Source organism: Paenibacillus sp. J31R98, assembly GCF_056269245.1.
In genome coordinates this window covers 173,015-230,685 of sequence record NZ_JBWDNO010000006.1, presented here as the reverse complement: position 1 = coordinate 230,685, position 57,671 = coordinate 173,015, and the positions used below count along the sequence as shown (strand labels likewise).

At 50.5% G+C, this 57,671-nt stretch carries 47 protein-coding genes and 1 other annotated feature (2 of these 48 running past the window's edge); of the genes, 3 read left to right on the top strand and 44 right to left on the bottom strand.

Annotation, left to right across the window (positions count from 1 at the left end):
* From AC0YNX_RS21875 to AC0YNX_RS21750, 26 genes are all read right to left on the bottom strand, one after another.
* Nucleotides 1–554 carry the 5' portion of a response regulator gene (locus AC0YNX_RS21875; protein WP_475817981.1) on the bottom strand. 1,072 nt of this gene lie to the left of the window's left edge, so only the first 554 of its 1,626 coding nucleotides appear in the window; its start codon is at nt 552–554; the stop codon falls past the left edge of the window.
* 26 nt (nt 555–580) lie between these two features.
* Nucleotides 581–2,344 carry a sensor histidine kinase gene (locus AC0YNX_RS21870; RefSeq protein WP_475817829.1) on the bottom strand — a complete coding sequence of 588 codons (1,764 nt, stop codon included), beginning with the start codon at nt 2,342–2,344 and terminating at the stop codon, nt 581–583.
* Nucleotides 2,345–2,521: 177 nt separating this feature from the next.
* Nucleotides 2,522–3,844: an MFS transporter gene (locus tag AC0YNX_RS21865; RefSeq protein ID WP_475817828.1), complete on the bottom strand. Its 1,323-nt coding sequence runs from the start codon at nt 3,842–3,844 to the stop codon at nt 2,522–2,524.
* 307 nt (nt 3,845–4,151) lie between these two features.
* The gene (locus AC0YNX_RS21860) at nt 4,152–4,412 is read right to left on the bottom strand and encodes a hypothetical protein (RefSeq protein ID WP_475817827.1); all 261 of its coding nucleotides are present in this window, start codon (nt 4,410–4,412) and stop codon (nt 4,152–4,154) included.
* A 127-nt stretch (nt 4,413–4,539) separates the two neighbouring features.
* Nucleotides 4,540–5,286, bottom strand: coding sequence for a zinc ribbon domain-containing protein (locus tag AC0YNX_RS21855; RefSeq protein WP_475817826.1), 747 nt, complete (start codon nt 5,284–5,286; stop codon nt 4,540–4,542).
* Nucleotides 5,287–5,630: 344 nt separating this feature from the next.
* The gene (locus AC0YNX_RS21850; RefSeq protein WP_475817825.1) at nt 5,631–5,885 is read right to left on the bottom strand and encodes a hypothetical protein; all 255 of its coding nucleotides are present in this window, start codon (nt 5,883–5,885) and stop codon (nt 5,631–5,633) included.
* Nucleotides 5,886–6,249: 364 nt separating this feature from the next.
* A complete protein-coding gene (locus AC0YNX_RS21845) occupies nt 6,250–10,026 on the bottom strand; it encodes a hypothetical protein (RefSeq protein WP_475817824.1) in 3,777 nt (1,258 codons plus the stop codon).
* The gene (locus AC0YNX_RS21840) at nt 10,023–12,089 is read right to left on the bottom strand and encodes a hypothetical protein (RefSeq protein WP_475817823.1); all 2,067 of its coding nucleotides are present in this window, start codon (nt 12,087–12,089) and stop codon (nt 10,023–10,025) included. Before AC0YNX_RS21840 ends, AC0YNX_RS21845 begins: the two co-directional genes overlap by 4 nt.
* A gap of 135 nt (nt 12,090–12,224) precedes the next feature.
* Nucleotides 12,225–15,593: a tubulin-like doman-containing protein gene (locus AC0YNX_RS21835; protein ID WP_475817822.1), complete on the bottom strand. Its 3,369-nt coding sequence runs from the start codon at nt 15,591–15,593 to the stop codon at nt 12,225–12,227.
* Nucleotides 15,594–15,634: 41 nt separating this feature from the next.
* Nucleotides 15,635–17,923 (bottom strand): vWA domain-containing protein, encoded by a 2,289-nt coding sequence (locus tag AC0YNX_RS21830; RefSeq protein ID WP_475817821.1) that lies wholly within the window; start codon nt 17,921–17,923, stop codon nt 15,635–15,637.
* 231 nt (nt 17,924–18,154) lie between these two features.
* On the bottom strand, nt 18,155–19,342 hold the full coding sequence (locus AC0YNX_RS21825) for a hypothetical protein (protein ID WP_475817820.1): 1,188 nt from the start codon (nt 19,340–19,342) through the stop codon (nt 18,155–18,157).
* Nucleotides 19,343–19,832: 490 nt separating this feature from the next.
* Nucleotides 19,833–21,737 (bottom strand): serine/threonine protein kinase, encoded by a 1,905-nt coding sequence (locus AC0YNX_RS21820; RefSeq protein ID WP_475817819.1) that lies wholly within the window; start codon nt 21,735–21,737, stop codon nt 19,833–19,835.
* A 197-nt stretch (nt 21,738–21,934) separates the two neighbouring features.
* Nucleotides 21,935–24,670 (bottom strand): serine/threonine protein kinase, encoded by a 2,736-nt coding sequence (locus AC0YNX_RS21815; protein ID WP_475817818.1) that lies wholly within the window; start codon nt 24,668–24,670, stop codon nt 21,935–21,937.
* Between the two features lie 15 nt (nt 24,671–24,685).
* Nucleotides 24,686–25,453 carry a PP2C family protein-serine/threonine phosphatase gene (locus tag AC0YNX_RS21810; RefSeq protein ID WP_475817817.1) on the bottom strand — a complete coding sequence of 256 codons (768 nt, stop codon included), beginning with the start codon at nt 25,451–25,453 and terminating at the stop codon, nt 24,686–24,688.
* Nucleotides 25,454–25,614: 161 nt separating this feature from the next.
* Nucleotides 25,615–25,884 carry a DUF4176 domain-containing protein gene (locus AC0YNX_RS21805; protein ID WP_475817816.1) on the bottom strand — a complete coding sequence of 90 codons (270 nt, stop codon included), beginning with the start codon at nt 25,882–25,884 and terminating at the stop codon, nt 25,615–25,617.
* Between the two features lie 283 nt (nt 25,885–26,167).
* Nucleotides 26,168–27,223, bottom strand: a complete 1,056-nt coding sequence (locus AC0YNX_RS21800; protein WP_475817815.1) for a hypothetical protein — start codon at nt 27,221–27,223, stop codon at nt 26,168–26,170.
* A 102-nt stretch (nt 27,224–27,325) separates the two neighbouring features.
* Nucleotides 27,326–27,631 carry a WXG100 family type VII secretion target gene (locus tag AC0YNX_RS21795; protein ID WP_475817814.1) on the bottom strand — a complete coding sequence of 102 codons (306 nt, stop codon included), beginning with the start codon at nt 27,629–27,631 and terminating at the stop codon, nt 27,326–27,328.
* A gap of 26 nt (nt 27,632–27,657) precedes the next feature.
* Nucleotides 27,658–27,969 (bottom strand): WXG100 family type VII secretion target, encoded by a 312-nt coding sequence (locus AC0YNX_RS21790; protein ID WP_475817813.1) that lies wholly within the window; start codon nt 27,967–27,969, stop codon nt 27,658–27,660.
* Between the two features lie 44 nt (nt 27,970–28,013).
* Nucleotides 28,014–28,325, bottom strand: coding sequence for a WXG100 family type VII secretion target (locus tag AC0YNX_RS21785; RefSeq protein ID WP_475817812.1), 312 nt, complete (start codon nt 28,323–28,325; stop codon nt 28,014–28,016).
* 15 nt (nt 28,326–28,340) lie between these two features.
* On the bottom strand, nt 28,341–28,595 hold the full coding sequence (locus AC0YNX_RS21780; RefSeq protein WP_475817811.1) for a hypothetical protein: 255 nt from the start codon (nt 28,593–28,595) through the stop codon (nt 28,341–28,343).
* A 26-nt stretch (nt 28,596–28,621) separates the two neighbouring features.
* On the bottom strand, nt 28,622–29,446 hold the full coding sequence (locus AC0YNX_RS21775) for a hypothetical protein (protein WP_475817810.1): 825 nt from the start codon (nt 29,444–29,446) through the stop codon (nt 28,622–28,624).
* Nucleotides 29,447–29,469: 23 nt separating this feature from the next.
* Nucleotides 29,470–34,143: a type VII secretion protein EssC gene (essC, locus tag AC0YNX_RS21770; RefSeq protein WP_475817809.1), complete on the bottom strand. Its 4,674-nt coding sequence runs from the start codon at nt 34,141–34,143 to the stop codon at nt 29,470–29,472.
* Between the two features lie 125 nt (nt 34,144–34,268).
* Nucleotides 34,269–35,024, bottom strand: coding sequence for a hypothetical protein (locus AC0YNX_RS21765; RefSeq protein WP_475817808.1), 756 nt, complete (start codon nt 35,022–35,024; stop codon nt 34,269–34,271).
* A gap of 23 nt (nt 35,025–35,047) precedes the next feature.
* The gene (locus AC0YNX_RS21760) at nt 35,048–35,632 is read right to left on the bottom strand and encodes a tetratricopeptide repeat protein (protein WP_475817807.1); all 585 of its coding nucleotides are present in this window, start codon (nt 35,630–35,632) and stop codon (nt 35,048–35,050) included.
* Between the two features lie 14 nt (nt 35,633–35,646).
* On the bottom strand, nt 35,647–36,819 hold the full coding sequence (locus tag AC0YNX_RS21755) for an SPFH domain-containing protein (protein WP_475817806.1): 1,173 nt from the start codon (nt 36,817–36,819) through the stop codon (nt 35,647–35,649).
* Nucleotides 36,816–37,064 (bottom strand): helix-turn-helix transcriptional regulator, encoded by a 249-nt coding sequence (locus AC0YNX_RS21750; protein WP_475817980.1) that lies wholly within the window; start codon nt 37,062–37,064, stop codon nt 36,816–36,818. Before AC0YNX_RS21750 ends, AC0YNX_RS21755 begins: the two co-directional genes overlap by 4 nt.
* A 491-nt stretch (nt 37,065–37,555) precedes the next feature.
* Between AC0YNX_RS21750 and AC0YNX_RS21745 the strand changes: the two genes are divergently transcribed.
* Complete coding sequence (locus AC0YNX_RS21745; RefSeq protein WP_475817805.1) at nt 37,556–37,897, top strand: hypothetical protein; 342 nt, start codon at nt 37,556–37,558, stop codon at nt 37,895–37,897.
* A complete protein-coding gene (locus AC0YNX_RS21740; protein ID WP_475817979.1) occupies nt 37,855–38,028 on the top strand; it encodes a tyrosine-type recombinase/integrase in 174 nt (57 codons plus the stop codon). The genes AC0YNX_RS21745 and AC0YNX_RS21740 overlap by 43 nt, the downstream gene beginning before the upstream one ends.
* A gap of 83 nt (nt 38,029–38,111) precedes the next feature.
* Here AC0YNX_RS21740 and groL read toward each other — a convergent pair whose 3' ends face one another.
* From groL to AC0YNX_RS21700, 8 genes are all read right to left on the bottom strand, one after another.
* Nucleotides 38,112–39,749: a chaperonin GroEL gene (groL, locus tag AC0YNX_RS21735; RefSeq protein WP_475817804.1), complete on the bottom strand. Its 1,638-nt coding sequence runs from the start codon at nt 39,747–39,749 to the stop codon at nt 38,112–38,114.
* An 83-nt stretch (nt 39,750–39,832) separates the two neighbouring features.
* Nucleotides 39,833–40,114, bottom strand: coding sequence for a co-chaperone GroES (groES, locus tag AC0YNX_RS21730; RefSeq protein ID WP_090983460.1), 282 nt, complete (start codon nt 40,112–40,114; stop codon nt 39,833–39,835).
* Between the two features lie 202 nt (nt 40,115–40,316).
* Entirely contained in the window at nt 40,317–41,054 is a 738-nt protein-coding gene (gene tatC / locus AC0YNX_RS21725) for a twin-arginine translocase subunit TatC (RefSeq protein WP_475817978.1), read from the bottom strand.
* 150 nt (nt 41,055–41,204) lie between these two features.
* The gene (tatA, locus tag AC0YNX_RS21720) at nt 41,205–41,462 is read right to left on the bottom strand and encodes a twin-arginine translocase TatA/TatE family subunit (RefSeq protein ID WP_475817803.1); all 258 of its coding nucleotides are present in this window, start codon (nt 41,460–41,462) and stop codon (nt 41,205–41,207) included.
* Between the two features lie 110 nt (nt 41,463–41,572).
* On the bottom strand, nt 41,573–42,607 hold the full coding sequence (locus AC0YNX_RS21715) for a molybdopterin-binding protein (RefSeq protein ID WP_475817802.1): 1,035 nt from the start codon (nt 42,605–42,607) through the stop codon (nt 41,573–41,575).
* Nucleotides 42,604–43,098, bottom strand: coding sequence for a MogA/MoaB family molybdenum cofactor biosynthesis protein (locus AC0YNX_RS21710; RefSeq protein ID WP_126019884.1), 495 nt, complete (start codon nt 43,096–43,098; stop codon nt 42,604–42,606). The genes AC0YNX_RS21715 and AC0YNX_RS21710 overlap by 4 nt, the downstream gene beginning before the upstream one ends.
* 40 nt (nt 43,099–43,138) lie before the next feature.
* The gene (gene moaC, locus AC0YNX_RS21705; RefSeq protein WP_475817801.1) at nt 43,139–43,612 is read right to left on the bottom strand and encodes a cyclic pyranopterin monophosphate synthase MoaC; all 474 of its coding nucleotides are present in this window, start codon (nt 43,610–43,612) and stop codon (nt 43,139–43,141) included.
* Entirely contained in the window at nt 43,603–44,235 is a 633-nt protein-coding gene (locus tag AC0YNX_RS21700; protein ID WP_475817800.1) for a 5-formyltetrahydrofolate cyclo-ligase, read from the bottom strand. Before AC0YNX_RS21700 ends, moaC begins: the two co-directional genes overlap by 10 nt.
* 157 nt (nt 44,236–44,392) lie before the next feature.
* Between AC0YNX_RS21700 and AC0YNX_RS21695 the strand changes: the two genes are divergently transcribed.
* The gene (locus AC0YNX_RS21695; protein WP_475817799.1) at nt 44,393–46,333 is read left to right on the top strand and encodes an ABC-F family ATP-binding cassette domain-containing protein; all 1,941 of its coding nucleotides are present in this window, start codon (nt 44,393–44,395) and stop codon (nt 46,331–46,333) included.
* Nucleotides 46,334–46,335: 2 nt separating this feature from the next.
* Here AC0YNX_RS21695 and AC0YNX_RS21690 read toward each other — a convergent pair whose 3' ends face one another.
* The 10 genes from AC0YNX_RS21690 to AC0YNX_RS21645 all read right to left on the bottom strand — a co-directional run.
* Nucleotides 46,336–48,582: a YhgE/Pip family protein gene (locus AC0YNX_RS21690; protein ID WP_475817798.1), complete on the bottom strand. Its 2,247-nt coding sequence runs from the start codon at nt 48,580–48,582 to the stop codon at nt 46,336–46,338.
* Between the two features lie 429 nt (nt 48,583–49,011).
* Nucleotides 49,012–49,464: an HIT family protein gene (locus tag AC0YNX_RS21685; RefSeq protein ID WP_475817797.1), complete on the bottom strand. Its 453-nt coding sequence runs from the start codon at nt 49,462–49,464 to the stop codon at nt 49,012–49,014.
* A gap of 45 nt (nt 49,465–49,509) precedes the next feature.
* Nucleotides 49,510–51,111: a 2-isopropylmalate synthase gene (locus AC0YNX_RS21680; protein WP_475817977.1), complete on the bottom strand. Its 1,602-nt coding sequence runs from the start codon at nt 51,109–51,111 to the stop codon at nt 49,510–49,512.
* Between the two features lie 136 nt (nt 51,112–51,247).
* The gene (locus AC0YNX_RS21675) at nt 51,248–51,805 is read right to left on the bottom strand and encodes a hypothetical protein (RefSeq protein ID WP_475817796.1); all 558 of its coding nucleotides are present in this window, start codon (nt 51,803–51,805) and stop codon (nt 51,248–51,250) included.
* Nucleotides 51,806–52,384: 579 nt separating this feature from the next.
* Nucleotides 52,385–52,697, bottom strand: a binding site (T-box leader).
* A gap of 85 nt (nt 52,698–52,782) precedes the next feature.
* The gene (tsaD, locus tag AC0YNX_RS21670) at nt 52,783–53,811 is read right to left on the bottom strand and encodes a tRNA (adenosine(37)-N6)-threonylcarbamoyltransferase complex transferase subunit TsaD (protein ID WP_475817795.1); all 1,029 of its coding nucleotides are present in this window, start codon (nt 53,809–53,811) and stop codon (nt 52,783–52,785) included.
* A complete protein-coding gene (rimI, locus tag AC0YNX_RS21665) occupies nt 53,798–54,298 on the bottom strand; it encodes a ribosomal protein S18-alanine N-acetyltransferase (protein WP_475817794.1) in 501 nt (166 codons plus the stop codon). The genes tsaD and rimI overlap by 14 nt, the downstream gene beginning before the upstream one ends.
* The gene (tsaB, locus tag AC0YNX_RS21660) at nt 54,295–55,140 is read right to left on the bottom strand and encodes a tRNA (adenosine(37)-N6)-threonylcarbamoyltransferase complex dimerization subunit type 1 TsaB (RefSeq protein WP_475817793.1); all 846 of its coding nucleotides are present in this window, start codon (nt 55,138–55,140) and stop codon (nt 54,295–54,297) included. The genes rimI and tsaB overlap by 4 nt, the downstream gene beginning before the upstream one ends.
* Nucleotides 55,133–55,624 (bottom strand): tRNA (adenosine(37)-N6)-threonylcarbamoyltransferase complex ATPase subunit type 1 TsaE, encoded by a 492-nt coding sequence (tsaE, locus tag AC0YNX_RS21655; protein ID WP_475817792.1) that lies wholly within the window; start codon nt 55,622–55,624, stop codon nt 55,133–55,135. The genes tsaB and tsaE overlap by 8 nt, the downstream gene beginning before the upstream one ends.
* Before the next feature lie 18 nt (nt 55,625–55,642).
* Nucleotides 55,643–56,737, bottom strand: coding sequence for a thiamine-phosphate kinase (thiL, locus tag AC0YNX_RS21650; RefSeq protein WP_475817791.1), 1,095 nt, complete (start codon nt 56,735–56,737; stop codon nt 55,643–55,645).
* Between the two features lie 200 nt (nt 56,738–56,937).
* Nucleotides 56,938–57,671 carry the 3' portion of a YitT family protein gene (locus AC0YNX_RS21645; RefSeq protein WP_475817790.1) on the bottom strand. It continues 133 nt past the right edge of the window, so only the last 734 of its 867 coding nucleotides appear in the window; its start codon lies off the right edge, out of view; its stop codon occupies nt 56,938–56,940.

Genomic DNA, 57,671 nt, shown 5'->3' with positions numbered 1-57,671 from the left:
ACCAATACGCGGCGTAAACCGCCGTGGGCAAACATGCCAAGCGCATTCGCTTGGGTCTGAATCGCTTCTTCGCTCAGGATAAGGCCATGAATCAGCTCCTGAAGGAATTGCTCCCGCGCTATTGGCCTGAACGTATCCAGCTGTTCTTTGATTCGTGTTTCTTCTCGGTCTCGTAAGAGAGCCTGCTGTTCAGCTTCGCATACGCGCGCAAGTATGGCGGTCAATTCCTCGAATAGGATCGGCTTGACGAGAAACGCATCCACGCCAATATCAAGCGCAGACTTGGCATATTCGAATTCCTCGTATCCAGTCACCATGATGATTCGCATGTGCGGATTGATCTTACGCATCTTGGCGGACAGCTCAAGGCCATCCATCCCAAGCATGCGGATATCGGTAATGAGCAAATCCGGAGGGGCGTGTTCGGCCATCTCAAGTGCCTGCTGCGCATCCTCCGCTTCTCCAGTTACACGCATATGGTACTGACTCCAATTCACGTGCTTAATAATTGATCTACGCTGCCGTTCCTCGTCGTCCACAACAAACACTTTCATGTCCACGCCGTATTCCTCCGTTCGTATCAATTCGCTATCGCAATCTGGCTGGCTTGCTGCGGGATGAGCAGCTCAATCGAAGTCCCTTCGCCCGGCTCGCTTTGAATGGTCATGCGATAGGAATTGAAATATTGCCGTTTTAATCGTTCGTTCACGTTGTAGATACCAAAGCCCATTCGCTGCTTCGCTCCTTCAGCCTTCTCCAGCAAATCCTTAACCTGCTCTGCGGTCATGCCCGTTCCGTTGTCTGTGATCGTAATGCAGAGCATGTCATTCCGCAAACGAGCTTGTATATGCAGAGTGCCCCTTCCACCTGTGCGGACAAAAGCATGCAGCAGTGCATTCTCGATAATGGGCTGCAGCGTAATCTTGATAATCTCGCAGGAGAGCGTCTCTTCTTCTACGTCGAATAGGGTCGTGAGCCTGCCGGGAAACCGTGACTCATGGATATCCAGATACGCCCGTACATGCTCCAATTCCTCGCGAAACGGCAAGATATCGCCGCCTCTATTAAGCGCCAACCGGAAAAACTTCGCCAGCGCATCTATCGTGCGGCCGATCTCGGCTGAGCCGACATCTATTGCCATGCTTTTGACCAATGCGAGCGTATTGTATAGAAAATGAGGATTGATCTGCGCCTGCAGAAGCTTCAGCTTCTCCGTCTCCGCTGCGCTCCTCGCTTCGGCGATTTCATCGAGCGATTGCTTCAGACGGAGCGACATCGTATTGAACTCCTCCTCGACATCAGCTACCTCGTCCTTATCATAAACCTTGACGGTGAGTCCCAAGTCGCCGTCTCGCACCCGCCGCATGCTTCTTACGAGCGAATTGAGCCGGTTTTTGATGCGCAGTCCGAAGCTCGCGAGAACGGCAATCGTCAGCACAACGAACAACACGCTAACCGCAATGGCGCCATTCTTGACTAGCTGCAGCTTCTGCCACAGTTCCTGCTGACTCACGACCGTGATGATCTTCCAGCCTAGCCGGTTGGTCTGATAGACCACCATACTTTGCTTACCGTTTATCTTCGTCGAATACCAGCCCTGACCTGCGGTATAGACGTCTTGCAGGTAAGGGAGCGCCTTAATGTTGTCTACCTGCACCGAATCCGTTGCATTCGTCAGCACTCTCCCCTGCGCGTCCGCAACGACGACCCAGCCTTTCTTGAACTCAAGTGGATTCGACAATTGATCAAACAACGCGCGGTTCGTCACTTCAACGTGAATAATACCGAACTTCTCATTCGTTAAATAATCCACAAGCCACTTCGTTAGATGAAGCGAGGGCTGACCATCAGCACCCTTCCGGTCGAAATACCAATAGAACTGCTGGTTGTGATCATTCATTGCAGAGTACCAAGGCTGCGAGGCTACCTGCTCCATATTCAAGACGACGCCGCCATCCTGATGCAGACTCGCGTTGCTCTTGTAGAATTGAATTTTCTTCATCGGAAAATAAGAACGGATTCGATTAACGGCTGAATTAATCTGCTGCAGAGCGGTCACCTCTTCCTGCAGCGACTGATATTGCTGCGTCAGCGCAGTCGTAATGCCAGGGTCAAGGGACATTTGCATCAGGATGTTCTGATAGCCGATAATGCGGTATTCGATATTCTCATTCAGCTGGTACGCCACCTTCTCCAGCATCTCTCGGCTTTCCTTCTGTGCGAGCGGCAGACTTGTCGAGAACAGGCTGTAGCCTACGATTAGGACAGGCAATATCAAGAAGAATATAACGATCAGTATAAGCTTCTGAAGCAATCGCACTCGGTGCCAATAGCGAAAAACCATGCTCCTATCCTCCTAAAGCGCTTCCAATCTGAGCTATGGGCAGCAGTCGTATTGGACAGCATGACAGCTCTGCCCAGAATATTATGCTAGTTTATCAGATATTGTTTGGGAGCGGAAGTTCAAATAAAAAGGCTTCACGGAAGTTCAGTGATGAACTCCCGCGAAGCCGCTTAACCGTTAATCAGCGCTCTCCTTCTGCTTACGCAGCTTCTGAAAGATGATTACGAGGGGAAATAGCATACAAGCTGACAAAACAATGGAAGCTCGGATCGTATACCGCACGCCCACCCAGCCTACTACGGGACCTCCCGCAGTTTGACCAATTGCATTGGCTTGACTAAGAAACGACAACACGGTTGAACGTGTACCCGATTCGATATGCTGATTGAGCCAAGCCGAATACAGCGGGTAGAAGACGGAATTGAACATGCCGAGCAGCCAGAAGCTTGCAAGCGCCCAAATGAGATTGGGAGCAAGGCCAAACGCTATCACGCAGACGATCTTCAATGCAGTTAACAGCAGCATCAGATTGCGGACAACAGCTCGGTTCTCCAGGTTTAGCTTGCGAATGACAACCTCATTGGTCAATAAGCCGAGAAGCATTCCGCAAATCCCAAATATCCCAAACCATATCGCGCTATTCCAGCCATTGAAGGTGGGCAGGCCGATATCCGTAATGAAATGAGCTTCCCACAGCCGATCAAATCCTTCCGATGAAGCCCCGGAGAATAGACTGACGATGAGAATCAGCAGGAGTATAGGTGACTTTCTAACAAAGGAGGAGCCTTCTTTGAAGGTCGATCGCAACTGGCCCCATGAGCTTAGATCGTCCTTGGCAGTCCGGTGAAAGTTATTCTCTTTCATCGCAATAAGAAGATAGACAGCCAACCCCATATACAATACCCCGCCTATAATATAAGGCAGATTTAACGCGATCGTAGACAAGACGACGCTAAGGATAATGCCTGCAATTGAAGCGATCTGCTGGAATTGACCCGAACGTACGAACAGTCTGCCTAATCGCTCCTCGCCCACCTCGTCCGTAATCCATGACTGCTGTGCTCCGCTGAGGAAGGTTTCGCCGACTCCTCGAATCATTTCGGCGATCACGACTAGGATGAACAGAGAAACGGCTCCCTGCAACAGCCCATCCGAGAGCAGCACAACATTGCCTTCGAGAATATAGGCCGCTCCCATGATGAAGAAAGCAATGATGACCGAAAGTCGCCTGCTGTACGTATCAGAAAGTACGCCGGTAGGAATCTCAAGCAAGAAAATAACGAGCTCCAGAAAAGTCCCGACCAGTACAAGCTGGAACGGGTTGAGCCCTAGTTCGTTCACATAATACAAAGCGTAGGTTGTGAACATAATCGAATTCGCGAGCGACATGATTGCGCTCATGATGTAGAATACCTTTTCGGATTGACGAATGTTCAGATGAATCTCCCTCTCTTGGGTCATAATTCGAATTATCGTCTGCGGTGGACGCAAAAAAGCCACAGACCCGCGCGGACCTGTGGCTGCAGATAAAAAGAATCGTATCCCCGGAAGAGGCCGGACGAATGGTACGACAACAAAATAAAAAACCACTGGCATGCACCAGTGGACATTGTTCGTAACAATCGTAGAAACGATTATTCTTACTTGAAGTCCAAGCGAGGCCGCGCAAAATATTCATGTGCAATTGTATCCATGACTTTGCTGGCTCCCATTTGTGGACCTCCTCATAATGAATTCGTTTACATGTCTGATGGTAGCAGATTTATCCTTTAAGTGTCAATACAATATCGGGCGGAACCCTAACTGATCATTCCTCCGCTTTAATAACTCGTACCACTCTACGTTCTTCGTTGAGAAGGGAAATAACATATACTTTATCCCCTACGTACATGGGCGTATCTTGCTGAATATTCGTTTCGCTGAACAGACAAAGTTTATCTGAGCCATTGGTTGCTTCATAGCAATGCTCATGAGGGCATTCAACAATGGTGTATTCGGAGACTTCAGTGGGCGTGTTGCTCAACATGCCAATTAGCATAGCCAAAACTTGAATAAAGGATGGTATCATTGATTATTGATCTCCTCTCTTTGCATCTATGTTACATATTGTATCACTAACGATACATTTTGTCGACATGTTCTATTTGAAAAATAGAGAAGACCCCTTAATTAGGAGTCTTCTCTGTATTATTTCATTATTCTTTTACTTCAACTAGCGTCGTGTCGATATTGCCAATCTCGCTATCTGTCAAAGGTTCAACTGCATCCGTTTGTGAAGAAACTTTTTGGGAGGTTCTTTCAAGGTTTTCCGATTCACTATTCGCCTTATTTAATTCGGTGTTCAAACGCTCAATTTCATCTTGTTTTTCTTGTTTTTCTCTAGTCAAATTTGAAATTTGTGCATTAGCACCGTCTAACTCGCTACTAAGTTCTTTAATTTGGCCGTTTAACTTCTCAATATCAGCATTCTTTTGGGTGATTTGACCTTTCAAATCTTCAATTTCCTGTCGAAGGGCAAGATTTTCATTTTGAACTGAAGTCATCTTCTCATCAAAGTTTTTAAGCTGCTCTTGAAGTCCTGCAATATCGCCTTTCAAATTAGCAATTTCCTTAGTAAGTTCAATCTTATGAGCTTCCAATGTTCCAATAGTTACATTACGATTAGCGATAAGTACATTTGCCGCTTTTATACGCTCGTTAGCACTTGCTTTAACATTGTTGATCTTGGCAACTAGTTTAGCTTCGCTAGCTTCATAATCGCTAACCTTTTCACCAAGACCAAGCAATTGTTGAGTGACGTTGGCAAGCGTTGTGCTACCTGTGAATACAGCACCTGCTGTTGCTGCGTATGCACTACCTGCAAGCATAGTAAGTGCAATCGCTCCTGTTGCTATAGCTACCACTACTTTTTTGCTTTTTGGTTTTTTGATAGTTGATCTCATTTAAATTTGATCTCCTTTGCGCATAGCGCGTATTTTGTGTTCCCAGACAACTTTTCTTTTAACGAACAATTTTGTTCTTAATTAAGAACAACTTGTAAACATAATATACCTTAGTCTCCGACAAAATGAAAAGGGACAAAACGGCTTAAATGTTCTCATTTAAGAACAATTTGCAATGGAATATTGTCACTAGCTCTATGTCACTCACATTTACAACAATTTGCTCCATTTTTCTTCATTTTTGAAACCTTTCCTCATCTCACCCCCGTTCTAAAGAAAATCCTGGTCTTTAACACCATAAAAAGACTACCTCCTTAAAAATAAGGAAGTAGTCTATTATGGCTTTATTCTTTTATAACTCGAACCACTCTGTGCTCATCATTGAGAAGCGAAATTATATATACTTTGTCACCGGCATATAACGGTGCTTCTTCCTGGATATTCGTTTCAGTGAATAAGCAAGGATGATCCGAACTATCCACAGCTTCATAACAATGTTCGTGCGGGCACTCAACCATTGTGTATTCGGAAACTTCTGTTGGCGTGTGGCTCAGGATACCGATTAGCAGAGCCAGGGTCTTAACAAATGGCGGAACCATAACGTTCACTCTCCTTAGATTGGTTTCGGCAGTTTGGTGATAGTCCTCGCGTATCCATCCTTGTTCAAGACGAAGCTTATAGAATGGTAACGCAGCAGCTTCAACAAATCCTCTTCCTCGTAAGGGTAGAGTTCGCTCTTCAATTCCTCATCATTCTTCTTGTCACAGCTGCTTATTTACTTATATGTAACATTTGCAGACCGTAGTTCTTCCATATACGAAATGTTTACTATAAAAAATTGTTAATATTTTTAAATAAAATAGTTTCTATTTCTTTATTTCTTTCCAAGAAATAAAACATAAAGTCCAGTAAACAACATGCAAAGAAAAGCATCAACCGGATAGGCGATGCTCCTTTGCTTACCTATAATACAACGCGGCCATATGCCTCAATCATAATGGCAAATGCCCCGTCCGCCTTGGGGTGATCCTGAAGCTTCTTCAGCATAGCGCGGAACCCTTCCCCATACGCGTCTTTACGGTCTATCCATGCGGTTCGCATCGTTTCCGCCAAGTCTGCATATTCGAGCTTCTCTAGCACATGGATGCCAGCCCAGATGGCATGACCATCGAGGAGCTCTCTCGGGTATATAACCTCCATTTGCAAGTTGTCCGCTTGCCATATATAGGTAAGTTCTTGAGCGATTGCGACAACGGCAGCAATTCTTGCCGTATCCGCCATCAATCGAATACTTACGCTGCCTTCCTCCGCACGAATCGCTTTGCCATACTGAGATCGGCCAAGCTCAGACACGTGTAGAACCGCTCCTTCAGACATCTCATTATCAATCAGCTGCTTGCCCTGCGGTACTAGAACAAGATCGACATGTCGCAGATTGCCCCTTAGTTCTTGGAGAAGAGCTCCTCGAACATCTTGGAAAATGGCTAGCAGGTCGTCCGCCGGCTCTGCGGCTGCCGCCACTTCCTTATAAGCGGCAATCAAATCTAGCGCCGTCTGCTCTTTCTGCTGACGTCTTGAAGATGCCTTCATGCTCTCACGCTGCGGTTTCTTCGCAATGTCGCGAATCACGGCCGCCGGTCGGTCTTCGGATATGGCAGCCTCTGCCTCCGGTTTGGCGAGCGTCTCCGTCCCTTTAGATGGGCTCTCTACTTGCTTATTGAATTGCATACGCAGCGTCCGAAGCGATTGCTCCTTCAGCCAACGTCTCATGATGCCAGCGAGTTCCCGCAGCGCTAGGACGCTTATCGGTCTCAAGCCTCCATTGCGGAGATAGTCATCTCTGCCGGCCGTTTCGCTTTCCTCGAACACCCAATGAAGATAGTCATCCAGAATCTCAATAAAGTGATTCCAGTGCTCCATTACACTCTCAATCATCCCAAGATTGCGCTCGCTGTCCTCAAACACATACAGTTGCAGAATCTCCTTCGTATTCCCCTTCTGCGACAACGGCTTCAGACGTGGGACGTAGAGACCGATTCGCTCATGGGAGACATTCCGACTGACATTGTCGCTATAGAACGAATCCGGCAGCGGCGTCGTAACGCTAAGCGTATGATGGTTGTGAGGGTACAAGGTCACGAACAATTCATTCAGCAAATAGCAGAGCGTGAACGCCAGTCGATCCGGCTGTTCGAACTCGGCATCCTTCGACTGAATCGTAATGGATAAGATATTACCTTGGGTAAATGAGCGACGAGCCCCTTGATCCTCCTCGCTAAGCGGCACGTATACGACACGTTCGCTCTGAAGGTTGACGCTGCCTTCAAAATCGAAGTAGCCATTGGTATGTACATCGAAGCCCCGAAATTCACTTCGGAACGTCAGTTCGAACCGATCAATCGTCCACCGAACCGGGATGCCATTCGGCAAGTTAAGGCTATCTTTGCGAATGGTGTATGTGCGGCTCTGCTTGTAAAGATGCGAGCTGGTCATTGGCTCGGCAGCCAGCTCCAAGCGTTTCAAATTGTCGTCAATTCGAATGATCCGGTACCAGCGGCTGTCAAAAGAAGCAATCTGGCCAGGCAAATACTGCTGATACACATCTCCCCTGAGATGCGCTATCGTTTGCCCCGATTGCAGCCGCACTTCATAACTAGGCAGCATGGTCGTCTTGTATCGCTGGGCTTCCTCCGCGTTCAGCCGGTATAGAATCTCCTCTTGATAATGTCCCGCCGCGCGGTCAAACCGCTTCCGGAATCGGACCTCAAGCATGTCGCGCCGCGCGCTGCTCTGTCCAAGCAGCTCAGCGTACTTCCGTACTCCATCGACTAGGAAGCTCTCCTCGATGCCAGCGTATCGAAGGCTCGCCTGAAGCTCGGCACCGGTTAACCAGACACGTGCCAATCGATCCATCATATAGAGGTAGTTGGTCTTGAGATTTGCCATAGGCTTTGGCACGATAGAAGCGATCTTCCGATGATTGCGCAGAAAGAAACTCTCGTTGTCCGCAAGATAATCTCGCAGCAGGTAAGGAGGAGAAACCACCACTACGATTGCGTTCTCTTTACCTGCGGACCACCAACGGCCGATGCTCTGGATTAGGTTTTTCGAAGCATCGCGATGAATGACTACAACATCGTCACGCTCGGCAACGGTCCATTCTCGCGCGTGCAGTTCAACACTCGTTCGCAGCCGGCCGGCGGCTTGGTTCGATAGCTGATAGTCTTTCATGGCATGCACGATATTCTCAGACAACTCGTCCATATTGTCTCGTCCGGGCATGCTGTTGGAATCGACGATAATCATGTTTTGGTGCCCAAATTTAAGCGCCGGAAGGACAAGACTGGCTTCCGGGTCAAGCACCCTATGCGCCATTCTTGGCATAATCCCTTCCTGAAGCATGCCGCGATCCTGCGCAATTGCCATATAGTACAGCTGCTGGCTACGGCTCTGGTGAATCGTTATATCATCCGGCAGCACGGCAAATATCCTCTGCATCGCATCCTCGAGCGCTTCCGCCCAATCGGAGAAGACGACGAACTGAGGAGCGCTGTCAAGCACCCCGCTTAGCCGTCCCGCAAACAGTTTCAAGTCATTGCCGTACTTAGAGAACATTTTCTCGCCCTCCATCACAAGAACGACAATGTCAGATCTATGCTGCTCATGTTCATGCTGAATGTAATCGGGCAGTGTATCCGTAAGAAGGTCGCTTGCTTGGATCAACAGCAGGTCAGCCGCGAGATTCTGTTCCACCGCATCCGACAACGTAGCGGCCGTCCATGCAAAAACTGGCCCCCCTGCTTCTCTGATTCCTTCATAAAACCATGAAGCTCCTTGCGCAAGATCCTGCTGCGACTCGACAATCAGCAGAAATTTCTTGTTCTGGAGAAGCAGCCTGTAAAGCGCCGGGAAAATGGACCGACTCATCGGCCGGAACAGACCATCCCGCACAAGCAGATGCCGACCCTGTACAAGCGCTTCGACAATGGCCTGAACTTCCTCTCCTTGCTGCGCCTCCGCGTTACTTTCCAGCTCGGAGGGGTCATTGATAACGCCGGAGGTCAGTATTTGTTTGGGCCACAATCTGCGATACTCCTCGAACAGATCGCTGAAGGAAACATTGGCGCGTGCCTCGGACTTCCGGTGCGCTCGCATCACACGCTCGCCCTTGCCATCTGTGAGGAACCAGCTGCATTCGACCAATAGGAGGAATGACAACGCCAAATAATCAGGCAACAGCGATCTGTAAGGCTGCAGCTCCGGCATAATGGCAAACGAGAAATAGGCGGCAAGCAGCAGCCCTGACATAATGGAAGAATAGTGGAACATGAGACTGGCGTAACGGTATTCCGATTTGAGCCTCACACTCTCCTGATGTACCTCAAAGAATCGTAAAGACGATACCGGCCCTTTCATCCTGTTAGCCAGCAAGCGGATCATGCGTTGTCCGGATATACCGATGGCTTTGACGAGCGCGAAGCCGGTTAGATAAGCCAGATTCACGACCAGCAGCAAGTAAGGCGACAGCCAAGGTGCATATGCATCCAGAAACTTCACGATCCAAGCTCCGATAGAACCGTGAAATGCCAGGACAACGACTCCCGCAATCAGAGCCAGCAGAGGTGACCAGAACTGCAGATAACGCTCGGTCCTCAGATGATTGGAAAGTTTCAGAGCTCCAACAAGAATGGCATATAGCACAAGGACGCTCAACAGCAATTCCCATCGAAAAGCACTCATAGCCGATACACCCGATCATGCTCGTATACCAGTCGTTCTACTGGATAAATGATTGCTCCACTTATCGTATCGCGAGACATGCCAACGACAAGCTCTGCGGATGCCGCCTTTCCTTCTCCATTGACAGGCTGCTCCCATAATGGACAATATACCGGATGTGCGGTTGCATCCTGATCAAACCACGATTGCTCATTGTATCCGCTCTCCATCGCTCGATCCTGCACTTCTTTCAGCTGGATATTCAACAAGTAGGCGAGCCGCTTGCCTATATCGATCGCCTCCTCCAATGCAGCTTGGTGAAAACGCAGCTGCAGGTTCTGTTCGCCCTTCTCGCTGCTGAACCTGCTCACATCACGTATTCGACTCGCCAGCTTCAGTAGCTTGTACAGCTGGTTCAAATAATCCGTATACTGTTTCTGCATATGCTCCTGCTCCATCTTGAGTTCACCTAAACGCTTATTGGTCTGCCGGACCATCCTCTTGATTGCGGAGACGATTCGCCCACGCGACAGGCGGTGACAGAGCGCGAATATCGCTGCTAAGGCAGCTGGATAAACACCATATGCTAGAGCAGGATGCAAGTTGTCCGCTGCGATTGAACCTACGCCGTTCCATTTCACAACTGCTGGCGCGAGCAGAATCCCGGTCACCGCGCCAAAGAGCCAGCCAATCTGGCGAGTGCCAGGCATGCTGCGCAGATAGAATGCCAGCTCCTGCTTGGTCTGCTTCATGTAGTCATTCCATTTCGATACCGATGACGGCGCATGCGGCACTTTCGATAGCAGCTGCTGCCGAGTCGCGTCCGCTTCCGCTTGCAGATGACGGATAATCTCCTCCGGCTCCTTCTTGATGAATGCCAACGGCTCTTCCTTGAGTTTTCTCTGGATATCGAGTTTGCGCATGCCTTCCTTAGCCATATGAAGCACTCTCTGATCACGCCGCTCCATCATTTCTCGAGCTGAGTCCTCGAATACTCGAAACTGCTGCTCGAACTGCATACTCTGGCTGTATCTGAACGGAGGTGTCGGTACGTCAATTTCTTCAAGCACCTCTCGTCCGTGCGGGAGCGCCATCCAAGCCGCATAATCCGGCGCCATGTCGAGACGCCTGTTACGCAGCAAATCCTCAATGCGAGACTTAGAGATATAAAGTCTTGTCAGATAACGGTTAAGCAGCAACCCCAACTCTCGCTCCCGAAATAATACGTCCAGCGTGTAGGCATTGCCCTCCTGCCAAAGCCGTGAAACGGGATCGTTAAGCGCGATTGCATGAATGGCATAGACCACCTTGAGCAGCGTTCGTACTCTTCTTGCCGCATACTCGTGTGGATAGGGCACCCGGATAAAAATATAAGAAGCAATCGACGCCTTCGTGCCCATGCGTTCCTTCAAAACAGCCTTCAAATCGTCAGAAGGTTTATAATCGACCAGCTTCGGGGACAGAGGAGGCATCGTGATGCGTTTAATCCGCGCGTCGAACCCGTTCTGCACCTCCTCGAGTTCTTCCTCGAACAGCACGTCGGTCGGAATGCTGCCCGAATGCCGAGAATATTGCTGTGCGACCTTCTTCTTCTCTGACAATATCTCGCTGAAGCTCGCTTGCACCTTCGCTACCTGCTTCTCCAGGAGCATCAGATACGCCGGCTCCGGTTTCTCAATTGGTCCAGCTCCGCTGAGATCGGGCAGGGTCCATGATTGGTCAAGTGTGCGGAGATCATCAATATGAAACAGATTGCCTTCGACACTTGGCTTGTTCCACAGATAGCCGTGGATATCGAGCGTCCAAACTTCTTTTAAATAGGCATCAAGCGGCGCACCGTTCTCTTCCCGCTCAATACCGTCCAAGGCCATAATATAGACTTTGTCAGGCGCGAGCTTCTGGTTCTGGAGCCGGACGAGGAACCGCTCGCGAAATCTAGCCAGCTGCAAACTTAACCGCTCCCGGAAATCACGCTCCTCAGAGACATTCATCATCCAGACGAGCTGCCATCTCTCCACCATATGGATGTGTAGATACTCATAAACGCTGCTCAGCAAATCCTGATAGTCCGTTTTTCTGTTCATGTGGCGAAAGAAGGCGAGTGATCCGGATGCGATTCCACAGTGGAAGAAACGTGCTATAAGGTTCCATTCTTGAGGTGTCTCGTCATAATGCACCACGATTGTCAGCATTGCATTCCATCCTTCAGCTCGAGTTGCCTACACTCTGGCTATCGTATCTAATCTTCCCTTGATCAAATTCTCCCACTGCCCGTACGTATACGAATCCGTATCGACCATCTTGCGCTGAGCGGAGCTCTCCCACAGCCGTCTAATGAAGGAGGAAGCCGCTTCCGTTGCGAGGGAACCGCGGTGAACGCCGTAAGTCTCTATAAAATAGCGTTCGATCTCATCCAGCAGCAGGACCCGCAAGTTATTCGCCTTTTCTGAAAGCTCCTGCCGTGAAGAGTCCTCCGTTTCGTACAGGAACAGAACGTCGAGAATATTGCTGACATTCTTGGTGGTCATGGACAACTCTGAGGCCTGCTTGATGAAGTTATGCATCTCCATGTTGTCGCCATGCTTTCTCCGGTCTTGATCGAACTCTTCTCTCTGCCGCTCCAAAATCTCCTCGCAGATGATCGGATTGTGCAGCAATCCCCTATGCAGCAAATAAATCTCGCCGCCAATGTCCTTCCCGTTCCGGTAAATCAGGCGAGTACTCGTACGATCCAAATACTGGTAGAGATACTTGCCATGCGTGTTCTTCATCGCAAGCCAGCCGTAGATAACTCCCAGCACGAGAGCCCGGTCCACGCGCTTGTTATCGAGTTCCGCCTGCTTGGGATTCAGGTCCGGCATGAAAGCTGGCACATGCCACCGACGATCAAGATGCGGCGTGACCGCCGGCTCGTTCCGGTTAAGCCTCTCCACCCGCTTCTTGTAAGCGGAATAATATTGCCCAGCTGGGCGAACATACGAATCGGTGTATTCCCCGGAAGAGAACTTGCCGAAATTCTGGACGCTGAGACCGTAGTGGGCCCGGTAGCAGATCAGCTCATGCCGCGAGAATGCCTTGTCGGCAACCGCCCGTTCACCAAACAGTTCCTGCCGCTGAGTTGCGTTCAGTGGAATGAGGCTGTCCGGATGAACCCCCCAGAACCGTAGCTCTCGGCTCTCCGGAATACTTGGAATGAATGGGCTGGATAGCTCCTCCAGCGCTTCCGTTTTGGACTCGATATACGCTTTCGGTTCCTTGTTAAGGATAGCTGCTTCTCGCAGCAAGGCCGTTGTCACGTCGATATCCAGACGATCGGCACAGCGCTCTTTCGTATCTTCGCGGAGATAAGCAAGCACGTATTGACGATACAGCTCCTCCACTCGCATATCCTGCTGCATTTCCTCTGGGAGACGATTCTCGTTTCGGCGGCAGAACTGCAGGTAGTGCGCCTTGTAGATCTGGCCAGCCACATCAAGCGGCAGTACGTCATTATCGAACATGCGACGTATGCCTTCCCAAGCCTTCTGCATCATCGTGGACGATGCCAATACATAATTTTTCGGGGTGTTATCGGTGTTCTCGAACTTCTTCTCGATACGCCCCTGCTCTTGGAGCAGATTAAGACGCGTATCTTTGAGATTATCGAAGAAACGCTCCCAATCCTTGCACATCTGTTCGATCGACTGCGCCACAGAGGTAAGCACAAGTTCAAGCAGTAGGGAACGCTCGAATTTCTTCAACGTTGATAGCTGGCGAGTCGCCTTCTCCAGATATTCAGCGCGAAAATCTTTCAGTTGATTCTTATAAAGCGAGCTGATCGCGTTCTGTTTCAGCGCGGCATCTACACGTTGTTGAGCGGTTTCTATCCGGTCTGTGCGGCTGAGATTGTAGGCTTCCTGATATTTGTCAATCTGCTTCTTAGCCATCGTATTTTGAGTTCGTAACGACTGAATCTTCTTCCCGAGCATGGACCGAATCTGATAGAGCATATACCGAACCGCAATCGGATGTACGGGGTCCGGTTTACCCAGAAACCATGTGTTCAATCGGTAGCCCTGTCCTTCGCTCATATGCTGTACATTCGCATCCTGCTCGATGATTTGGTAGGCGGCATAGGTCCGATATTCATAGACCTTCTTGTTGATCTGCTCCTGGTAGTAGGAGAGCTGGCTCTCGACACGAACGATCTCCTGTTTGATCTGCAGCTTAACGCCAAGCTTGCCTTCATCAATGCGACTGTTCGCCTCAAGCGACCGAAGTTCAGCATCATCGTTTAAAATATGGTTTACAAACTCCTCTGCTTTTTGAAGGAACTGAGCGGATTTCATATCGCCAAGCTGTCCCTTTTCTAATTGTTCATACGCCTGGCGGTATACCTGCATGAAGAATAGCTGCGGCTTCTCGTCACCGTACAAATTTTCCAGATATCGCATGTAGAGATCTCCGCGGTCAGGTCTTTCGCGCGCCACGCCCCGGCGCAGATCACTCTCGTAACGGTTCATTTCCTCTTCGTAGAGATTGTCGAGATAGAGCCAGTTTTCACCGAGCCCATCCACAGACCGTTTGAGCGCACAGTACTCGACAATGTCTTCATACGGGTAACTCAAGGAGGCGACGCCGGCGCCACAGAATCGGCCGCGGCCCTCAGACGCAATCAATTCGAGGATCTGGTTATCCTCTTGGGAGAAATGCTTGGCTGACATTGGGCTGAACAACTGCAGATAGATCGTCCGTGTCACAAGCTCGAGATAATCGCTGAAGCCGTTCAGATGCTGGCCCTTAAGATTCTCGTAATCATAGAAGAAGCAGAAGTCGAATGGCAGCTGCTTCTCCGTTACGGCATGGGTCACATTGCCCTCAAGATCGACCTGATTCGGACGGTATTCGAGCTCGATGGTTACCCCGTCCTCTTCCTTCTGACTCCACTTACCGGCCGCACTTAGCGTAATTGCATTCAGTTCCTTCATGCATGCATAACCATTGGCCTGGACCGACTCCCACTCTCGATGGTCCAATATACCGGTATGTACGAACAAATCCGGAAGCAGGAACGCGCCACGAATGAGAACACTCGTCTGTCCGAATCGGCTCTCCAGCACCTCGCGGAGGTACATTGCAATCTGAAGGAATATACCGGAGCCCGTACCGCCTGCAAGGGAGCTCAGAATAATGACACGCACTCCCTGCACCGTATTGTCGCGCTGCACCGGGAAGATCTCGTTAATACTTTCCCAGAGACCGTTCATCTTTCCCTCTTCCATAGCTGCGCGGAATGCGAGCCGAGAGACTGCGCGAATCTGGCCTGCTCCTTCCGTCATCGTCTTGCGAATCAGCTGTGGATTCTCGGGAAACCACGACTTCAGCGATTCGTTCTGCCCCAGGTATTCATTAACCGAACGTGTCGTACTGGTCTGTGTCACGTTACCTTTGAGATGCTCTAGCTTGTGCAGACTGTTGACATCCGTGTCAAATGCATGGATGGCAACTCGTTCCCTGCTGCTTTCCGGGATCCTCCCGTAGATTTCATTGACGATCTGGCCGCCGATTCCGCCAAGACCGATAAGGATTGTTGGCACATTGTGTGACATCTATTTTCCAGCTCCTCGTATTTGGATGGGAAACCTGTCAATCATTGCTTGAAATAGCGATATACGGTCTCATTCTGACCCGTACGGATGACAACTTCATCATTGTTGTAAATCCGGTACTCTCGGCGGCCAACATCATCATCCATCAATACTTCCTCCACCACTTTCATTCCTGGTGACTGCGAGCCTTTCGGCAGGATGATATAATCCCTTTTCTCACCTGCTTTAAAGGTACAATCCTGGATCATTGACATCTCTGCCCTGTACGGAATAAGCCAGCGGGATAACCATCCGGTTTGGAATGGTATTGTAGACTTGTATTCACCTCTTGCACGACCATTAATTAAGGTTCGGTTCGTTACAGACATGTACGAAGACTTCCGGTTAAAACGCGGTTTCTTGAGCATGCCTAACATCCACCAAACTGCCACAACGAGCGCTACCAGGGCCAGAATCGGAATCCCATAGCGGTACCACCATGGCACATCTTGAATCAGAGCTTCGTAATGGATGGCAGCCTTCTCATTCGGATATTTACCATCCATCGTTAGGGTTAAAGGAATTTTCCCAACATCCGTAAACCAGAGATTCCAATGTAGGCGCGGCTGCAGCCTAATTTCATTGCCCTCCTGATGAACATCGAAATGGATGCTTTTTCCACCCGTATCGACCTTTAGAGAAGGCATAATCGCCTTCAACTCTTCGTTGCTGACAGGCTCTCCATCCACTGTAGCGAAGAAACGGAGCGGCTCTGCCTGATTAAGCTTATCTACATGGGCCGACCATTCTGCCTGCCCGGACTCCATTCCGAATTTCCGCGGCGTATATCCCCGAAAATCAATCGTCTGTTCATTTTGATAAAACCCGCGAATGTGGACGAGAACCTTCACCTTGCTTAGCGCCTGGCTCGGCAGGATAAACGGCGCCGTGTACGCCTTTAGCTTGTCATCCCACTGAAAGTGCAGTATTGAACCATCATTAAGCACACCGGTGACATCTACGAGTTTCCGCGAGGCTGGCAGCAGGTTAAGAGGCTCATTGGTTGCGTTGTTCTTAACAAGATTAACCTGAGCAAGCATCTGGCTGCCGAAGAAGAACTCGTTCTCCTGTTCGCTGAGCGCGCCGTCCTCTTTAAGCTTGTGCACCGTCAACCGGAAGTCAAGCGCCGGCTCCACCAGAAACTGCATGCGATCCTGCCGGGCCTTCGCTCCCTTGAGCGCAATGCGATACTCCCCTTCCTGCATAGCTCCTTCATTCGTCAGATCATGGTAATGCGTAATCTGGCCGAGAATCGGCGGATGGAGACCTTCCTGATCAACAGGAGTTGCAATTTGAAATTGCCCCTCCATCCCAGCACTGCCACCTTGATTAATGCTCAGCTTGCCGTCACTCTTCGGTATCGTAAGCCCGGAAGAATTCTGAACGACCTGCTCCAGCATGGTCAATCGTCTGATCGGAAACAGAGAATTGAACTGCACGCCTCCGTCCGTAAATACGGGTTGGAGACTGTCATTATCAGCTCCCAAAGTTGGATCGCGGTTCGTAATTAGCGCAGCAACTTCGTTGATTTTGCTAATTATATTTTGCTGCCCGTTGCTCTCGATGATCTTCGCGTCGAGCGAATCCTTCCATAACGCTTTGATCTTGTTCATCGTTACTTTCGCATTGTTGTCCAGGTGCTGTTCGATCGTCACCAATGCGCTCCGGGCCGTCGCGTTATACGACTTCATCGTTTGCAGATACGTCTGAAACTTCTGACGAGCCTGTTTCATATTGCCTTCTGGGTCTGTAGCCTCGTCATCATTCGGATCGAAATCATTGAACACACCGTCAGTCAATACGACCAGCCAAAGCTCGGAATCCGGGTTTTCCTTGGCCTTCTCTGTTAAGAAATTCATCGCCGTCTCTACCGATCGGAATGGTGTCCGTGTAGACACATCGACCGTCCACTGCTGAACAGATTGGATAGAGCTCTGCCGTTTGCCTTGTGCAAGCGCAATCTCTTCTACGGTAGTTGGATGACTCATTCGCGTGACATACAGCTTGTCCTCGGGAGCGAGTAAACCTGCCAGACTTTGCACGGAATAATTCGCATACTTCCAATTGTCTATGGGCACGAATTGATTTATTGAGGGATCTGGGGTGACTTTCATACTTCCTGAATCGTCAAATACCAGCGCAACTACGCGGTTCTTGACGAAGGACTGTCCGGGTCCGGCTGCAGCCGCGGCCGCTAGCACACGATTGGATTCCGGCGACCATAATGGAGCAATCGCAAGTACGCCCCAGATGCAAAAAATAATTAAAATGGCTATCATTTTAATTTTCATTGGATTAACCCCTAGTCTGGTTTTGTAAAAGCGCAATACTATGTTACATACTGTATCATCTTAGATACATTTTGTCGACAGAAACGTTATCAAGATCGCATTTAACAACATAAAAAGACTACCTCCTCGAAATTAGGAAGTAGTCTTGGGATTGTGGCTTGAGCAAAATACGGAAACCGGCAATCGTTCTGAAGCAATTCCTCGGTTAAATTGGACGATCCCGGTCAATGGTTAAGCTCCCCAATCGACGTCGGAAATCGTGACGACATGGTTCCGGCCATCGTTCCCGTTGACCTTGTTCGGATGCCAATCCTTGGCTACGAACGCCGGTTGATTCGGCTGGAAGATGGGACCGACGCAGCCTTGATGCGCGCCTAAGTTCTGATCGAGCAGCACGACTTCGTCAAACTTCAGCTCGCCTTTGTTCAAGAACGCGTACCAGCGAGGCTGGCGGGTGACGCCGTCGGTCTTGCCATTCTCCATTTCCGCCGTGAAAATATCAAGCCGCCCGTCCCCGTTCAAGTCCAGCAATCGCAGCGTGTGCAGTGCTCGAAAATCCCTCTGAGTCTCGATCAGCATGTGCCGCGTCCACGTCGCCCCCTGGTCCCAGGATGTCAGCAGCAAGATACGCGCTGAAGCCGTTACTTCGGATTCCGTTACGACGACCGTCACCGCTCCGTCATTCGTCAAATCGTCGGCTGCTACACGGGATTCGGGATCGAAGCCAATATCTTCGACACCATAGGGGCGAAAGCGCCATTCGGAGCCGTCCCCCGCGACGTTCTCGTAGTACCCCGTATTCGTGACGATGTCCAAGCTGCCCGTTCCCGTAATGTCATAAAGGTCAAGGCCATCCCCTTCCTGGTGTTCGGCGATGACTTGCTTATGCCAAGGCAGCGTCGGATCTTCTTGCGGCGTGAACCGGCATATCACGCGGTCTTTGTTGCGGACAATGACGTCGGGCCGGCCTTTGCCCGCCACGTCGCCGACGGATATATCATGTGCGTTCAAGCATCCGTCACCCAGAAAATGAATATTCCAAGAATCCGCAAATGGATCTGCCGGCTGTTCCGCCCAGTAGATGTTGCCGCCGGGTCTGCCGGTCACTTTCGTCCACTCTCCCTCCCACTCGTTCGTCCATTCGCCGAACACCACGTCCAACTTGCCATTGCCTGTTACATCCATCGCGGCGACACCGACTTGATGACGGTAGTTCCGGCTAATCTCCGTCTCCCGCCATGCGGTGCCATCCCAGTGATACCACATGATGAAGCCCCGTTCGGGATGTCCGAACTGCTTGCCTCCACCAATCACGAAGTCCGGCGTCGTGCCGTTCCCCGCGCCGAGCAAATCGCACAACAGACCGCCGCCGACGTCGAACCAGTCCGGATCGACATTTAACACTTCAATCTTAGCCATAGTCCAGCTCCTCTTGTCCGATCACTCGAATTTCCAAACACAGACTTACGCAAATCGGTGCAGATAGGCTCATTATAAGACAACGTTCTGTTACATTGAAAGCGTTCACATGTATTTAAAGAAGCAGCTTCGATGAGATCAGCTCATCCTCTCTGACGACTTCCCCATTCCCAGTGTTCAAACATAAAAAAGACTACTTCCTATTACTAGGAAGTAGTCTGCTTTGTAGTTATTAAGGTTTTACAGTTTGATGCATAAGGCTTAGAAAGCCTTATTACATCATGCCGCCCATGAAGTCGTAAGCTGTAAGATTGTTAACGGCAGTTCACGAGAGTGCAGAAAATCAGCGTTTTCGTGAATTTTTGGGTAATATCATTAACGGGAGATAACGGTTTTTCATCTGAGTGCGTTACTTTTTTGTTACCCAATTCAATTTCGTCCTACCTTTAGGTGACCGTTGAAGAACATATCAGCGCGCTGTCCTCACTGTTCATCTTACCGAAAGCTCCCGTCTTACTTTTAGAAGACTTGTTAGACTAACAGTCAACTGCTCGATCGTAAGCAAGTTATTACTATATCGCTCATCGTCAACGAGGTATCTTAAGCTTTCGTTAAGGCGTTGCAGATTCTCCGCGATTTCATTCTCGCAGTTTGTTACCAGCTCATTGCCGCAGCCAAAATCGGTCTCAATCTTTAACTGCTCCTCAAGCCGTTTGAACTTCTGCTTCATGCTTCTCCAATCATTTCTATTCAGCCCTGCGGAAATTCCATTCGCCATTGCGCCGATTTCGATCATTCTATGGTAGGCTTCTTTGCCATGCAGGAATGCCCCCTCCACACTTGGAGCCTTCTTCTGCAATTGCTTCCCTACTAAGAAAAGCGTCACGATAAAACAAACAAACAGCATGTAAAATACGATCCGAATGATCAACATTTTCAAGCTAAATAAGGACGAGACGATCTTCGCTCCCGAAAACTGACTATAATCTCCAGTAAATAAGTTATGAATCGAGACAATTTTCCCAACCATGCCAGGGACAACCGCGAAGAATAGGATGCACGCTAACAGAACGACGACCACAGGAGATGCATATATCATCCATACAAAGTCTTGTTTGGCGACCGGCACGACTACAGGACGGCTATTCCTTCCAACCGATTGAAACGAATCATTCGCTGCATCCGATTGGACAGGTGCCCCTGCTTCATCCTTATGCAGAGATTTAGGCGCTTGCTGCCCGCGACCTGCACTTTCTGTACCGAACAAATCCAGCTGACGGTTCCCCTCGGCAGCTTTCTCGTTCCGATTGATAATCGGCTCCGATTCGATTCGAGGGGACTGTGCACCATTCGTTGGTCCGTAATCGTCTGCACCTGCTAGAACAGGCGTCGGTCGGCTTAACTCGGACTGGGCGGCATTTGCCTGCAAAGTATGCTGATTGATGACGCGCTCAAGCTCGGCATTTGATAATTTGCTTCTCACTTCTAACAATGCTTCCTGGAAGGATCGCGCGCTCTGGAAGCGCTGCGCCGGAGATGAGATCGCCTTCACGATCACTTCCCCCAGCAAGTTATCGGCGTTCGCCGGCAACTCCGGAATGTCTCCTGCAAGCCTTCGTCCGATGGCGTAATCTATATCTTCCATCTCGTAATGATCCGGAAAGTCCGGGAGAAAAGGGATCCGTGAAAAGTTAAGCATCTTGTACAGGACAATGCCCAATGAATAGATATCGACGATACTCGTATAGGTTTCCCTTCCGAGATAAACCTCCGGTGCAATATAGGCAGGTGTTCCTTTGACGGAGGCAGCTCTGGAGGTGTCCTTAAGCAGCTTTGCCACTCCGAAATCGCCGAGCTTGTACTTGCCGTCCCGATTAACGAAAATATTATCATCCTTAATATCCCGGTGGATAATCTGATTGGAGTGACATACTTCCAATGCGGAAACAATGCCGAGCCCCAGCTCGATGACATCCGATACTTTCATTTCCCTAGTGCTGATGTATTCGGAAAGCGGTGTGAGATACTCCATGCGGATGTAAATATCATATTTCAACGGATTCTCGCTAGACTCGATCTCGTTATCATAGTAGATGACAATATGGCTATTGTCTTTCTCCGTCAGATCGCTCAATATGCTAATCTCATGCATAATATCAGAGAGTACGGACCGGAAGTAGCGGTCGGCCTTCGTGTAGTCTCCGCCCATGGAGCTTAGAACGTCCTTGTATTGGGATTCGGTTGGCAGCGAAATATGCTTCAGGGCATACACATATTCACCGCTCTGATTACGCTTAGATACGCGGTATACCGTCCCGAATCCTCCCGCTCCGATTGCTTCGCCAACTTGATAACCTAGTTTTGTTTGTCCGGTGAGCTGCCTTGAATTGGCCATAGTAGTTCTCCTTGCTTATGTAGATGAAGGAATAAATTCAACGATCATTGCCGTCATATTGTCATACCGCTGCCGTGACAGCATCGGAACCAGTCACCTCCCACGACAGCAGCGCTCCCGGAAGTTACTGTTGTAATTACGCCAGATGTCATATCCACTGTTACTGGTGTTTTTGGCTTGTCTTGAATCTTGATTGCTTATTTGTAGAAAACGATGATATCCCATATATCGGACATATCGAAATTCATATTTACTTCCACTTTCAAATTCTCCCTCTCGTACGTTAGAACATACCAGTCCTTCGTTTTATTTGGTTTAGTTGTTGTAGTCGGTTTTCCTAATGAAGCCAGAATTTCTTTCGTCGATTGCGTGCTACCCCCATTGAGCTCGATTTTAATCGCCTTCAAACGTTTGCTGTTTAAATCAAAATAATAGCAGGTCACTCCGTAATCGAGCTCTTCGTACTCTTTGTCTTCGCCAAAAGTAACTTGAATAATGTCTTCACTATCCCCAGATATACGCTTGCCGCGTACGCTTTTTAATTGAGCATATGTTGTTGTTGCCAAGAAGTTCAATTCGGGAATAGAGTTCTTATTTAGGCTCGCGAAGAAATCTTTCGGAAAGACGAATGGTTTGTCCGTACTGCTGACGTACCAATAATTAGATTCGTCTAAAACAGTTGCAAAGCGGCCCGGTCTGGTAGAATCATAGGAATAAAATGGAATGGTATAGCCGCATGAGCTGGCATGCTTTTTAATTGTTTCCGGGGACATGGATGTAGGCATATAAGACATACAGGTTTCCGATTGAATGTTAAGCTTGAAGTCCATATTCAACTTCGAAGCCGTTTTATAAATGAGGAAGACCGCATTGTCTCCGTAATCCGTAAATCCGATACTATCGGAAAAACTGTTATCATCGAGCTGCAAGTTTTTGTCGATAATCTTGGTAACTGATAACGGCAGCACCGCATTAGCAACCAAATATCCTTTGTTTACTTTAATGTCCCAATTATTAATTCCTTTGTAACCAATTTCTTCGTAACCAATTTTTTTGGTTTGCAGGCTTTTCTTCAGCGCTGCGATTAGATTCGTGACATTGGATGACTGAGCAGAGGAAGAAGCTGAAGAAGCTGAAACACTTAGGTCCGAAGGGCTGTCCGTCGCATCGGAGGATGGAGTTTCCTTCGGTGTCGGACTCTCTGTTTTATCCGCTTGCGGCGACTCTGAGACTTCAAGAATTGATTTGGATCCCTGAACAGCGGAAGAAGCAGGCGAAGCTGTAACAGCTAGGTCCGAAGGCTTGTCCGTCGCATCGGAGGATGGAGTTTCCTTCGGTATCGGGCTCTCTGTTTTATCCACTTGCAATGACTCTGAGACTCCAAGATTTGATCTGGATCCCTGAACGGCAGTCAAATCCGTCCACACCTTCACAAACAAAACTCCGAAAATTACCAAGCCAATGATGCCAGATGCGATGGCAATGATTAGGCCAGTCCTTGATTTCTTCGTATCCAGCTGGTCATCCACACTTTGTTGGCGGATAGTTTCCATATGAAGCCCGACAGGAGAGCTATCGTCTCCGCTCGGTTGAACCGAATTATTCGCTGCATCCGTTTGGACTGGCACAGATGCTTCATCCGTTTGGACTGGCGCAGGGACTTCGTCTGTTTGGACTGGCGCAGAAACTTCGTCTGTTTGGACAGGCACAGGCGCTTCGTCCGTTTGGACTGGCGCAGGGACTTCGACCTTACGCAGAGGCTCAGGTACTTGCCACCCGCTACCTGCACTTTCTGTACCGAACAAATCTAGCTGACGGTTCCCTTCGGCAGCTTTTTCGTTCCGATTAATAATCGACTCCGATTCGATTCGAGGGGAATATGCTCCCAGCGTTGGTCCGTAATCGTCTGCACCAACTAGAATAGGTGTCGCTTGGCTTAACTCGGACTGGGCGGCATAAACCTGCAAAGTATGCTGATTGATGACGCGCTCGAGCTCGGCATTTGACAATTTGCTTCTCACTTCTGACAATGCTTCCTTAAAGGACCGCGCGCTCTGGAAGCGCTGCGCCGGAGATGAGATCGCCTTCACGATCACTTCGCCCAGCAAGTTATTGGCGTTCGCCGGTAGCCCAGGGATGTCTCCTGCAAGCCTTCGCCCGATGGCTTGATCCACATCTTCCATCTCGTAATGATCCGGAAATTCCGGAAGAAAAGGGATTCGTGAAAAGTTAAGCATCTTGTACAGGACAATACCTAATGAATAGATATCAATGATACTCGTGTAAGCTTCCCTGCCGAGATAAACCTCCGGTGCAATATAGGCAGGTGTTCCTTTGACCGAAGCAGCTCTGGAGGTGTCCTTGAGCAGCTTCGCCACTCCGAAATCGCCGAGCTTGTACTTGCCGTCCCGATTAACGAAAATATTATCATCCTTAATATCCCGGTGGATAATCTGATTGGAGTGACATACTTCCAATGCGGAAACAATGCCGAGCCCCAGCTCGATGACATCCGATACCTTCATTTCCCTAGTGCTGATGTATTCGGAAAGCGGAGTGAGATACTCCATGCGGATATAAATATCATATTTCAACGGATTCTCGCTGGATTCAATCTCGTTATCATAGTAGATGACAATATGGCTATTGTCTTTCTCCGTCAGATCGCTCAATATGCTAATCTCATGCATAATATCGGAGAGTACGGAGCGGAAGTAGCGGTCGGCCTTCGTGTAGTCTCCGCCCATGGAGCTTAGAACGTCCTTGTATTGGGATTCGGTTGGCAGCGAAATATGCTTCAGGGCATACACATATTCACCGCTCTGATTACGCTTGGATACGCGATATACCGTCCCGAATCCTCCCGCTCCGATTGCTTCGCCAACTTGATAACCTAGTTTTGTTTGTCCGGTGAGCTGCCTTGAATTGGCCATAGTAGTTCTCCTTGCTTATGCAGATGAAGGAATGAATTCAACGATCATTACCGTAATATTGTCAAAGCCGCCGGCTTCTCCATTGACTCCCTGGCACGCTGCTTTTACTAAAGCTCGTGCAGATTCGTCCAGTCGCTCATTATCGTAGCTCCGCCGCAGCAGCAGTTCGATCACATAATCCGGTACCGCATCCGTTAGACCGTCGCTGCATAGCAGAAACCATGAACGCTTTGAAGGACGAGGAATGAGACTCACTTCTCCATTAAGTTTCATGCCCTGTCCTTCCATACCCAAATGCCTATTGAGTGCCTTGCGCGACTTGAAACTTTCCACTTCGGCAGCGGTTAGCAGTTTAAGATCAATTAGCCGCTGCCCTTCTGTGTGGTCACGGGTTAATTGCTTTAATATGGCTCCATCATACTGGTATATGCGGCTATCACCTAGTTGAATGGCTGCTGCGCCGTATGCTGTGATAAGTAGCGCAGACAGTGTCGCTCCCATATCCTGCATGTCCGAATTGAAGCGCGCATGTTCGCAAATGCTGTGATTTACCTCATCCAGCACTTGCTGATAGCGCGCAATTCCTTCTTCACGATGGGCAGCAGCCAATATGCAGCCAGCCTTCTCGCTTAAACCTATTACCGCCATTCGGCTTGCCACTTCCCCAGACAGATGTCCGCCCATCCCGTCACTGACTGCGAATAATCCGCTGCTGTCACCGTTAAGCTCGCAGCTATCCTGAACGAAGGAAGTCGGATCGAACAGCTCATCAGCTCTTTTCATTCTTTGTTGTGTATGTGCATCTATATAACGCTCATGACCCAGTAAATAATTGTCTTCATGATTCGTGCGAGTGATGCCGATGTGCGAAACCACAGTCGCCCTGACTCGGAAGCTATCATCCGATCTATCGTTCGTTCTATGAACTTGATACATAGGCTGTCCTATACTCGCTCGCTCATTTTCTGCTTCAGAAACTGACGGAATGCGAGCTCTTCTTCATCCTGATAGCCGATAAAGTAAACACGTTCAATCTGATCGTGCTGGAATAAGAAGGATTGCTCCGGGTTCAGAATGCCTTCCGGGTAGAGACAAGCGCAGTAATCCCAGATTGTCTCTGCATCTGCTTCTTTTTGCAGTCGGCCTGTTATCATCACTTTCTTCGTACTATTCTTGAGAAGAACGACAGATCCGTTTGGTAGCATTTCGTTCATAATGGCCCTCCTGTTTCATCGGCTGTTTACTTGTCGGCCCACCAAGTCCTTGATTTGATAGACGGATTGACAGCTCGTGCAAGTATACAGCACCGTAACTTCATTAATGTTGACATCTTGGCTCCGTATATCCAGGAAGCTGCTGAAGCCCCTTTTACCTGTACCTATAAATTCCTTCTTATTCGTTCGTTTCAGCTTTCCACGGCAGTTCGGGCATGTTTTTCGCCCGAAAAGTAGATAGCCGATCTCCCGAAGACTGAGGCTGACTTCGTAATAATTGGGTTTATTTTTTGCCAATGGACACCTCAAACCCTAATCCGAATAATGCCGATACCTTGCCTCCGAACTTGAACTTGCCGTCTTCTCTTCCAGCATGGCCCTCTGCCCCTATGCCGATCGCATGGCCGGATCCAGTCAGATCAATTTCATAGCCACCAAGTTGAAATCCCGTGCTTGCTTCTCCCGAAAACACGGCAGCATGGGCACCGGCATGAGCGTTTACTTCGCGATTTTTCAAATCAATCTCGAGACCCGCACCGGCGTCCCCAGACAATACACTGCCTTTTACCCCGCCAGTTACCGCTATTTTGTCATTCCCAAAAGAACCGCTAGCCGCTACTTCTGCAGCGCTTACGTGCGTGTCTGCCCCAATATTTACAATTGGATTAAATCTTTTCTCGTCCGTCCATAAGGAGAGCTCTGCATCATACTTTGCAGTGGCATGGCCAACCTGCGCACTTGCCTCTCCTTGGGCTAATCCTTCCTTATCCCACGCCTGCGTCTTAGCCACGTAAGCATCAACGCTTGTTCTCGTCAGATCAACACCTGATTGGGTCGTATCCGATCCGCGCTTGCTTCCACCTGTACCCGTACTCGTTCCTACCGTGCCAACTCCGCTGCCCAGCAGATTCTTCTGAATGAACTCGCCAGCAATTGCCCAGAGCTGTGGATTGGCTAGAATAACAGGAAGAAGCTCACTTCGATTCCCTATAAACCACTTTACGATATCGCCCAGATTATTGCCGCTTGCCGAGCCTGGCGTTGCATTTGTTCGAAGACTCTCAAGACCCTGCAGCTGGCTCGAATCCAGCTTGTCATACGTATCCACGGCATCCGTTAAGAAATCGCCCATTCTTTGCAGAACATCGGCATGCTTCTCCAGCTCTGCGTTAATGTCGTTCATAATGCGATCAATCTGTTCTTTCGAGCGGATGTCCCAGTCGAGACTCCTGTCAATTGCGGCAAGGTCCGAGCCGATTCTTCTCACATTGCCGCTAACTTTTCGGACTGCATCTGCATTCCCCTTAAGCCTTCCTCGATCCACATATAGAAATGTCAATCAATCACCTCAAAATTGTGCCATGAAGGTTCGGTTGCAGAACGAAAATTGCATCATTCCTGCTGAAAGGATGATGCAATTTCGCCATGCAAAGCCCTTGTATTAAGCGTCGCCGCGCTGGTTTTCCGCTGACTGCAAATTCTCCTGATTCACGCGATCCCACTCATCAGCTGCATTCTTCAGAAAATCAGAATACTGGTTGATCGTATCGATCCGAGATTGGAAATCATCTTTCAGCTCATTAAACTTCTTCACTGTCGTCTCCGCTACATCGCCTTCCCAAGCGGAACGCAGTCGGTTAATCTCGTTTGTCATCTCAGCCGTAAATTGTTGAATAGCCTTGCCGCTAGCTTTCAAGCTATTTGATTTATCACGCATTACCGTCGAGTTTACTTTAATCGATGCCATTGCACAGCTCTCCTTTTCGTCTATGATTAACGTCCTGCATTCAGCTTGCTAGCTGTATTCTTCAATTGATCCTCTGCCTTTTCGATTTTCTCAGCCGATGTCGTCAGATGCTTCACGTACTCCTTCAGTACCTTGGCAAGCTCTTGGAAATCGTTGCGGTATTGCTCCAGCTGCTTGTTGAATGCATCACTGGATTCTCCCGACCAAGACACGCGAAGATTTGCAACCTCCGCATAAATTTTTGCGTACTCTGCCTCATATTTAGCCGTCTTGTCCGAAATCGCTTCTGCCGACTTCTTAAGATCTGTGGTTTCTACCCGCATTTGCTTGTTTGCCATTCCTTATTGCCCCTTCCCAACTGGTTTATGAATAATTGCTAGTTTCAGCCGCTCGGTTTTCCCTGGGCCAGCTTCCTTGCGCGCTCTGCTTCTGCTTCGTCTTCACGTTGAATTCGGTCTGCTACATTGCGGATTGTGCCGGACACGTTTTCCAGCTTTCGACATGCAGCCGTTAATTGTTCCTTCATAAGCTCGCACTGCTTCAAATAGGCTTCGGAAGCCTGACCTTGCCACGCTTGCTTGAGCTGCCCCATTTGATTGTCGAGCATTTGAATTTCCTGACGTAAACGATGCGCCTGCTCCATGCATTCATTGGATTGCCGCACCACTTGCATGTAATTAATTCGTAATTCCATTCATCGCCTCACCTCCTATGCCAGCATCAGCTTGCTTCCATTTTTAATGCCCAGCTGCAGGAAATCCTTAGTTGGATCTAAGATCTCAAAGGATTTGCGGTCGTACAGATGGAGCAACCCCAAATTACTCTCAAGCCCTTGATACTCCTCGGAAAGCAGATTAGCGATTAAGGGCACCGCTGTATCTACCAGCATCTGGTTGGGGATGGTGAACTCGTGATACTGTCCAACGGACGGAACGAAGACCGATACGGTAACTTTGCTATGCATGATGATTTCCTCCTTAACCCGTGCAATCAGACCAGCACCTCGAAAAACTGCTGATAAGCTTGCTTGCATGCAGCTAGTGATGTCCGGGTTAGCCTGAGAGCACAATCCGGCTCATCCGGCATGCCGATTACCCAACAGCTCGTACCGCTGAAATAGCACGTCAGCGATTCATTGGTCGCCTCCTTTCCTGAAATCCACTGGCTAAGCGTTATGAATCGATCTCTGGAAATAAATCCTTCGGCTGCATCCAACGCTATGTCCATGTGCAAGCCTGCAAGGCTAAGCGACTCGGCAGCTTTGGTTACATTCTTCATATAGACCGGTGACAAAAAGCTATAATATTGCGACCGACTTAGCGATACGAAGACCGATTCTTGCGAATCATCCTCCATTAATCCATCGGCAAGCTCGTTCAACCGCATATGCAAGCCTTCAAATGCAAGCTCCGGTTCTCCATAGAAGCTTACATTCAGCCGCTCCTCGCTCAGCGAGCTTTGCATGACAGCTACGACGCCATGATCGCAGAAGTAATAGCTCATCCGGCTAATCCCTCTGTTACTGCGATCCGGAAACTGTACGCTGAGCACCCGAGTCGGCCAGGAACAGGCAGAAATCAACGCATGAATTCCCGCATCAATCTCAACTGCCCCTTCGCGCACGGTGCCAATAAAGCGCTTCGTCTGCAAGAAACTCCTAACCTTGGACCAAGTTTCCTGCAGCTTATCAGGTGATGATTGTAGGAGGTTGGACGTATCCTCCAACCCGATGATCGATTCCGCTCCAAGCACGAAACAGAGCATGATGAACTCTTCTTTCGAAAAATCCAGTTCCAAAGGTGCTCCCTTACTCACGCCTAGCTTCCCCTTTCTCCTGACTAGAGAGGTGTTTTGATTTCGTCATACTTATCCTCGTCAATTAAGTAGCCATGGCTCGGAGGCAAGATTCTGGTACGTTCTTGATAATTCATGTTCGGGAATGTGAAGACATGCTGCGACTGCACGGAACTGCCAATCAAAACCCCTTTATTTGTACGAACAAGGTACATGTATAGCTCAGTGGCATTGTATGCCGCCAGTTTATTCAACTGGCCAGAGGTGACAAAGTAAATGTTAAGGCCTTTGGTAGCCGGAACAATTCGCGTCCACTTCTCCGCAGTTTCATCCGTGATCATATCGAAGAAATCATTGAACCCATTAATGAAGATAAACAGCGGCTCATGCTTCAGCATGAGTCCATACATCTCCTCCTCTGGGACGCCATTCTCCCGAAGTTCTCGGTAATCCGCCATTCTTTGCTCCGCAATCCGCTCCAGTTCCAGCGTGAACCGGTCAACATCATGAGCGGAAGACAGATAAGACCCGCCACTTACTGCTTGGCCAAAGGATTCAACCATCGATTGGTCTTCCCGGTCCACAAGTATGAGATTCCGGTTGCGATATTCGGCAGCTCTGCTGATCATGAACATGAATTGCGCTGAAATAGGGCTTGGATCGACGCCTCCCAGGAAGAAGGCATGCAAGCCTCTTAGTTCCAAACCGTGAGGTCTGTCGCCTTTGATGTGAAGACCAGCGAACAAGCTATGCTCACTCATTTCCAGAATCGGCAGTGCATTATGATACCTGCTGGAATTTCGGGATTGAAGCATAGGAGCGGCAGTTGCCTGATTGTACCGATCATCCGATGCAGCAATAAGTTTATCCACCATTTCATGCTGTACCCGGTTTGCCCTTGGACCGTCCCAAGCTCGGTTATAGGCCGCTATTCGTTCCCGAATGTAAGAGATCCGCTCCATTTCATTCCCCGACTTGACAATGAGTGCCGTCTGGAATTCGACGATGTCGCCAGCATTTGTCAAGCCTCTTCCTTTGACGCTATCAGGCTCAATCGGAACAGGGGCATTCAGCACCTCCCGGTAATGGAAGCTGTCATTCAGACGAAGCGTAAGGAAATTGGACACATGCTCGGTGATCCGGTAATAGACCGCTCCTTTGCTGTTTCCTGTTAGGACTAAATAGATACCGTACGTCTTCCCGTTTCCTGCAATCTTGACCAGCTCTTCTTCGAGCTCATGATACCTTTCCTTGAAGGCCGTGTAATTGTCCAGTACGAGCATAATGGCTGGTAGTTTCTTCTTCGTACTTATTCGATAGCCTTCAAAGCTGCCTGTACTATGCTCAGCAAACAACCGCTTCCTGCGCTCCATCTCATGCAGCAGTCCATGGATCGTTTCCTCTACCTTATCTTCATCGTCCGTGTACAGAACGTTGCTGCAATGCGGTAATTCTGCAAAGCATCCAAGCGTACGACCTCCAAAATCAAAGATATAGAAATGAATATCCTCGGGGCTGTACGAATCAGCCATACTGTAGATGAATGTTTGCAGGAAAGTCGTTTTACCGGTGCCTGATGTGCCGTAAAGAACGATATGACCGTCCTTTAACAGATCGATAACGAGGGGTAACTGTTGCTGCTGCTTCGGATAGTCGGCTAATCCAACCACGGCCTCTATGCTCAACTCACCTTGCTGCCATCTCATTCCATCGAAGCCTTTGCGGCTATTCAGGCCAAGCTCGCTTAACTCGAGCTCTTCATTGAGCGGATCTAGCCATAGCGGAAGGGATTTAATACCGCTGCGGGATGCGATCTGGTTGATTTCGCCGATCAAAGCTTCAAGCTGGGATTCCCCGCTTGCTTTCCCTGCCGTTATCGCTTTTACGCTTCTAAGCGAGGTAGCCGTGCTGTCTATCATGTGAATCGTCAGCTCTTCTTCGTCTATATAGCCCGGAACCGGGATATAGTCGCCGCCGCTGTAACCAGATTGGATATACTCAAAGACCTCATCATAGCCAACCTGAACGTAGCACCGTCCAGGCAGCTTAATCATGGCTGCATCCGGCTTCTTAATCATTTCGTTACTGTCGAACTTATCCAGCACCTTCAAGCAGATTCTAAACTTCGAATTGCTCCAGATCTGATCGTCCACCACGCCTGACGGCTTCTGCGTTGCCAGAATTAGATGGATGCCCAGGCTTCGTCCGATCTGCGCGACATCGATTAGTTCTCTCATGAATTCAGGTTGCTGCGTTTTGAGCTGGGCGAATTCGTCAGAGATTAATACTAGATGCGGCAATGGCGCTCCGGCTTTACCGTCCTTGTACATTTTCTGGTATCTATCAATATGGTTAACGCCATATTCATTGAATAGCAGCTGACGGCGGTTCAGCTCGGCCTTTATCGAGACAAGGGACCGATTGAGCTGGCTTCCGGACAGATTCGTAATTTTACCCGCAATATGCGGCATACCATCGAAGATGTTCGCCATACCGCCACCTTTGTAATCAATCAGCACGAAGGATAGATCGTGTGGGTGGTAGTTAATCGCAGCCGATATGATATACGCTTGTAAAAACTCGCTTTTCCCCGATCCTGTCATCCCTGCTACGAGTCCGTGCGATCCATGGTAATTCTCGTGGATATCAAGAGAGAAAACTTCACCGCCTGCCTTGATTCCAATTGGCGCGGCAAGGGACTTATAGGATAAATTCTCTTCCCACAACCCCTCGATGTTCAGCTCATCAATATTCCCCGCTTTATACATGCCAAGGAAGGATACACGCTCAGGCACGCTTAAGTTCATGCTCTCTGTCTTCACGGTCAAGGTAGACATTCTCTGTGAGAAGGCTTGCAGCAGTTCGTTGCTCACCTCATCTTGGTCGAACGGGTGGAAGCGGTTGTCGAACTTATTCTTGTAATAGATCCCGCATACGCTCTCGTTCTGAATGATTACTTCGCATTCTTTTGGAAGCTTAGAGATGGAGCCATAGACGAAAACGCCTGTTACACCTACCTTGTTGTGAGGATTCGAAACATACCGCATCAAGGGCTCACTCTCAACGAGCTTCTCATTGGCAATGAGAAAGACATAATGAGGAAGTTGCTGAGCCGCTTGGCCGCTCTCAACCGATTCGCGTTCTTTCAATGTTTCATCTAACGCATGAAAGAGCTGATGAACCTCATACCGATTTGTTGCGACATGCCGCAGCGCCCGATCCGTACTCCACAGATGCGGAAGTTCTTTTGCCCATTCAAAATGCTCGCCGTCTTTCTCGTCGTAGATCATGACGATTTTCATTTCATCATAAGAATGAAGCCCTGCCAAGTGAAGTGCCATCACCTTCATCGTGTTCATAATCCGATCCCAGCTGCCGATTATCCCTACTGTCCGATTATCCGCTAGCGAGACGGTAACGGGTGCATCCTGCAGCTTGGCGTACTGTGAGGCGAGCTTGAGCGGCTCATCGGCAAGCGCATCCTCATCAAGGACGAAGCCTCGCTTCGGCACGTCGATCTTCACCTGAAAGTCACACTCGCCCTTCCCTAGGCGAACCGTGAGGAAATCCGTATCCTCTGGCGTGCGCTCCCATAGACGGCGTTCACTGCCCGGTTCGTGAAGGAAGCCAGCGACAACTTGAGGACTCGGGAACAAGGTATCGTTCAAGATCCGCTTATTGCGCTGGTACTTTGCCTCTAACATCTTTTTCTGTTGATCTAGATATCCGCGATATCGCGTGTCGCGGTATTGCCGCTCCGCTCTCTCTACCCGAGCTTGGTAGCGATTGCTCAGAACCGGCCATAGCACCGCTCCAGTAAGCATCGTGACACTCATTATGGCACTGGTAATAATCGAAGAGCCTGATGAAGCATTGGCGATCGTAATCCCGAGACTAACCAGCATAGCGATCATCATGGTCATTGAAGGACCTAATGTAAAGAGCAAGGGCATCTTCCCCGTCTTATTCAAAGCCGGAGGCGGATCAAGTTCTAAGACGCCTGATTCCAGTGTCTTCATGATCCGAGGAGAACGAGTAAAATAGCCTGCCTCTTCGCCCGGATCTGCCGCAAGCGGCCTGGCATAGTCAAGGTGATGAGGCGTCATCGTCGTACCGGCAATATTGCTGCTCACAGCGATATAGCCGCCGAGATAAATAATTTTAAGGCCGACTACGTACAGCAAATCTCCGACTGACAGCTTAGCTGAACTAACCTTGGAACCGTTAAGATAGACTCCGGACTTGCCGGATAAATCCTCGATATAGGCATGACTCTCTTCCACCCGAACCGCGGCATGCTTGCGGGATATGCTGTTATTCAAGTTGTAATAGATATCGCTCTCCGGCAAGCGACCGATAAAGATGTTCTTATTCTCTTCCAGCTTAAGCTTAATAAACTCCAACGCGGATTGGCCGATTTCGGTAATGAGTACGGCATATTCTACTTTGCTTGCTGGATTTATTACAGTTATGTAATCGCCATGCGTTATGGTTCGAGTCTCTACCTTTTCGCTGTTAACGATGAGATCGACCTGATGTGTCTCTGTCGACTTGATGACCCACTCGCTTCCAACTTTATAAATCGGCAGAATTAGGCGGACGCGGCTGTTTAAGAAATCCTGATCAATCACCGCTCCGTTCGTCCTGGTAAGCAGTGTGCTCAGCTTGAACTCCTTGACGGTATTATCAATGAATAGGGCAATAAGCAAGTCAGACATATCATCACTCCACTTAACTATAAAGAATGCTTGCCGCCGCAAATGCTTTCAACTGCGACAGCAAGCCATTACAAGCCTTGCATCATTCTTATCTCGGTGCCACATAGCGACCGAAGCAGGAGCGTTTAGCCTACTTTTTTCTCGCGCAAAATGTTTCTCATCGCTTTGATCTGCTCTTCAACCTTCGCCATATCCATCGCGCCTTTGCTCTGTTTCATTGCTGTGCGGTCCTGTATATAGGCCGTAATCGATGTACCGCCGGACGTTGTCAGTTTGAATACTTCGACATCGCGAATGTCCAGTTCTTTCGTTTTCTTGATGTATGTTGGATTCCCTTTGGAATCGACGATTTGAACTTTCTCGGACAAGGTTGCCACGGATACAATATCACGGTAGAAATATTCATCTGTCGTTTCAGAGTACGTTTCGCCCGTTGTGAAATCAACAATGCGCGTGTAACAATAAATCTGGTGCTCGGTAATAAAGAAGCTAGTAATCGTGCCAAGCGAGAACCGCAGTTGGCTGTCCGAACCTCTTTTGTACATCAGCTTTGTATCTTTATTAACAAACCCGTAGTAAGCTCCTGTAATCACGATCGGCTCTTTCATTTCCATTTCAGGAACAATTCCGACCTTGTCGCGTCCACGCTCGACGGCTGCTTGGCGATCTCTAGCAATTGCTTCGTCAACTTGCTGATCAGTAGCTGTTTTCTTGCCAAAATAGAGGAAGTAGAGACCTGCTCCGCCCGCTAATAGGAGAATAATTCCAAAGGTAGCGCTCGAACCCAACAACAAAAGGCCGATAACGGCTACAACAACCGCCCATACCGGAAATTTCCGGGTAAAATAGTTTTTAATTAGATTGCGATCGACAGTTTGCATATAATGACCTCCAAAATAGTTTTCTATAGTCGTATTGACATATAACCTGCAATGATCGATATATCCTCATTGCTGATCGCCGTCTGTTCTGCTTTTTTCAGCAGCTCGCCTACACTTGGCGAAGTATTAATAAATTTCTTTTGATAATAATCTTGCTTAATGACAGCCTGGGCATAATAGATCTTCCCGTCATTGGGATTAAGACTTGCTGCCGCTTCCATCAGCTCCTCGGCTTTGCGAATAACAGGAAGCGTAGTGACAAACGGTCTCTTGCCTTTCAGCAGACTGATTGCACCATAGAAGTAAACGTCGCTTTCTTCGACCATGTCCTCTATCGCTTTATCAAAGAACTTCTGTGCGTAATCGTAGAGACCGAGTTTCAAGTAGCACATACCAAGCGCTGCATTGACCTCTTTGTTTCCGGGATCCGCCGATGCGGCCTTCTTGTAAGCGGATATGTATTTGTCAATTCCGGCTTTATCCAGAGCGCTCAAGCTTCCTAGCGTTCGAACAATAAACTCCGCCTTGCAATATTGGCAGGTATTGCTGCTCAAGCTGGCCGGAGCACCGCACTGTGGGCATTCGTGAATGACTACTGTCGTACTCATCTTCTTCACCTCCCTCATTGCTTTCGCCCGCAATTTCCGCAGAATACGCTTCCAGTAGGAACCTCAGTCCCGCAGTCCATGCACTTTCGGTTACCAGCCGGTGTGCCACATACTCCGCAAAATTTCATGCCAGGCGATACTTGCGCCTGGCAGCTAGAGCAGGCGATTCCGACTGCAAACTTCTCACCGCAATTCCCGCAGAACTTGCTCCCTTTCGGGTTAAGCTGATTGCAACGAAGGCAGCATTCCTGCTGAATATCATGCTGTGAGGATCCCGTCTGTTGAACCGGGCGAGATGTCATAAGGTTTGCTCCCATCTGGGAAAAGGCATCTCCGGCAGCTATACCGGCGCTAAGCCCCATACCCATGCCCATTGCCGCGTTCGCCATCCCTCCCCCACCAGGATTTTCCGCAAGCTTCTCCATCACATCAAAGGATCTTCTTCGGTAGTAGTCCTCACCGAGAATATTAAGCTCAGCCCGCTTGTCTTTCAGCTCTCTTAGCTTCTCAGTATCTTCTCTAGGAACATTAACCGATTCCACATAGAAGTTCTCGATGTCGACACCATAATGGGCAAATTCTTCACTGAGCACCTCTCGGCAAGCAATTGAGAGCTCTCCGATATACGTAGTGATCTCCAGAAATGAAATTTGCTTTCTAACCATGTAAGTGGAGACGATCTCTTTGATCTTGGTATTAATAATCCCCTCGAAATAGCGCGTTATAATCTCGTAATCGGTAACGTTTCCTCCCCTAACCGCTCCAATAAGGCGAGAGACGAACAAACGCGGGTCCGATATCGTAACGCCATATTGACCGAAGGCTCGTACTGATAACAAAATGCCATATTTAGGGTCTTCCACCGGAAATGGCATCGAAGTTCCCCAACGCAGGTCAAGCCGTGATGATTTATTGATGTAGTAGATCTCCGCCGAAAATGGTGTTTCTCCACCGAAAGGCAGATTAACTAGCTTATCAAGAAACGGCAAATTTCCTGTCTTAAGCGTGAACGTCCCTGGGCCGAACAGATCGAGCGCCTCTCCGCCTTTTAGAAACAGCGCTTCCTGACTTTGATTGACAATTAGTTGAGAGCCAAGAACAAAATCTTCTCCGGGATACTTATAGACCAGCCATGGTTCGCCATCTTTAGGTCCATCGTATTTAATCCGATCGATTAACGCCATCATTCTTCACCTCCTCGCGTTTTGCATTCACTCCCAAATTGGAGGAAGTCGTCTAATTCCCGCGTGTATATGTTAACTACCGGCAGGAGTACCTTAGTAGACTCATTCTGAAGAAACAACAGCGTCAGTGCCATGAAGGTCCCCCACGACATTGATCTCTTTCCAAGTTCAAGTGAAATGACAGTTTGCCTGCTAATGCCAACTCGTGCCGCCAACTCAGCTTGAGTGATCCCTAATTTCGCCCTCATTACAGGAAGGTTCTCGGTCAGGTTCTTGATCAAGGTTGCTTTCGTCTCTGCATCAAGTACCTTTGACATTATCATCCCTGCCTACCTTTAATTAATAGATTTAGTAAATGGGTCATGGTACTAAACAACTATCAATATAGTAAAATTTAGGGACTGTGTAAAGACATTTTTAACAAAATGTCGTTTGATTTAACAAAACGTAGGTCATATGGATCACTATGCTTCCTGTTCTGTCGTTAAATAACGTAAACTCTATATTAAAGGAATTAATAATAGCAGGACAAAAGCCGCTTTCCGGACGTTTGTCCGAGAAGCGGCTATTAAATAGTAGGAAGAGCTTACGCTTTTTCTGCGTACTGCCAAGGAAAATGGCTTGGAGGGTGATTACGCCATATTCTTGGCATTAGCCTACACAGGTATTCGTGCCAGGGAGCGTGTGCGCTGAAATAGCGGAGAATATCAACTTCGCGGAGCAAACAATAAGTATCACGATGACGTATTATAACCCTACGAACAACACGAAGGTATATCATCTTCTTCCAACTAAAACGAAGACCTCGAAACGCGAAATCGATGTTGAGGATATCGTCGTAGGTGAGCTTGAGCGACATCGGGCAAAACAAAACATTATTATGATGCGATACCGTAAGAGTTATCACGATCATGGTTTTGTTTTCGCTAAGTCCGATGAAGAGAACGCCGGATACCCGGAGTACCTCAAGCAAATTCAGAATCGTATGGCTAGACTGCTGAGAATAGCCGAACTCAATCCTGAACTAATCCCCATTCTCTGCGTCATACGCACACTTCGTTACTGGCAGAAGCCAGAGTAAGTTTAGAAACGATCGTGGCGCGTCTTGGGCACAAGGACGACGATACAACCAAGAACGTGTATCTGCACGTCACGAAACCAAAGAAAAAAGAGGCCTCCCACAAGTTCGGTGAACTCATGAGAAGCCTCTAGTTTTCTGCCGATGTTACCCTTAGTTACCTTCAGGATACCCCGACACCTCAAACCCCTTATAAATCAAGGGTTTTCGGCATGTATTACATCATGCCGCCCATTCCACCCATGCCACCCATGCCGCCCATGTCAGGCATGCCTGGTTTGTTAGCTTCTGGCTTGTCAGCTACTACAGCTTCAGTAGTCAGGAACATAGCTGCAACGGATGCTGCGTTTTGCAGTGCGGAACGTGTTACTTTCGCAGGGTCAACGATACCTGCTTCGAACATGTTTACCCACTCGCCGGAAGCTGCATTGTAGCCGATGCCGATTGCTTCTTTTTTCAGACGCTCAACGATAACGGAGCCTTCTTGACCCGCGTTAGCCGCGATTGTACGAACTGGCTCTTCCAACGCACGAAGCACGATGTTTACGCCTGTTTTCTCGTCGCCAGAAGCGTTAACTGCTGCTACTGCGCTGTATACGTTCACGAGTGCTGTACCGCCACCGGATACGATACCTTCTTCCACTGCTGCGCGAGTGGAGTTCAGAGCATCTTCGATGCGCAGTTTGCGCTCTTTCAATTCTGTTTCAGTTGCTGCGCCAACTTTGATTACCGCTACGCCGCCAGCAAGCTTAGCAAGACGCTCTTGCAGCTTCTCACGGTCGAAGTCGGAAGTTGTTTCTTCCAGTTGAGCACGGATTTGACCGATGCGAACTTCGATGTCTTTCTTGTCGCCAGCACCGTCAACAACGATTGTGTTTTCTTTCGTTACGCGGATTTGACGAGCTGTACCCAGTTGATCCACAGTTGTTGCTTTCAGCTCAAGGCCGAGCTCTTCTGTGATCACTTGGCCGCCTGTCAGAGCAGCGATGTCGCCAAGCATAGCTTTGCGGCGGTCGCCGAAGCCAGGAGCTTTAACAGCTACGCAAGTGAATGTACCGCGCAGACGGTTAACGAGCAATGTTGCCAGTGCTTCGCCTTCAACGTCTTCAGCGATAATAAGCAGCGTCTTGCCGGATTGAACCACTTTCTCCAGAACAGGAAGAATCTCTTGAATGTTGGAGATCTTCTTATCTGTGATCAGAATGAATGGATTGTCGAGGACAGCTTCCATTTTGTCTGTATCTGTGATCATGTAAGGGGAGAGGTAACCGCGGTCGAACTGCATACCTTCAACCACTTCAAGCTCCGTTACGAAGCCTTTGGATTCCTCAACTGTGATAACGCCGTCGTTGCCGACTTTCTCCATCGCTTCAGCGATCAGTTGGCCAACTTCATCGTCTGCGGAAGAGATCGAAGCTACTTGAGCAATAGATTGGCTGCCTTCAACTTTCTTGGAGATTCTTGCAAGCTCTTCAATCGCTGCGCGAACCGCTTTCTCGATACCTTTGCGGATAACCATTGGGTTAGCGCCTGCAGTAACGTTCTTCAGACCTTCGCGGATCATCGCTTGCGCAAGAACCGTTGCAGTTGTTGTACCGTCACCGGCAACATCGTTAGTCTTTGTAGCTACTTCTTTAACAAGCTGCGCACCCATGTTCTCGAATGCATCGTCAAGCTCGATTTCTTTCGCAATGGACACGCCATCGTTCGTGATCAATGGGCTGCCGAATTTCTTCTCAAGCACCACGTTGCGGCCTTTAGGACCAAGTGTAACTTTAACGGCATTAGCCAGTGCATCTACACCGCGCAGCATTGCGCGACGAGCGTCTTCGCCGAATTTAATTTCTTTCGCCATCGTTAATAACCTCCTAATGTCGTGTAAAAGATAAGTAAGACGTATCTGTTTGTTGCCATGTATGTGGAGTCAAGCCGTGAGGCTTAGCCCAAGATCGCGTGAATGTCGCTTTCTTTCATAATCAAAAGCTCTTTGCCTTCGTACTTCACTTCTGTACCGGCATATTTGGAGAACAACACGCGGTCGCCTTCCTTAACTTCAAGCGCAATACGTACGCCGTCTTTAACCGCGCCGCTGCCTACAGCGATAACTTTGCCTTCTTGTGGCTTTTCTTTCGCTGTTTCCGGCAACAAAATGCCGCTAGCAGTCGTTTCTTCTTTCGCGATTGGTTCGATCAATACGCGTTCACCTAAAGGTCTGATCATGAAAATAGCCTCCTTCTGATTTGGTGCTGCAAATTTTTACTGTTAGCACTCGCAATCATCAAGTGCTAATAACAATTTTTATAATACCGATTTTGCTGACAGATTTCAAGTCTTACAGTCACGAATTCAAATGAATTTTACAATCAGCCCCAACCAGCCTCGAGCAAATAAAAAAAGCCGGCCAATCGGCCGACTCTCGCTACTAATTCCCATATTCTGCTTCCCAAGCTTGATCAGCCTTGAGTTGTTTCCGATACACTACGCTCGAGAGCAGCACACTCAGTTCATACAGCAGAATGAGCGGGGCTGCAACAAGGGAGTCCGAAATAAAGTCTGGCGGCGTTACGACGACACCGACAATGATGAGGATAAAATACGCCAGTCGGCGCATCTTCCGCAACCGCTTCGGATTCAGAATGCGCAGCTTCGTTAGAAACATGATCACGATCGGCAGCTCGAAGAGCAGTGAGATCGGCAGAACAATGTTGAGCATGAAAGAGAAGTACTGATAAATGCCGTACGTTTCGATCAAGTTCAAGTGCCTTGCAACCTTCGTCGTAAAATTAAAAGCCATCGGGAACACGACAAGGTACGAGAAGGCGAGTCCGACCAGAAACATGAAGAGCACGAACGGGACAAACATCAAAGTTGACCGCTGCTCCTGTACGCGAAGCGCCGGCTTCACGAACGACCATATCTGATACGCCGCTACCGGCAGCACCAGAATTAACGCAATAATAAGCGCAAACTTCATATAGATGCCAATCGCATCCCACAAGGAGAATGCGTGCAGCTGCATGCCTTTGACCGGCTCCTGATTAATGAGAAAATTATACACGGGGTCCGCGCACACAAGGCCGATAATCATCCCGATCACTAGGACGATAATGACGATGATCAATCGCTTGCGAAGCTCGCCGATATGATCAAACAGCGACATAAGCTGATCGCCGCGTGCCGCTTCCGCAGTCAAGGGTTCTTTTCTATCTGCCACTGCTTACAACGCTCCTTCCAAGCAACAAACGGCATCAATGCCGCTATGTAGGGGGCAACTCCGCAAAGTGCCTTTACTAAAAAAAGCGGGCCCCATTTACTCTGGGAGCCGCTTGTTCGAGCTCTGATCTTCAGTCGTACGATCCGTACGATCTGTACGATTCACTTCAACACGGTTCGCTTGATTGCGATCACGATCGTCGTTATCATCCATTATGTCTTTCGCGCCTGCCTTGAATTCCTTCAGCGTACGACCGAAAGCGCGGCCGAGCTCAGGCAGCTTGTTGGGTCCGAACAGCAGCAAGGCAACAAGTGCGATAAGTAGAAAACCTGTTACGCCAATACCATTAAACATCTTCCATTACCTCCTTCTAATGACTTGTAAAGCTTATGCAACGAGTAACCTGCCTAGTATGGCAGAGGAAGTAGTCAGTTCGCTTCATTAATCATTAACCATCATGATTATTAACAGCTATTCAGTCCGCCGTAGCCCATCTCAACAATGTCCGCTCTAGTAATCGTATCACCTGCGAGAACTCGCGGCAGCAGCACATTAAACGAGGTATACGGGTCATGCATGACGCAGCCCGGGAGTCCCATAATCGGCACTTCGCCGAGATAGCCCATCAGCAGCATCGAGCCTGGTAGCATCGGTGTTCCGTAGCTGACAATTTGCGCGCCGGCTTCGGCAATTGCAGCTGGCGTACGGTCATCGGGGTCTACCGACATCCCGCCTGTCACAAGTATCATATCATACGACTGAGCCTGTAAATAGTGTATTTCCTTGACAATTGTATGGCGGTCGTCCGGCGCAAATCGCTGCTCAGCAATCTCCGAACCAAGCGATTCTACAATGCGAGTAACGGCTGGCCCGAACTTATCCTGAATCCTTCCAGAAAACACTTCTCCGCCCGTCGTCAGCAGGCCAATCTGGAATTTGCGAAGCGGCTTTAACCGAAGTGGAGACGAGTTTTCATGCTGCTCTTTGTAGCTGGCGAGCAGTTCTTCGACTTCGCGTATCTTAGCCTCAGGTACTACAAGCGGGATTACTCGCGTCGCAGCCAGCTGTCCACCAGGCATCACCACAGCGTTCGTCCGAACCGTCGCAAGCGCAATCTCACCCAGCTCGTTAATGGCATGAACGACAGCAGGGTCGATCTCGGCAATAGCCGGCACGTCCAGGGCCGACTTGATCGCCACTTTGCCCTCGTGCGGCTCAGATAGCTGAAGGCCATCGCACTGAAGCGCAGCTGCCATTCGACGGGCCGCGTCATCCTCATGCAGATCGCCTTCGGCAAGCTCCATAATATAAATATGCTCCTTGCCAATATCAAGGAGCTTAGGGATATCTGCTTCTGTAATCAAATGGCCTTTCTTAAACAGCCGTCCTTTGAACTGCCCGGGAATGATCTGCGTCAGATCATGCGCGAGCCGAAGGCCGATCGCTTCCTGTACCGGCACTTCCTTCAGAACCGTACGCTTGCTTCCGTTATCGCTCACTCTGTATGCTCTCCTATCCGGCCCGATAGGATGTTAAGCGCATGCGGGAGCTGATCCATAATGGCCAATAGATTTTCATGTACGCCCTTCGGGCTTCCTGGCAAGTTGATGATTAACGAACGTCCGCGAATGCCGCATACTCCGCGTGACAGCATCGCCCTGCGCGTACGCTGCATCGCGCCTATGCGCATCGCTTCCGCAAGTCCAGGCACTTCGCGATCAATGACCTTCAGCGTCGCTTCCGGTGTCAGATCACGCGGCGCAAGCCCTGTGCCGCCCGTCGTAATGACAAGGTCCGCTTGATAGTAATCGGTCATCTCAATAAGTGCCGCCATAATTTCGTCCTGCTCGTCGGGTACAATTCGGTAATCGACGATTTCTCCACTGAGCTCTTCTTCCACCAGCTCCCGGATAACCTGAGCGCTTGTATCCTCGCGCTCGCCTCGCGATCCTTTGTCGCTCGCTGTTAGCAATGCCACTTTCCACCGCATGAGCTTCTTCCCCCAATCGCTTTTTCAGAAAGATATGCCATTAACGATCCACGGTATAATCACCGTTTTTTCCGCCGCTCTTCGCGCTCAGGTAGGTCGGTCCGATGACCATGTCCTTCTGCAGCGCCTTGCACATATCGTACACGGTCAGTGCCGCCGCGGAAACAGCGGTTAATGCCTCCATCTCAACGCCCGTCTTGCCGGTCGTCTTCACAGTGCCTTCTATATATAGCTCGTCTTTGCCATTATCGGCAAAAGCCAAATTCACGCCTGTCAGCGGAAGCGGATGACACATCGGAATCCAGTTCGACGTGTTCTTCGCTGCCATAATGCCCGCTACTTGCGCGACCGCGAGCACATCTCCTTTGCCAATGGTGCCCGCTTTGATCCGTAACAATGTATCTTCTGCCATCGTCACTGTCGTACGCGCAACCGCAACACGCGATGTCACCTCTTTATCCGAGATGTCCACCATGCGAGCTCTGCCTTGTTCATTAAAATGCGTCAAATCCATGCTGAGCGCCCCCTTGTCATTCCCTGCTCCGTAATAACCCCATCAACAGGTGCATCATGCTCGTCCATCGGCACGCGATCAACCCACTGCGCTTCATAGCCAAGCCCGATCCAGAGCGGGAGCTGCCTGCCCTGTTCAGATGACGTAAGCCGCAGCAGATCGTGAAACCGGTCATAATAACCGCCGCCGTAGCCAAGCCTGCCGCCGCCACGATCGAACGCGAGCCCCGGCACGAAGACGATGTCCGGCAGCTGATCCGCCAAGTCCCAACGCTTCACAGCCATCGGATCCGGTTCTTTAATGCCATAAGCGCCGGGAACGAGCTCGTCCCAAGCCTGGAGCAAATACAGCTCCATCGTCCGATTCTCCTTCACGCAGCGCGGTACGATAACCGAGATGTCATTGCGCCAGCACCACTCGATCAAGAGCGTAGTATCGAGCTCCGAGCGAAAAGAAATATAGATCATGATGCTGCCCACCATCGGCGCTTCCCGCTGCTGCAGCCAATCGACAACCTGCTGGCAAGCCGTATCCGACCAAGCGAGCCGCTGCTGCTCCGGAAAGCTGTCCCGCCGCTTCGCAGCAAGAAGCCGGGTCGTCTTCTTCTCCTCCGCATGCTTCAAAAGGGTTCACCGCTTTGCTGGTCATAGTTACTCCATAGTTTATCACTATTGCCCAGTTTTCGCCAATAAGAGGCGAGTCAGGTGCCTGTCGCGCAATATGCTTTTTTCATGTAAACTGAAGGGCATAGGAATTTATCAAGCGGAGGTTTCAACAATCATGCTTCTTCAAGTTTCTGATGTATCCAAAAGCTACGGGGTTAGCAAGGTACTCTCGTCCATTACATTTCAAGTGCAGCCGCGCGAGCGAGTTGGACTTGTCGGCGTGAACGGCGCAGGCAAATCGACGCTGCTGCGAATTATCGCGGGAGAGATGTCTGCGGACTCCGGCACCATCTATAAATCCAAAGAAACAACGATCGGCTACCTCGCGCAATCGAGCGGCCTGCAGTCGGATAAGACAATTGATGCGGAGATGCGCGCTGTCTTTGCTCATCTGATTGATGCGGAGAAAGAGCTTCGCACGCTCGAGCAGCAGATCGCTGATCCGAATCTCCATGCGGACGAGAAGCAGTATCAATCCATACTTGACCGATATTCGAAACTGTCCGATTGGTTCCGGGAGAACGGCGGCTTCGAGATGGAGACTCGCATCCGGATGATTTTGCACGGAATGGGCTTCGGTCAATTCCCTCCCGATACCATTATTTCCACGCTTAGCGGCGGTCAGAAGACACGCCTCGCGCTGGCGCGAATTCTGCTTCAATCTCCGGACCTGCTCATGCTCGATGAGCCGACCAACTACCTGGATATCGAGACGCTCACTTGGCTCGAAGACTACCTGCGCGGCTATGATGGCGGCATTCTGGTCGTCTCTCACGACCGATACTTCCTCGACGCTGTCGTCCAGACGATTGTTGAGATCGAACGGCACGCGGCAAGACGCTATACGGGCAATTATTCCCGTTTTATTGAAATTAAAGCGGCAGAATATGAAGCTCAGATGAAGCAGTTCGACAAGCAGCAGGACGAAATCGCGAAGCTTGAGGACTTCGTTCAGCGCAACATCGTTCGCGCATCGACAACAAAGCGCGCTCAAAGCCGTCGAAAGGCGCTTGAGAAGATGGACCGCCTCGACAAGCCGCTCGGCGACCTGAAGAAAGCGAGCTTCTCCTTCGAGATCGAGCGCCAAAGCGGCAACGACGTGCTCGATGTGAACGATGTATCGATTCGCTTCCCTGAGAAGCAAGCACCGCTCTTCGAGCATGTTTCATTCCGATTAGAGCGCGGCGAGAACGTAGCGCTGATTGGGCCGAACGGGATTGGCAAGTCGACGCTGCTCAAGGCGCTAGTCGATCAGCAATCATATGAGCAAGGTACCATTCGCTGGGGAACGAACGTGAAGATCGGCTACTATGATCAGGAGCACACGGGGCTAAACAAAGCGAATACGGTGCTTGAAGAGCTTTGGAACACCTATCCAGGCATTGAAGAAGCGCGAATTCGTACCGTACTCGGCAACTTCTTGTTCAGCGGCGATGACGTGAAGAAGAAGATCAGTACGCTTAGCGGCGGCGAACGGGCACGTGTATCCCTCTCGAAGCTAATGCTAGCCCATGCGAATATGCTTATTCTCGATGAGCCTACCAACCATCTCGATTTGTACAGCAAAGAGGTGCTGGAGTCTGCGCTTATGGATTATGACGGCACGCTGCTGTTCATCTCCCATGACCGTTATTTCCTTAACAAGATGGCGGAGCGCATTGTCGAACTCGGACCGGAAGGAACGCAGCATTTCCTGGGAAATTATGACGAAATGATCCAGAAAAAGCGTGAAACCGAGGAGCTCCAGCTGGAAACGCTGTCAACTCAGCAAGGAAAATCGAGCAAAGCAGCAGCAGCGCTGGAAGTTGCCCCTGTTTCTTCGTACGAAGCCGACAAACAAGCGAAGCGTGACGAACGGACTCGTCAGCGCAAGCAGGAGCAGCTTGAGAACGACATTGCCCGCCTGGAAGGTGAAATTGCCGTTCTTGAAGAGCAGCTCACCGATCCAGACGTGTACAATGACTATGTGCGGGTGCAGACAATCCAGTCCGACTTGGAGTCGCTCAAAGCGCAGCTCCAAGAGGTTTATGAGGCTTGGGAGCTGCTGCTCGCCTAGGCCTAAGCCAGCTTCACTTCCTTCATAATAGAGCGACGTTTGATCACATAAAGTAGCAATAGCGCACACAACCCGAATCCGGACAGCAGACATGCGGTCCGGATTATTGCTGTCCACTCTCCGAGCGAGATGAGGTGCCGGAGTCCTTCAACGGCGTACGTCATCGGCAGAAAAGGATGAATGAACCGGAACAGCCCCGGCTCGAGAACGACCGGATACGAACCGGAGCTCGAAGTAAGCTGCAGCATCAGAATGAGCACCGCCACGAAGCGCCCCGTGTCACTGCCAAGCACCGCAATGAGCATAAACAGAATGGCCGTAAACACGAGCCCCACCAGCATCGCGTAGATATACATCGCAAGCGGCGGCAGCACCGTAGGTATCCCAAGCCCCGTATGCAAAATAAACACCGACAACAGTGCCTGACAGACGCTGACCGAAGCAAGCGCGACGTATTTGCTGCCGAGGTACGACAGTGGTCCATGAGGTAGAGCAAGCACCCGCCATATATCAATGACAAAGAACAGCACAAGCGATCCTACCCACAGCGATAACGCGATAAAATAAGGCGCGAACCCAACGCCGTTGCTCGGCACCGGATGTAAATTCGTCTCCTCCAGCATGACCGGATCTGCGATTATCGCTTGGCGATTCGCCGCTTGTCCGTCAGAGGATGCCATGCCCGCTGCATCACTGAGCTTATCGGCAAGCTCGCCTTGCCCTTTATTAATCTGGGCAAGACCGTCACGAAGCGCAGCGGCCCCGTCCCCAAGCTTCGCATTCCCAATACGGAGCGCCTCCACACCGCTGTCAAGCTGGAGCAGCCCGTTCATTAATTTACCGCTGCCTTGCTGCAATTGCCCCACGCCGCTTGCCACATCTTTGACCCGCCCGCCAATCGTATCAACAGCCGATTGCTGCTTGCCTATCAAAGCAGATACATCCTCTGCCGCTGTGCGGAACTGCTCCATCTGCCCTGCCAATTGATCCAGCTTCGGCGTCAATGCAGCCGCACGGCTCGTGACTTGTCCAATAGATTGATCAAGCGATGACTTAAGCGTATCGATGGACTGTGTCACCGCTTGCAGCGTTCCAGCCGCGTCCGCCCCTGTCGACTGAATACTGCCAAGCTGCTCTGCCAACTGTTTATAGTTCGTATTGCCGGGAAGGTCAGTTGCCTGCTGACCCATGCTTTGAAGCAGCTGCTGACCGCTCTGTGCCCGATTACTCATATCGGCGACTTGCGACTGTACCGGGCGAACGAGCGTACTTAACGCATTCAAGTCGGAAGCCGTGCTCTTGACGTTAGCCAGCTCCCCGCGAAGCAATGTCATATCGTTGCTTACCCCTGTTAGCGATGTGAGCAGGCTAGACTGTGAAGCGGCAAATTGACTCGCCGGATTAGATGCCGGTTTGGAGGTGGAAGCTGCGCGAACCCCGCTCCACTGATCAATCCCAGCAGTCGCTAGCTCTGCGAAAGCATTCAGCTTCACAAGTCCGTTCTCCAGCTCATTCGCGCCGCTCGTAATAGACTGTAAGCCTGTGGACAGCTTTGTCATGCCGCCTCCGCTTTGGGTTAACCCGTTTGCCAAATCGCCTGCACCTTTGTACGCCTGCTCCGATGCAGCAGATAGCTTGGCGGCGCCGTCCGCTGCGTCCTGCAGCCCTTTTGACCCATTAAGCACTTGGTCGAAAATAACGCTTAAATAGTTCTCCTGCAGCTCTTTGCGCAAATTGTTATTCACACTGTCTGCCACGGCGCGCACGATCTTCGCTTGCAGCATGTTCGTTCCTTCACTCAGCTCCATGCTGAGATGCGTCGGTTGTGGATGATCACCGCTGACGCTATATGCCTGTGTTGAGAATCCCGGCGGCAGATAGAGTGCGAGCGCATAGCTCTCGTTATTAATGCCTCTGTGCGCTTGCTCCCTGCTTACTAGGGTCCAGTGGGTATCGGTATCTGCAATCAGCTTATCGGCAAGCTCGCTGCCGAGATTATGCTGCTCTCCCCCGCGCTTCGCGCCTGTATCTTCATTCACGATAGCAAGCGGCAGCTTATTAAGCCTTGCGGTCGGGTCCCAGAATGCCCACAAGTAGATAAAGCTGTACAAGAGCGGAAGAACCATGAGGCCCAGCAATGATTTGCGCACAGCACGGGATCTCCACATGGATTTGATATCGAGCAGCGCCAGCTTCCAACCGCTTATTGTACTTTCCGCCGCACTCGTCGTATTTGTCGTTTCCTGCATTGCATGTTCCTCCCTATCGTCTGTATAAGTAGCATTTGCACGAAGGTGGCCGCACATGCGGTTTTTCAATCTATCCCCCTTTTCCACAGAACTATCCACAGCTATGGATGAATTGTGCGGCAATTCTGGCACTATTAACGATGTTAAACATGAATAAATTTAACGATTCTTTAATATTAGAAGTTCCTGAGAAATATGAGAGCAGTTATTATCCACTTTATCCACATTATCCACAGTTGGGTTGTGAAAAACTTATCCGACATTTGTTCACATTGTAAACGCCCATTTTATGCGGCTTTCACGCAGTTACTCACATTGGAAGGTATTGTTGTGCATAAGTCTGTGCATAACTTGCGTGCGGCAGTGGAAAACGTGGAAAAACGCGGGTAAAATAAAAACAGAGGGCTGGATAACCCTCTGTTTGCGATGTTAATTGGAGATTGCAGCGCGCAGCTGCGAGCAGATTCGCTCAATATGGCTGGTATTGCCACGCGGCGCATCCGGCCACTCGGCAAGCTGCACCGGATGCCAGAATGGCTCCGGCGTCCCAGCATATCGCGGGATCAGATGCATGTGAAAGTGCGGCACGGCGTCGCCTCGCACATAGCTGTACACATGCTCGGCATGCAGCGCCTCTCGCAGCGCACGGCTCATTCGGTTCGTGGCGATGAAGATGGCGCTCGCCTCTTCGTCCGTCAGATCGCCAAGGCCTCGCACATGCCGCTTCGCTTCAACGATTAAATAGCCCAGATACACGTTCTGGCTATCGCCGGCAAGCCCTATATGCGATACGGATACATGCCCGTTCTCATAGATGACGCCTCCTGCTGGCTTGATGTCTCCGCGGTGCTTGCTGCAGATGAAACACGGCTGGATATCCATCGGAATGCGCCTCCTTTTAGGCAGAGTGGTTGACTCGCTTCTCGCTTAGGCCAACTGTTCCGTCTCTTCCTCCGACTCGTTCAGCTGTAGGCTTATCAGCATTTGGTTGCATGCCCCCACGTAAGCCTGCGCCGCCGCCAAAATAATATCGTTATGCACAGCCGTCCCCGTATACCGCCGATTGTTATACACAATGCTCACGTTTGCTTCGCCATGCGCATCTTCGCCTGTAGATAACGAATGGATCTCCAGATCCTCGAACTCCGCAGAGACAGGGATTGCCTGCTGCAAGCAGTGGATAACCGCTTCAAGCGGACCCGTTCCCGTGCCTGTCAGCGTACGTTCTTCCTGCGATTCCCGCTCGCGGATTGTGACGGATGCGATACGAGAGCGCTGCGTGCCGGCAAGCACCTGCAAGTCAATCAGCGTGTATGGATCATGCTGCGTCGCTGTCGATTCACTAGCCAGACGGACGAGAACGTCGTCGGGAACGATTTTCATCTCATCGGCTTTCACTTTGAAGCGGTTGTACACATCGAGCAACTGCTCGTCAGTCAGCTCGATGCCGAAGTCAGCCAATCTATGCTTGATCGCATGACGGCCGGAGTGCTTGCCAAGCACGATCATGCTGCGCGGAATCCCCATCGCTTCAGGGTCCATAATCTCGTAGGTGTTGCGGTTCTTGAGCAGACCATCCTGATGAATGCCCGACTCATGCTGAAAAGCGTTCCGACCTACGATCGGCTTATTGTAAGCAATCGGGAAGTTCATCGCCTTGCTGACCATCCGCGATGTTTCATAAATCTCGCTCATCACGATGCCCGTCTCTGCGCCGATTGCCGATTTACGCGTCTCGATCGCCATCACCAGCTCCTCCAGCGAACAGTTACCTGCGCGTTCGCCGATGCCGTTGATCGTGACTTCGACTTGGTTCGCGCCAGCTTGGATGGCTGCGAGGCTGTTCGCTACCGCAAGGCCAAGGTCATTGTGGCAGTGTGCGCTGAACTGCACTTTATCCGCGCCTCTTGCACCAGCCCGCACCGTGCGGAACAGATTGCCGTACTCCTCAGGCAGCGCGTATCCCAGTGTATCCGGCAAGTTAATAACCGTTGCGCCTTCTGCGATGACCGCTTCGACCATCTCAATAACGAAGTCGCGGCCCGTGCGGCTTGCGTCCATCGGAGAGAACTCGATTTCATCAACGAACTGCTTGCCGTAGGCGACCATTTGGCGGGCAATCTGGAGTACCTCCTCACGGGATTTCTTCAGCTGGAAATCCAGATGGATATCCGAGGAGGAGATGAACAGATGCAGGCGGCGGCGGGCAGCATCCATGGTGGAGCGGACCGCTGCGTCGATATCACCTTTGATCGCGCGGGCGAAGCCAACGATCTCAACGCCTTGCAGCTCGCGGGAAATCTGCTGCACCGCCGCGAACTCGCCCGGGCTCGACACCGGGAAGCCCGGCTCGATAATGTCTACGCCCAGCTTCGCCAGCTGGCGGGCAAGGACGATCTTCTGCTCCGGCCGCAGCGTCGCGCCCGGCGACTGCTCGCCGTCACGCAGCGTCGTGTCGAAAATGCGGATGATACGGTTGTTGGACTGGGACTGGGATTGGGTTTGAGCTTGGGATTGGAATTGATTCATAGTCATAAGGGTTAACCTCCTAAATGGTTTATGGGATTTGGTTTTGGTGAGCTAAATAGCTGGTTTGGTGGACCTCTTCGGCTTGATCGCCAATGAAGCTACTTGGAGTACCTTCTTTGATTCGTTCTGGCGGTTTTTAGTCAATGTAGCTACCTAGAGTACCTTCTTTGATTCGTTCTGGCGGTTTTTCGCTAATGTAGATACCTGGAGTACCTTCTTTGGTTCGTACCGGCGGTTTTTCGCTAATGTAGATACCTGGAGTACCTTCTTTAGTTCGTTCTGGCGGTTTTTCGCTAATGTAGATACCTGGAGTACCTTCTTTGGTTCGTACCGGCGGTTTTTCGCTAATGTAGATACCTGGAGTACCTTCTTTGGTTCGTTCCGGCGGTTTTTCGCTAATGTAGAAACTTGGAGTACCTTCTTTGGTTCGTTCTGGCGGTTTTTCGCTAATGTAGACACTTGGAGTACCTTCTTTGGTTCGTTCTGGCGGTTTTTCGCCAATGTAGCTACCTGGAGTACCTTCTTTGGTTCGTTTGACCAACTTTTGCTCGATGTAGCTGGTTTGGTGGACCTCTTTGGTTCGTTTAGCCAACTTTTGCGCGATGTAGCCGGTTTGGTGGACTTCTTCGGCTCGTTTGACCAACTTTTGCTCGATGTAGCTGGTTTGGTGGACCTCTTTTCGGCGATTTCTCACCGATGTGTATCCCTCGGGGACACTCTTACACTCTTTTCGGCGCCTTCTCACCGATGTGTATCCCTGGGGGACACTCTTACGCTCTTCTCGACGATTTCTCACCGATGTGTATCCCTGGGGGACACTATTGCGCCTTTTGCCCAACAAAAAAAGCCCATCGTCTCTTGTAATCAAGAGACGACAGGCTTCATAAGCTTGCCGCGGTACCACTCTCGTTGCCCGAACCATCCGGTTCGGACCCGCTTAAGCAGCTGTACATCCGGTCAGCGCCATGCATGTATATGCACACTTGCTCACCTTCATAAGCTGCACCCGATCACGGGGGTTAGCCGTAACTGGTGTACTCTCGGCAACGATTGCCTTGTGCTAACTTAACGCCACAAAGCATTGCCGCCGTGTTCCACCGTTCCGCTCCCAGGCGAGTTCGGATCATCCTTCGACTGCGTCGCACCACCCCGCAGCTCTCTGCTTTTCCCGGATTCGATTCCTACTGCTCCTGTTCCTTGCGTTTCTGATCTATGTTCACTTCAGTCCTGATAGCATCAAAAAAAGCCCGCCATCCCTCGATCCAATACTGGATCAAGGGACGACAGACTTGTAAGTTCTGGCGCGGTACCACCCTTGTTGACGCTGCCCATTAGAGCATAACGTCCACTTAAGCAATCACTAACGATTCTAGAAGTCGTCAGCGATGCACCCGATCACGGCGGTTAACCGTAACAACGTACGCGAGCTGCTCCATCAGCCTTGGCCTTCGGCCAACAAAACATGGACTCGTTTCCGCTATTCCGCTCCCAGGCGAGATTCAAGCTGTTACCCGTCTGCGTTGCACCAACCCGCAGCTCTCTGATCACGGCACTTAAGCTCTACTAATCCTGTTCAACGCGTTTGCGTATGATGATTGTGAAGTGTTGTTGCTTATTATATGCTTCCCTAAATCGTCTGTCAATTCAGAAAGCAGCACTATTTCAAAAAAACTAACTCCGCACCGACCATTCTTCCAGCGACAGCCCCGGCTCCGCCTTCATGTCGAGCGGCGTGAATTCGCCACGCACCCACTTCAAATGCGCAGCCGCGCCAATCATCGCGGCATTGTCTGTACACAGACCTAGCGGCGGAATAAGCAGCGGGATGCCAGCTTCTTCGCAGCGCGCAGTTAGCTCCGCGCGCAGCCCTCCATTAGCAGCAACTCCGCCGCAAAGCAGCAGCTGCTTCGCGCCTGTTTCGCGCACCGCACGAAGCGCCTTCGTCACGAGCACGTCGATGACGGACGCTTGGAAGCCGCGGGCAAGGGCTGCTTCGCGAAGCGGTTCGCCTTTCATTTTGGCAGAGTTGATTGCTGCAAGAACGGCTGATTTAAGCCCGCTGAAGCTGAAATCATACGAATCCGGCTCCAGCCACGCCCGAGGCATCACAACTTCCTCTTCCGCTCCTTGAGCCAGCTTGTCGATATAGGGTCCGCCAGGATAGGGGAAACTCAAAGTCCGAGCTACTTTGTCATAAGCCTCGCCAACTGCGTCGTCTCGAGTCCGTCCAAGAATCTTGAACACGCCTTCGCTCTCCATCAAGACAAGCTCCGTATGGCCGCCTGATGCAACGAGCGCCAGACACGGATACCGCATCTCCGCGACCAGCTCATTCGCATAGATATGTCCGGCGATATGATGCGTGCCGATCAAGGGGAGACCGAGCGCCATGCTCAAGCTTTTGGCTGCGACGATGCCGACAAGCAGTGCCCCGACTAACCCCGGACCTTGCGTAACCGCAATGGCCGACAGATCGCGAAACGTCACGCCCGCTTCAGACAGCGCCTGCTCCATGATGAGCGTGATTGACTCGACATGCTTGCGCGATGCGATTTCTGGCACGACGCCTCCGAATCTTTTGTGCGTATCGATTTGGCTCGAAACGATGTTCGATAAGATAAGTTTACCGCCGCGAATTACCGCTACCGACGTCTCGTCGCAGCTCGTCTCCACAGCGAGAATAAGTTCATTCGTCGTCATCTAGTTGCTCCATACCCGAGGAATCCAGCTCCGCCCACATAATGAGCGCATCCTCCATATTGTCTGAATAATAGCCGGGGCGAATGCCGGACGGCTCAAAGCCCAGCTTGCTGTACAGCTGCTGAGCTACCGTATTGGATACCCGAACCTCAAGCGTCATGCGCTTCGCGCCGAACATGACCGCAGTCCGCTGCAGCTCCACCATCAGCTTCGTGCCGAGTCCAAGCCCGCGATATGGCTCGCGAACAGCCACATTCGTCACATGCGCTTCATCCATAATCGTCCACATGCCGCCATAACCAATGACATCACCTTCGTAATCCATCACCATATAGCGGGCAAAATGATTGTTCGTCAACTCGTTCACGAATGCCTCCTCGGTCCACGGACTCGTGAAGCTTTCCTGCTCGATCGCGACGATCGTATTCACATCATCAAGCGTCATCATCCGAAAAACAAGACGGCTCACGTCTTCGATTACTTTCACTGTGACCCGCCGTCCTTTCCGTCAGCCGCTTGCTGGGCTGTTTTCTCCTGAAGCTTGACTTCCGCTTCCGTCAGCTGCGTATAGTTCGGGATGAACGTATGCGCATCGTCCTGTTCACCGGCAGAGAGGCGATTAAGCCCCAGCGCGGCAACCGAGCGTCCTTCGAGGATGTACTCCTGCCTGCGGACTTCTACGCTGAGTCCGGATTCCGAGCACAATTGCTGCAGCCGATCCGCTTCCGCTTCATGCTTTTCCAATTCACCAACGATCCAGATCGCAGATGGGCGAGATTGCGAAGGCATTTCAGCTACCTTTGCAATTAGACGCTCTACCCAGTCGTGCATCAGACGAATGCCGTCTTTGGACAAACGTGTCCAACTGTCGCCTTCGCCGCCAAGCGATGCTGCCTCGAACAAAGCTGTGTACACTTGTCCGCGTCTTGCATCCATAATCGGGACGATCCACACAGATGCGGAAGTCTGCGAATGCTCTGCAGAAGCATGAGATTGCCACGCGCCAAAGCCAAGCGCTTCGAGGCTAGACACGCCGACGAGCGGCTTGTTCCATACCCACGACAGCGTTTTGCCAACAGAGACAGCGATCCGCATGCCTGTGTAGGAGCCAGGACCGCGTCCAATCGCGATACCGTCCAGCTCTTCCGGTTTCACACCGCAATCCTGCAAAATCTGTTGTACAATCGATACGGTGTGAACCGAATGGTTACGCTCCGCAAGCGACTGAATGTCCTGTAAAACCTCTTGTCCGCGCACGAGCGCGCAAGCCAAAGAGGCTGTTGATGTATCAAGTGCGAGCACGAGTTGTTGCCCATTATGTTCACTCATCGTTTCGTGCTCCTATCGCCTGTAATTGTTGGCACCACGCCACATACTGCGCGCCAATACCCGTTATCGTAAACCGCCGCGCTTCGCCGCCGAGGTGCGTAATGTACATCTGCAGCCGATCTGGCGGAAGCAGCGCTTCGATAAGACTTGCCCATTCGACAATCGTGACGCCATCACCGAAGAAATAATCATCCAAGCCAAGCTCGTCCGCCTCGTCCTCGGACAGCCGGTAAACATCCATATGATAAAGCGGCAGCTGCGCGCCTTTATATTCTTTAATGATCGTAAACGTCGGGCTGTTCACGACGCCCGGCACACCGATTCCGACTGCAAAAGCTTGCGAGAACCGCGTTTTGCCCGCGCCAAGATCGCCGTCCAGCGCCAGCACCGTTCCCGGCACCGCCCAGCTCGCCAAGAGCTGCGCTAAACGAACGGTATCTCCTTCGTTCTCTGTCATCCATATGACTTCCATGTGATCACTCATGAAGCTTAATCTCAGCTCCTAATTTCCAAAATGATTATAGCCGCGCTTGGCTAGCGCTTCCCGCTTCGGATCGGCAGACTTGCCAGAACCGCATTCAGCAAAATCGTGAATAAGAGTAACGGCAGCGTGGCCTGCCTCGACCTCGCCGATAAGGTACATCGGCAGGCCGGCGGCGGCGAGCTCAGCCTTCGCCGCCTGTGCATCCTCGGCTGCGATTGTGCCGAGCAGCATGTAATCTTCGCCGCCGTAGAGGATCCAGTTCAGCGGATCCTCGCCGCAGCTGTGCGCGTAGGCGGTCATGCTGCCGCTGCGCGGAAGCAGTGACTCGCGCAGCGCGAGTGTGACGCCCGAAGCCTCGGCGATTTCCCAGGCTTCGCTGGCGAGTCCGTCGCTGATGTCATTCAGCGACGTGATGGTTCCACGCGCGGCGAGCATCCGCGCCGCGCGAACCGAAGGCGCCGGGCGCTGGTGTGCTTGCACCAGCGCCGAGGCGCCAGGAGGCAGCGGCGGCGTGCCCGTGCCGCCGCCAGCCGTTTTGCCGCCGCCGCGGGCTGCTGCCGCGGCGAGCAGGACATGAAGACCGGCCGCGGCCATTCCCGCGGGGCCGGTCACGAACACGGCGTCGCCGGGCGCTGCGCCAGCCCGGCGGATCGCCGCTCCCGCCGTGACGGTCCCCATCACCGTCACGGACACAACCATGTGCAGCGGCGCCGATGTCGTGTCGCCGCCAACGATCGCGACGCCGTAGGCATTGGCGCACGCGTACAGCCCATCATAGAGCCGGCTAATTCGTGCCGGCTCCCAAGCTGGCGGCGCGCTGACGGACACCAGCGCATGCCGGGGTTCGCCGCCCATTGCCGCAATGTCGCTAATATTAGCGGCAAGTGCCTTCCAGCCGATGTCGAAAGGCTCCATCGTCGCATCGCTGAAATGGACGGTCTCGACCATCGTGTCGACCGCCATCAGCCACTGCAGCTCTTCGCCGGCTAACTCTGCCGGCGTCTCTACAATCGCGGCATCATCGCCGATGCCGAGCACAACACCTTGCGCCTGAAGCAGTGCCGGGCTTTGGCGGCCTTCCGTCCAGTAGCGTATCCGCGCAAACTCATCCAATCCCGACCACCTCCTGCTGCCAAACGCCGCTCTATTTTTTCCTTAAGTCTACGCCGTTGTTTCTATTTTGCCTGATTGCCAATTACCCGCGTTTGCTTAATTTACCTTATTATATCGGTCAACCACTCTACCCGCAACAAAACAGGCAAGACCACGCTTGCGCGCAGCCTTGCCTGTTCCGACTAGCTATACCATAACCACTAGTGAATTGCCCGCTTCTTGAAGCGGCCGCCCTTCACGTCGTGAATGTTGCCCACCGCGAGAAAAGCAGCTGGGTCCAGCTCCTGCACAATCGACTTCATCTTCGCTTCTTCCAACCTCGTAATGACGCAGAAGATAACCCGCTTCGAACCGCCCGAGAATGCCCCTTCTCCGTGCAAATACGTTACGCCACGGCCGAGACGGCTCATGATCGCGTCGCCGATCTCTTTCCACTCTTGGCTAATAATCCAGACCGACTTGGACTGGTCGATCCCTTCCAACGTCACGTCTATGACCTTGAAAGCAATGTAATACGCTATGAGCGAGTACATGGCACTGTCCCAAGAGAAGACGAAGCCCGCGCTGCCGAGGATGAACAGATTGAAGAACATGACGATCTCGCCAACGGAGAACGGTGTCTTCTTCGTAAATAGAATTGCAATAATCTCCGTACCATCGAGCGATCCTCCGGACCGGATCACGAGACCGACCCCGATGCCGAGAATGACCCCCCCGATTACCGGTGCGAGGAATGGGCTGTACGTCAGCGCCTTCACCGGATGGAGCAGCGTCGTGCCAATCGACATGATTACAACCCCGTACAGCGTAGAGAGCGCGAACGTTTTACCGATTTGTTTGTAACCTATGACTAGGAACGGCAAGTTAAGTAAGAATAGAAAGATACCAAGAGGCAAGCCTGTTAAGTGAGAAATAATGATTGAGATACCGACAA

Coding starts and splice junctions, on each gene's coding strand:
- AC0YNX_RS21870 (WP_475817829.1), bottom strand. CDS start 2,344: ATGGTTTTTCGCTATTGGCACCGAGTGCGATTGCTTCAGAAGCTTATA.
- AC0YNX_RS21860 (WP_475817827.1), bottom strand. CDS start 4,412: ATGATACCATCCTTTATTCAAGTTTTGGCTATGCTAATTGGCATGTTG.
- AC0YNX_RS21855 (WP_475817826.1), bottom strand. CDS start 5,286: ATGAGATCAACTATCAAAAAACCAAAAAGCAAAAAAGTAGTGGTAGCT.
- AC0YNX_RS21850 (WP_475817825.1), bottom strand. CDS start 5,885: ATGGTTCCGCCATTTGTTAAGACCCTGGCTCTGCTAATCGGTATCCTG.
- AC0YNX_RS21845 (WP_475817824.1), bottom strand. CDS start 10,026: ATGAGTGCTTTTCGATGGGAATTGCTGTTGAGCGTCCTTGTGCTATAT.
- AC0YNX_RS21840 (WP_475817823.1), bottom strand. CDS start 12,089: ATGAACAGAAAAACGGACTATCAGGATTTGCTGAGCAGCGTTTATGAG.
- AC0YNX_RS21835 (WP_475817822.1), bottom strand. CDS start 15,593: ATGTCACACAATGTGCCAACAATCCTTATCGGTCTTGGCGGAATCGGC.
- AC0YNX_RS21830 (WP_475817821.1), bottom strand. CDS start 17,923: ATGAAAATTAAAATGATAGCCATTTTAATTATTTTTTGCATCTGGGGC.
- AC0YNX_RS21825 (WP_475817820.1), bottom strand. CDS start 19,342: ATGGCTAAGATTGAAGTGTTAAATGTCGATCCGGACTGGTTCGACGTC.
- AC0YNX_RS21820 (WP_475817819.1), bottom strand. CDS start 21,737: ATGGCCAATTCAAGGCAGCTCACCGGACAAACAAAACTAGGTTATCAA.
- AC0YNX_RS21815 (WP_475817818.1), bottom strand. CDS start 24,670: ATGGCCAATTCAAGGCAGCTCACCGGACAAACAAAACTAGGTTATCAA.
- AC0YNX_RS21810 (WP_475817817.1), bottom strand. CDS start 25,453: ATGAAAAGAGCTGATGAGCTGTTCGATCCGACTTCCTTCGTTCAGGAT.
- AC0YNX_RS21805 (WP_475817816.1), bottom strand. CDS start 25,884: ATGAACGAAATGCTACCAAACGGATCTGTCGTTCTTCTCAAGAATAGT.
- AC0YNX_RS21795 (WP_475817814.1), bottom strand. CDS start 27,631: ATGGCATCGATTAAAGTAAACTCGACGGTAATGCGTGATAAATCAAAT.
- AC0YNX_RS21790 (WP_475817813.1), bottom strand. CDS start 27,969: ATGGCAAACAAGCAAATGCGGGTAGAAACCACAGATCTTAAGAAGTCG.
- AC0YNX_RS21785 (WP_475817812.1), bottom strand. CDS start 28,325: ATGGAATTACGAATTAATTACATGCAAGTGGTGCGGCAATCCAATGAA.
- AC0YNX_RS21780 (WP_475817811.1), bottom strand. CDS start 28,595: ATGCATAGCAAAGTTACCGTATCGGTCTTCGTTCCGTCCGTTGGACAG.
- essC (WP_475817809.1), bottom strand. CDS start 34,143: ATGTCTGACTTGCTTATTGCCCTATTCATTGATAATACCGTCAAGGAG.
- AC0YNX_RS21765 (WP_475817808.1), bottom strand. CDS start 35,024: ATGCAAACTGTCGATCGCAATCTAATTAAAAACTATTTTACCCGGAAA.
- AC0YNX_RS21760 (WP_475817807.1), bottom strand. CDS start 35,632: ATGAGTACGACAGTAGTCATTCACGAATGCCCACAGTGCGGTGCTCCG.
- AC0YNX_RS21755 (WP_475817806.1), bottom strand. CDS start 36,819: ATGATGGCGTTAATCGATCGGATTAAATACGATGGACCTAAAGATGGC.
- AC0YNX_RS21750 (WP_475817980.1), bottom strand. CDS start 37,064: ATGAGGGCGAAATTAGGGATCACTCAAGCTGAGTTGGCGGCACGAGTT.
- AC0YNX_RS21745 (WP_475817805.1), top strand. CDS start 37,556: ATGACGTATTATAACCCTACGAACAACACGAAGGTATATCATCTTCTT.
- groL (WP_475817804.1), bottom strand. CDS start 39,749: ATGGCGAAAGAAATTAAATTCGGCGAAGACGCTCGTCGCGCAATGCTG.
- groES (WP_090983460.1), bottom strand. CDS start 40,114: ATGATCAGACCTTTAGGTGAACGCGTATTGATCGAACCAATCGCGAAA.
- tatC (WP_475817978.1), bottom strand. CDS start 41,054: ATGTCGCTGTTTGATCATATCGGCGAGCTTCGCAAGCGATTGATCATC.
- tatA (WP_475817803.1), bottom strand. CDS start 41,462: ATGTTTAATGGTATTGGCGTAACAGGTTTTCTACTTATCGCACTTGTT.
- AC0YNX_RS21710 (WP_126019884.1), bottom strand. CDS start 43,098: ATGCGGTGGAAAGTGGCATTGCTAACAGCGAGCGACAAAGGATCGCGA.
- moaC (WP_475817801.1), bottom strand. CDS start 43,612: ATGGATTTGACGCATTTTAATGAACAAGGCAGAGCTCGCATGGTGGAC.
- AC0YNX_RS21695 (WP_475817799.1), top strand. CDS start 44,393: ATGCTTCTTCAAGTTTCTGATGTATCCAAAAGCTACGGGGTTAGCAAG.
- AC0YNX_RS21690 (WP_475817798.1), bottom strand. CDS start 48,582: ATGCAGGAAACGACAAATACGACGAGTGCGGCGGAAAGTACAATAAGC.
- AC0YNX_RS21685 (WP_475817797.1), bottom strand. CDS start 49,464: ATGGATATCCAGCCGTGTTTCATCTGCAGCAAGCACCGCGGAGACATC.
- AC0YNX_RS21680 (WP_475817977.1), bottom strand. CDS start 51,111: ATGAATCAATTCCAATCCCAAGCTCAAACCCAATCCCAGTCCCAGTCC.
- tsaD (WP_475817795.1), bottom strand. CDS start 53,811: ATGACGACGAATGAACTTATTCTCGCTGTGGAGACGAGCTGCGACGAG.
- tsaB (WP_475817793.1), bottom strand. CDS start 55,140: ATGAGTGAACATAATGGGCAACAACTCGTGCTCGCACTTGATACATCA.
- tsaE (WP_475817792.1), bottom strand. CDS start 55,624: ATGAGTGATCACATGGAAGTCATATGGATGACAGAGAACGAAGGAGAT.